Source organism: Streptomyces sp. NPDC001135, from assembly GCF_053598395.1.
The window spans coordinates 56376-111417 of sequence record NZ_JBSFKD010000029.1; the positions used below are offsets into that span (position 1 = coordinate 56376).

A 55042-nucleotide genomic window follows, 5' to 3' on the forward strand; every position below is an offset into this window, starting at 1 on the left:
AAGGCGCCTACTCCCTGTGCCGGACTGGTGCCACGTCGCGGGCGGGGCGCCTCAGACGTCGCGGCGGCGACTCGGGATGATGGCCAGGGGGTGGCCGATCCGGTCGTGGTAGTCGATCAGGGTGCGGGGGAGTCCGGGGCGACCGCACCGACCAGGATGGGGCGCCGTCGGGGTCGGGGCAGGTGTACCCCGCCACCATGCGCCGCTTCACCAGGTCGCCGGCCCGAACGAGCTGTCGGCCGTACGGTGCTCGGAGAGCCGGATGGTACGGCGCTCGCTGAAGAAGGACATGGTCGTATCGGCTTCGGAAACGGGGAGTTGGGGACGGGACAGTCACGCGCGGCGACGCCGATCGTCGTCAGCTGCGGGGCGGCCCCGGACGCCAGGACTGGTACGGCACGGCTCCTGGCGCAGGCTGCTGATGCGGCATCGCCATGGGTGCTGGGCGGTGGGTGCGCAGCAGCGCGTCGAACCCGCCATGCAGTTCCCGGGACTTGTCGGGCGGGGCGGTGTAGGTGACGACGGATCCGTCGACGAGTTGGAGCGTCACCACGGCGCCGGTGCTCGGATCCTCCTGGCCCAGCCACACTCCGCCGAGGGCAGTGGCAGGCACCCACCCCGCCTCGGACTCCGGGCCGCCACCACGCCATCGGCGCAGCACCTTCCGCCGATAACCCGGAAACAACAGACCCGGGAGGGTCACCACGACGACGAAGAAGACCACGATGCTCGCCACCACCTCAGCCGCCCACCGCAGCAGCGCGAGGAGCGTCGCGTAGCAGGCCGAGACGATGAACACCCAGAGGCAACTCACGGCGACGACATGCGGCGCACCGACCTTGTTCAGCAGGCTGTAGAGGCCCACTGAAGCGAGCAGTACCAAGAGCGTGACACACCCGGCCGTATCGCCGAAGAACGCTTCAGCGATGCGGCCGGCGAGCCGGTCGCGTCTGACGACGAAACCGTGGTCATGGAACTGGACACGTACACGTCCCCCGGGTGTGGCTCTGACGCCTTCGACCTCACGCATGCCGATCACTCTAGCCGGACGTCCACCGCTCAACTGTCCTGCATGAACGCCACCACCGCCGTCCCGCTCGGTAGTGGTTCGATGCCTGGGAGTCGGCATCATGTCCGGTGACCGCCTCGGACGGGTGAAGCCCCGGCGGCGAGATTTACCGCGAGGCATCAGGACACACCAGCGGTTGGGTGACGTCGTTGCGGTTGCCGCCGGTCAGTGACCCTGCGAGCGGGATGCCCTGGCCGTCAGTGAGGGGACTCCTCGAACATGACCGTACGTCAGCAAGTGAGTGTCGAGATCGAGCGTTGGGTCCGCCGGCAGATCAGTCGTGCGGGGATTCGCCGGCAGCCGAGCGACACCCCCCGATGGAGGCGACCAATGCGTCTGCCACGATCGCCGCGTCTGCCTCTGCAACATCTGCCGGGTATTCCGGCAGCAGATCGTCCCAGACGGGCATCCATGATCCGTACAGCTGGGTCTGGCCCTCGGGCCGGGCGAAGAACCAGATGTGCAGGTGTGCACCTCCATCTCCGATGCGGTAGACGTGGGCACGCGAAATGTGGGGCAGGGCCTGCACGTGGCGGACGATGTGAGTGGACAGGATCCCCAGCTCGGCTGCCAGCTCATCGGGCAGGTCAGCCATGTCATAGTGCTCAAGCGGATGCAGCATGAGCACCAGCGGCACGCCAACTCCCGTGATCCGGGTGAGCCGCCAAGTGTCGTTGAACCAGATCCCGTCGCCTCGGTCACGGCACGCCTCGCAGTTCGACGGGTCCTCGCCGTGTCGCGGAGGCTCGGGCAGAACCGGAGGGCGCAGCGGCGCGACGCGCAATCCTTCCGGTTCGAACGGGCTGATTTCCCACCCTGTCATGCGCGCGAGCGGGAGCCGACGCTCACCATCCGCAGCGGCAAGCGCGTGGTCGTAGAACTCGTCAGGTCGCAAGGCCATGGACCGAAGATTAGTTCCATTTTCGGTGATCCCCGTCAACGGCCCTCAGACGACGTCGAATTCGTTGCCCTCGGGGTCCTGCATGGCGGCGGCGTAGAGCCCCAAGTCCGGCTCATCCTTGATCCGCAGCACGGTGGCACCAGCTTTGACCAGCCGTTCCACCGTAGCCCTGACCCGCTGTGTGCGGACGTCCAGCGGGACGTCACGGCCCCCACCGACCTTCAGGTCGAAGTGCCACCGGTTCTTGGCGACCTTCGGCTCCGGAACCTGCTGGAACCACACCCTCGGTCCACGTCCCGCAGGATCGATGATCGACTCCGGAACATCCCCGGCACCGGCCGGCAACTCTGCCTCGGGCACCCCCACCGCCGCCCAGTAAGCACGCCACGTGGCGTGGCCGCCCGGCGGAGGCTCAGGCACGTAGCCCAGGGCCTCGGCCCAGAAAGTCACCATTCTCTGCGGATCGGAACAGTCGATCGTCAGCTGCACTGTCATCTCCATACTCAGAGCATCCCAGGCAGGTCTGACAGACGATCCACTTTCGCAACAGGCCCAGTGGAACTCACGCGCTAATTCAGGCACGACGGTAGGGGACCTCCGTGAAGATCGAGCCTGGCGAAGCTCCCAGATACTCACGCTGCCTCCCAGACCCAGGTGTCGAAGGAGACGGCGTCGCCGCCCCGGCGCGCAGCCAATCGGCGCGATCAGACGCGCGAGGTCCCTGGGTGGTGTCAGCAGCTGCCACAACTCAGGCAGGACACGGACCTCGTCGTGGCAGGTCTCAGGGGCACGGGTCATGATGAGGCTCTCCGGTGGGAAGCAGGGCCTGAGCACGCACGCGTGCCAGGTTTCGCCGGCCGCTTTCGACCACTTCCAGATCGCCGTGGGCGATGCCGAACTGGATTCCCGACACGGCACCCAGGGCAGCCTCGATGACCGGGCGTTCCTCCGCGGGGCTGGCCAGCGTCCGCCCGTAGCCGGTCACGAACGCCTCGTACAGCTCTGGACGGCCAGCCCATGCGTCGGACAAGCGGACCAGGTCACGGATCGCGGGGCCGGATGACCTCGATCTCGCGCATGCCGGCCTCCTGCCGCAGGCGGTGCACGCTGCGTGTCGTCGCGTGATCAGGTGGGCGGGCAGGCAGGCTGGGGCGGACTCCGTTCGCGACCAGCCGGGCGACCACCTCGGCGGCTTGGAAGGCGGGACTCGTCCAGCCGAGCGCGGGAAGGACGGCACGCATCAGTGGCCGCGGAGAAGCTGCTCCAGTTCTTCGACCTTGTGCTCGGGCGGCGGGACGGAGTCGAGGGCATCCGCCACGTCGTCCAACATGGCGTACCCGTCTTCCCCTCGTGAGGAGGCGGCACCAGACAGTTGCGCCGTCGTCGCTCACGCCCCAGGTTCCGCCAAAGCCCTGCCGCTCTCGGCTGTGTTGACGGGGCGTACTGCCAGGGCCGCCGTGCGACCGCACCAAGCCGCCCGCCTTCCCCATGGCCGAACCGGGCTTGATCAGTACGGTCGGGTCGTTTGCTCCAGGCGGACGACGACGATGGCGATGTCGTCGTTGGCGCCGCTGGCGAGGCCCAGGCGGGCGAGGAGGGCGTCCGCGAGGTGTTCCGCGCCGAAGCCGGTGCAGGTGGCGAGCGTGGAGGTCAGGCGGGTCAGGCCGGTGTCGATGTCCTCGTCGCGGCGTTCGATCAGGCCGTCGGTGTAGAGGACGAGGGTGTCGCCCGGGTGGTAGCTGGCGTTGGCCTGGGGGCGGGGGACGTGTTCGGGGCGGGCGCCCAGTGGTGGGTCGGTGGCCTGGTCGAGCAGCTCGCAGGTGCCGTCCGGGTGCATCAGGACGGGTGGGGGATGGCCGGCGCTGCTGTAGATGAGCAGGTGGCTGTGGCAGTCGACGAGGACCTGGACGGCGGTGGCGGCCAGTGCTCCCTCGACCGAGCGGGCGTAGAGCCCCAGGACTTCCAGTGCCTGGGCGGGGCCGTGGACGGTGCGGGTGGCGGCGCTCAGTGCGCTGCGGAGCCGACCCATGATGGTGGCGGCCATCAGGCCGTGGCCGACCACGTCGCCGACCGTGACGGTGAAGCGGTCGGCGGGCAGGTCGACCGCGTCGTACCAGTCGCCGCACACGTTCAGTGATCCGGTGGCGGGCCGGTAGCGGACGGCGATGTTCGGGTGCCGGTCCAGGTCGGGGGAGTGGAGCATGGCTTCTTGGAGGGCGACGGCGATGCGCCGTTCACGGGCGTGGGCTTGTCGCAGTTCCTCGTTCAGCTGCTGCAGTTGCCGCGCCCGGGCGTACAGCTCGGCTTCCATGGCCGCTTCCCGGCCGGGGCTGACCGACGGCTGGTGCGTCGTGCGGTAGGCGCGGACGACGTCGGTCATGTCCTCGGACCGGTGGATGATCCAGGCGACTTTGCCGTCCGCGCCGAGGACGGGCACGTTGATCGCGGTCCACCACCGCTCCTTGAACACCTCGGGATTGCCGGGGACCGGGATGTCGTACTTCTGCAACGCCATGTGATCGGTCTGGCCGGAGGACAGGACACGGTGCAGTGAGGTTTTCAGTGTGTCCACCCCGTCAGCCTCCGGGTCTGCGGGGTTGTCCGGGAAGACATCGAAAAGGTACTGCCCGAGCAGCTCGGCCCGGCTCCGTCCGGTCACCTCGCAGAAGGCCCGGTTGGCAGCACTGACCACCAGGTCCGTGCCGAGCACCAGGCACGGGCTCGGAAGGGCGGCGAACACCCCCGGGTAGTCGATCTCCGGTGTCACACGCATTTCCTGCCAGCGGCTCTCTCTTCAATTTACGAAAGGTCCGGCTCCCGCGCCTGCCGGGCTCGCTCGTGGGCAGTGGGTCGTACCGCTGGCTCGCGGCCGGTGTCGTGGGATGGTGTGTGACGGCGTCGCGGAAAGAGGCTTACACATGGCCAGGCGATGTGACGTCGGGCGCCGGTCCTGGACTGCGGCCACGACCGAGATTCAGAGCCCGACGCCCCGCGACGCCTTCGCGCTGCTGTGGCCGGTAACCAGCGGTTCGTCGCGGGCACCCCGAGTACCCGAACCAGGACGCCACCCGCCGCGCCGCGATCGCACCACCCCGGCAGCCCTTCGCCGTACTGTTCGGCTGTTCCGACTCCCGGCTGGCCGCCGAGATCGTCTTCGACCGCGGCCTGGGCGACCTGTTCGTGGTGCGTACCGCAGGCCACGTCATGGGCCCGGAGGTGCTGGGCAGCATCGAATACGGCGTGGACGTGCTGGGCTGCCCGGTGGTCGTGGTCCTCGGCCACGACTCGTGCGGCGCGGTCGGCGCGGCGTGCGCCGCGCTGGAGGACGGCATGACACCGGCCGGGTACGTCCGGGACGTCGTGGAACGGGTGACGTCCAGAGTGCTGGCGGCGCGGGTCGCCGGACGAGTGAGTGCCGCAGAGATCCTCGCCGAACCCAGCGCTCGTGTCAGTGCCCCGACTCGCTCGCCGGGATGGACCTCCCTTCGAGCTGCCGCAACGGGACGACAGGAGGCCGGCGCGCACAGTCTCACCCGGGCGGTCCCGACTCGAAAGGGTCCGCGGCGGGGAGGCACTCCGCATGCCTGTGATTTTCTTCGACATCGGGGCGACTCTGGCGGATGCCCGTGTGGAACCCGACGGCTCCCTGATCCTCCAGCCGCGACCGCGTGTCATGGCCGTGCTCGAGGCCCTCCGCGACGTACGTACGGGCATCATCTCCAACCCCGGGCCGGGCGACGATGCCGCGTCACGGGCGGCGGCCGCGTTGCATGTGGCGTTCCCCGGCCGGTTCACGGACGAGGCGCTCGTGCACTGGGGGGCGAAGGACGGTCGCGGGATCTTCGACCAAGCGGTCGCGGACAGCGGGGGAGCGGCGGACGACTGTGTCTTCGTGGGCGAGAACGCCCAGGAGCGCGCGTTCGCACGGGAGGCGGGGATGCGTACGGCGGCCGACCCGGTGCTCGCGCGCGCCGCCACGGAGAACCGTCCCGTGCTGCGGGCGCGGATCGAGCTGCCGGACGGCCGGGGCCTGCCCGAGCTGTCCACGGCGGTGGACGGCACCGAGGCCGTTGTCGTGGAGACGGTCTCTGACCGCCTCGTGCTCGCGATGGTGACCGTGCAGGGAGCCGAAGCGCTCGAGCGCGCCGGATTCCGGGTGGAGCTGCGAGGGCCGGTGGACGGCACGGCGGCCTTTCCGGTTCGGGGCCATGAACCTTCGCAGACCACCGGGGAAGGCGGACAGACGGGCGACACCGAGCGCCGGGCGACCGAGAAGTTCGTCAGTGACCTGCTGGCCCGAGGCGAGGCGGTGTACGAGGGTGAGGAGCCGACGCCGAGGACGACGCACATCATCAAGCGCGAGGACGACGGACGGCTCACCGTCCGCCGTCTGCGCTTCTTCGGCTGATCCGGCCGACTGCTCAGTCGAAGCAACGCCGGATCAGGGCGAGACCCTCACCGGTCGTGCTCCGGGTGATCTCGTGGGTTCTCAACCGGGAGGGGCTGTCGTCGACGAACGCCGCCTCGGTCCGGTGCTCCTCGGGTACGTGGACGCGGCCACGCCGGAAGAGGTCTTCGAGGTACGACGTGGCGACCTGCTCGGGGTCGGCGGGCCGCACCGAGCCGCCCGCGGGGTCGGAGCCCGCGATGCCGAACCGGCGTTCCTGGGCGGGCGCGGAAAGGGTGAGGGGCTGGGTGATGCCGTACGTCGCCCCGTGGATCGTGACGGCCGTCAGCCCCTCCTCCTCACTGCCGCCCGGCGTCGCCTCGGCCATTCCGGCGCTTCGGCGAGCCACCTCAGGCTCGGTGATGGCCACGGCGGACTCCAGGGAGAGGATGCCGTGACGGATGAAGGCCGAGCGCAGGGACTGACCGTACGCGCCGCCGTTGCGGCGCTGGTCCGCGGCGATCATGTGGCCCGCGACCTGCGCGTAGTAGGCGGACACCACGGGTGCGGCCACGACCGCGTCCACCAGCAGCTGGCCCGCGATCTCGGCCGCCCTGGCCAGGCCGGCCTGGTCCTGCAGGTCCTGCTGGCGGAAGATGCCAGCGACGATCTTCAGGAACGCGCCGCTGAACACCCGGGAGAACGAGTGCGGCTCGCTGGTCAGCGTGTTCGCGGGCCCGTTCGGTGGCAGATGAACCGGGTCACGGTAGAAGAAGCTGTTCGACATGTTGCGCAGGCAGTCCGGGTCGACTGCGTTCGGGTGGCCCTGCCGGATCGCCGCGCCCAGTTGCTCGGCCATCCTCGACACCCGCGAGGACAGCTCGAGGTCGCTCTGTGTCTCGGCCAGTACCGCGATCCGCAGCGGTTCCAACCGGAGCGACGTCAGCAGTGCGCTCATGTCGCCGAAGGCCTCGTGCAGGGCGGCGGCCTCCGCACTCGCGGCGTTGAACAACTGGGGGCGCAGGGCGTCGAGGATCGCGTGACCCGTCTCGTGCGCGACGACCTCGGGGCTCTCGCAGGCGGCCACGGTGACCCCTGCCACCGTGCTGCGGAAGAACCACAGGCCTTTGCGGTTGTAGAAGGCGTTGAGGTCGGTTCCCGCGTTGAGGTGCGCGGTCAGGGCGCGGCCGACCGCCGGATACCACTGGGTGCCGGTGGGAACCAGGGGACCCCAGGTCTGGCTGGCCCTGCTGAGGGCATCGGCCGCCACCCAGTAGCGGAATGCCTCGGTGCCCGGTCCGGCTCCGTCCGGCTGCGGCGCGGGGTCCGCGATGGCCGTCGGGAAGGGCTGTGTGTCGAGCTGGGGAACGGGATGCGGTACGGGCATGTTCACCCGGGGAGGGAATCCCGGGTCGTCCTCGTACACCAAAACCGTCGAGGTCGTAGCTGTCTGTTGCTGCACTGTCATGGCGGCTCCCTGAGAGGGGAGGTTACGGATGGTGGAGGTTGGCGGGGAAACTCTTGGCCAAGAGCCCGTCGTGTTCAGTACGAGGCCCCGGTGGCCCGGCGTCAATTCGTGTGACCCTCCGACTGGCGGCCGTCGTAGCCGAACAAGCGGCCCTCCCCGGACCGTGACCGGTGTGCGCTGCCACAGGATGGGGCGAACGGGATGACGGCCGGACGGGTGACAGTGACGGTGAGCCGAGTACCGCTGGGCCCTGTCCGGCGGATCATGTGGCTGCCTGGGTGGGGGTTGACCTCAAGTCCGGTTGAGCTTCTAGGTTCGGGGGCGCCGATGTCGATTCACCGGAGAGGAACGGCCATGAGGACGCTGGTGCTGGGAAGAACGCCCGCCAGGGTGACGGAGGTGCTGGCCACGCTGCGCGCGGACGGCTTTGACGCGGAGGGAGTGAGCACCGACGAGGAGGCCCGAAAGCTGTTGGGGACCGAGGAGTTCGGGGTGCTGATCGTCGGCGGAGGTGTGGAGCCGGATTCCCGCGCTGCGATCAAGGAGTTCGCGGCAAAGCACCGGGTACGGCGGGTGATCGACGGCGCACTGACGGAGCCGTTCGACGCCTACGTACGGCGGGAGTTCGAGCCGCTGATCCGGGAGGCCGCCTCCAAGGGGTGACGGCCATGGAGCACCAGTGCAGCCCTGACCTGACGAAGCACAACTAGGGCCTGTCCGGTGGGTCAAGTGGTGGGCCACAAGCCGCAGAGCTCCCGCGGCGTGCTCGTGAGCACGGCATGCTGACTGCCAGCCGCTCCTCCGCCAGCAGACGCTTCCCCGTTCGAACGGCAAGTGGGGCCGCGCCATCAAGGGTGAAAGCACTGCTCAGCCGGTGGCCCACCGGCGCGCGAAAAGTAGAGCTGATCGACGGGGTGCTCGTCTTCGCCGGTGACTTCGCCCAACGGGACCTGGACGGCACGACGCACCTACCTGGACCGTCGCCCCGTGCTCAATGCCGATGGCGGCCTGGAGGTTCATCCTGCGGGACCGGGTGATCCGGCGCTCCTGGTCGCCGTGGATCGCACGAGACAGGCACGCTGTGGACCGCAGCGTCGCCGACTCCTTCACCGCGGTCGCCGTCTCGGGCTGTCGTCCTGCTCGTTCCGCGCGGGCCCGGCGCAGTGCCGCCGCGTGGGAGGCGTCGGCTTCACGACGACGCCGGACGCGTGCCGCGTCGATCGGAGCCGGGGCGTCGGCGGCGAGGCCCTCCGATTCAGGGAACGCCCAGAGGCCGAGCGCACGCATCGCCTTCGTCTGTCGCTCCACCGCCTCCGCGATCGACGGGTCGATACGGCTCGGGAGCGCGACCGCCTGGTGCGCGGCGAGGGCCTCCTCCCTGTAGCCGGCGGACGCCGTCTCCCGCGTCTTCATCGGTTCCTCAGGCTCCGCCGCGATCGACAGGGCAGGCTGCGCAGGGCGGGGCGCGGGCGTCGCGCCGACGGGCAGGGCCCGGATGGTGCGCACCGCGTCCGTGGCGACCGCGTGGTTGGCTGGGAGGCGTAGGCGGCCGAGTCCGGACGCAGGCCAGGCTGACCGCTCTCCGGGTGGAACGCGACGGTCACGACGTGGCTCGGCAGCTGCAGGGCGACGGCAGCCGCGGTCTCGGGCCAGCGGTCCAGGACGCTGGCGCCGGCAGCCGGCAGTTCCCAGGCCCTGTCGGCCGTCAGGCGCGCCAGCACGGCGGCGAAGCCGGCCGGCTCCCGTCCGTCCCGCTTCACGGCGCCCACGTAACGGTGGCACGGCACGCGGGCCTCGCCACCGTTCTTCCCCGCGGCCTCGCGGGCCTGGCGCAGGGCGACTCGGGCGAGGCGGCCACCGGACAACCCGGCGGTGACGCCGGTGGCGCCCTGATCAGGGGTGTTGGTCCTCTCGGTCACGTCGGCCTCCTACCGCTGTCCGTAGGTCATCAGCGAGCTGCGCGAGCCGCTCTCGAGCTGGAAATGCGCGGCGCACAGGCGCTCGCCGTAGATGCCCCCAGCAGCAGTGCGGCCAATGACGTCGACCGCCGAGAGAATCAGCGCCGTCTCACCGTGCATCAGTTCGCCTGTAGCGGCGGCGCGCAGGTCCGCGAGGTCCCGCTCGCTCGGCTCCAGCTCAACGGCCTAGTCGTCGGCGACGTGGTCCTGTCCCTGGGGGCGGCCGCCGTTCGCTTGCAGGGGCGTCCGCCCCCCAAGTTGACGGTGCCCGGAACAGGGTGTTTCACCCCGACGACAGAGCGGGCAGGATGAGGCGGCCATGACATACCCATACGGTACTGACCCGAAGGGAACCGTCTCGTGCTCCGTAAGCCAAGCGCGCTGCTCGCCGCCTCCGCCCTGCTCCTCCTCGGCACCGCGACGCAGGCCGCGGCCGACACCCCGCCCCCTGCCGCACCGTCGGCCGCCTGCACCTACACGCCGGCCGTTCCCGCAGACAACTTCAAGGGGATACCGGTCTTCGACCCGGTGAAGGCCGCCAAGCCGTACAGCGCAACGCTGCGCACCGGCCAGGGCGCGATCACCTTCCGGGCACTGACCGACAAGGCTCCCTGCACCACGTACTCCTTCAAGTTCCTCGCCCAGCGCGACTACTTCGACCGCTCACACTGCCACCGGCTCACCACCGCGCGCATCTACGTGCTCCAGTGCGGCGACCCGACCGGCACCGGGAGCGGCGGACCCGGTTACTCCTTCCCCGACGAGAACTTGACCGGGGCGACCTATCCTGCCGGTACGGTGGCTATGGCCAACGCTGGGCCCAACACCAACGGAAGCCAGTTCTTCTTCGTCTGGAAGGACACCAAACTCTCGCCCGCCTACACGCCGTTCGGCAAAGTCACGGCGGGCCTCGACGTGCTCCAGAAGATCGCGGTGGGCGGCGAGGACGATCAGAACGGGCCGGGAGACGGCTTTCCGACGCTGCCGGTGAACATCAAGCGCGTACAGATCAAGAGCAAGTAGTACGGTCCTGCCAACGGCTCTGTCCTTGCCGGAAGCTTCGTCCGTCCCGGTCATGGTCGGCGTCGAGGACGTGTGTCCCGAGGATGGGTGGTCCAGGCGCGGCAGACGGAATCCAGCGGCGGCCCATGGGGGGCATGGACGCCCTGCCTACGGATTAGGTGGTCAGCGGAACTCACCCGTTCAGGTGGCACCGATCATGCAGGCGTGACGTTCTCCGCCCGGGGGCCCTTGGGCCCCCGGGTGACGTCGAAATTGACCACCTGGTTCTCTTCCAGAGCGCGGAATCCTGCGGCATTGACCGAGGAGTAGTGGACGAAGACGTCCGGGCCGTGCTCCGCGCGGAGCTGTTCGGTGGCCAGGCTGGCGTCATCGAAACTGCTGCCGCGCCCAGGTCGTCACGGACGAAGCCCTGGCGGAGGTCTGTGACCTTGATGCCGGTGTTATAGGCACCCATGTCGAGTTCGGCGTGGACCATGTCGACGGCGTCCTCATGGACCTGGTCATGCCCGTCCTGGACGGCGTGGCCGCCACCCGCCGGATCACCGGCGAACTACCCGGCGTGGCCGTGGTGGTGCTGACCACCCTGGCCGACGAAGAGATGATCATCCACGCCCTGCAGGCCGGCGCCGTCGGCTACCTCACCAAGGACGCAGGCAAGGACCAGATCGCCCGCGCCATCCAGGCGGCGGTCTCCCGGCAGGTCACCCTCGCCCCCGAAGTCCAGCAGCGGCTGCTGGCCGCAGCCGTGCGCGGCCACCGGCCACCAGACCGCCACGACCAGGACCACGAACCGCAGGCACCGCCCTCGGCCCTCCAGCTCACACCCCGCGAGGAGGACGTGCTGCGGCTGCTCGCCACCGGACTGCCGAACGCCCCCATCGCCCGCCGACTGCTCATCGGCCCGGCCACGGTCAAAACCCACGTCAACCACCTGTTCGCCAAACTCGGCGTCAGCACCCGCGCTGAGGCGATCGTCTGGGCCCACAGTCACGGCTACACCACCGGCAGCACCGACTGATCACGGGAGATCACAACGGGCCTCGACCGCGCACGGGTGGGGAGCATCCGCGCCGGCAGAGCAGCAGCGACGAGGACGCATGGCTTCCTCGGATTCTGTCCCGGCGTTACCAGCGGGCCGGAGCAGCGCCTCCGCCTTGCCGTGCGGGCCGTAGGAGGCTCACGGTCACTCAGCCCACCGGCCGCTGACCCGACCCCGAGGGGTCGGCCGTATCCAGCTGGTGATCCCGGCGGAGCCGGTCTCTCCTACTGGGGGTGTCCCCATCCGGCCACTTCGACTACCGGGTGACACGGCCGCAGGACACCGACGAAGAACACGTCAGCGCCGAGCTCGCCGACGGCGTGCTCACCGTCAAGGTCCTCAAGGCGGAGAAGGCCAAGCCCCGACGCATCGAGATCGCCGGCTGACAGCCGTACGGAGCGCCCCCACCGGGGCGGGCCCGCCCGCTTGGCAAGTGCGGCTCGGCCCTCCGAGCGCAGGCTGGCCACCAGGTCCGGCACGGCCCGCGCGCGGGGCACGCCGGGTGCGGACTCGGCGAACCCCGACATCGGAGTTGCCGGGACGGCGGTGGACGTCACAGCCCCAGCCCCTCGTCACGCCGTGCTGCCGGACGGATGTGGCGGAGCCAGGGCCGCGGGCTACGCCTCGCCGAAGGACGTCCGACGACACCCCGTTCATGGCCTACGTCACGAGCGAGCCGGGCGGAGAGCCTGTGAACCAGAGCGTGGTCGCCGGGCGCGCACGGTCCTGGGTGTGTGCAGGCCCAGAAGAGGCCGCAGCCACGGAGTCCGGGCTTCTGATCGGCTACCCGCCGGGTATGGCGCCGCTGAAGCACGGCACGGTTCCGGCGGCCGCCAATCGCCCACGATGGCACGCCGGTTGGGCGACCCTGGCGTCGTGTATCGACGCCGGCGACCTCGCGCGCAGTGAGGAGCCCCGCAGTGTGCGTGCGGCTCGCTTGGTCCCGCGATCATCTGGCTCACGCCGCCTTGCAGTGCTCATTGGCGCTCAGGACGGTCCGCAGTCGCTGGTAGCGGTCGAGATCTTCCCAGGTGTCGTGGTCGGGCGGGCTGGGGTTGCGGTGTCCGGCGCTCCAGGCCCAGACGCTGGCGGCGATGCCGGCGACGAGCGGGATGAGCAGCCACAGCAGGGCGCCCACGGCTTCAGCCTCCTTCCGATGCGATGGGCGGGTCAGGCAGCTTTCAGGCGGTCAGCTGCTTGGATGTGCCGCCGGAGATGGCGATCTTGCGGGGCTTTGCGTGTGCGGCCAGGGGGATGCGCAGGGTGAGGACGCCGTTGTCGTACGCGGCCTCGGCGGCAGCCGTGTCCAGGGCGTCGGACAGGGCCAGTCGGCGGGTGAACCGGCCGGTGGGCCGCTCGATCAGTACGGCTCGGGCGTCGGCCGGGACCGGGGAAGGCCGCTCGGCGGTCAGGGTCAGCGCGTGCTGTTCCGTGGTCAGCTCGATGGTGGAGCGGTCCATGCCGGGCAGGTCGAATTGCAGGTAGAGCGCTTCGTCGTCGCGCCAGGCATCCGCCGGGATGACGGTGCCGGCTGGGGCGGCGGCATGCGCGAGCTGATGGGTGAGCCGTTCGAGATCCCCCAGACCGCCCGTACGCGCAAGCATGTCCAACTTCTCCCTCCCTGAAGGCAGGCCGCAGGGGCTGCGGCCCGACGATCGAGTACCGGCTATCCGTATAACCGACGAGAGATTCACTGACAAGTGCCGACTGCATGAAGTTGACACGGAGAGACTCAATTCACTATCACATGCAGTGACTGTTCGGCTGCACCGATGGCCTTGGCTGCCGGGGGCGGTCTGGGCGGTCGGCGCACGGGAAGGCCGGAAGGGAGGAGCTGGTGACGGAAGAGATGAGGAGTGTCTGGCTGCTGGGGGCCCGCGGCGTTTCGGCGGTCGTTTTCGGCGTGCTGACGCTGCTCTGGCCGCAGTTGACGGTGCTGGCCCTGGCCTGGGTATTCGGCGCGTACGCCCTGGTGGACGGCGCGATGCTCATCGCTACGGCGTGGCGGCACCGGCATGAACACCGACCCACCGCGGCCTGTGCGGCGGCCGGCGCCCTGGGGGTGGTGGCCGGACTGGTCACGGCCCTGTGGCCGGGCCTGACGGCCTTGGCGCTGGTGGTCACAGCGGGTGCCTGGGCCATCGTGACGGGATGCCTGGAGTTGTGGGCCGCCACGCGGATGCGGCACGAGCTGCGGCATGCGTGGTGGTGGCGGGCCTCCGCCGTCGTGTCAGTGGCGGCGGGTGTGCTGCTCTGGCTGCGCCCGGATGCCGGCGCCGTTGCCATCGCCCTGGTCCTCGGCGTGTACGCGCTGATCGCGGGCGGCCTGTGGCTGATCGCGGGCTGGCGGGAGTACCGCACCCGTGCCGAGCACGGTTCGCGGTCGTGGACCAGCCCGGCGTCCGGTGCCCGCGTGGCCCACTGACCACCGTGCTCCCTGCACCCCCAGGGCGCCGCGCCGCGGGCCCGCAGCGGCCTGCGGTGCGGCACGTTTACCGAAAGGCAGGTGAGCATCGTGACGCGGCTGCACACCAACGGCGGCGATCTGGTGGTGCGTCTGCCGTGGCGGTGGGCGCTGGCGGCGCGGCGCCGCAGCGTGCGCCTGCCGCTTGAGTTCGTGGACGAGGTCCGCGTGGAGCCGCACTGGTGGCGCGCGGTCCGCCCGCATCCCGGGCCCCGCTACCGCTTCTGCCCGGGGCGCTGGTGCGTGGGCGAGCTGGAGCACAGTCGGGGCCGGGACTTCGCCGCCCTGAGCGCCCGGGGCCCAGTGCTCGTCGTGACGACCTTCGGTCACGACGCCCCCTACGCCCGTCTGGCTGTGTCCACCCCCGATCCGGAGGCCGACGCAGGCTGGCTGCGGCAGACCACCGCCAACAAGTGCCGAAAAAAGTTGAGCCCACACTTGTCAACTTTCCGGCGCAGTGGTACATCAGAAGAGAGTGAAGGGCGCGAGATAGACGACAAGGAGGGATGAAGATGCTGATGCGTACAGATCCCTTCCGCGAGCTTGACCGGCTCGTCGAGCGGGTCTGGGGCACGGCCGCGCACCCGGCGGGCATGCCGTTGGACGCCTGGCGTGAGGGCGAGACCTTCTTCGTGGAGCTGGACCTGCCGGGCGTGGACCCGGAGTCGATCGACCTCGATGTCGAGCGCAACGTCCTGACCGTGAAGGCCGAACGCAAGCCGGCGTACGGCGAGAACAGCGACACAGTGATCACCGAGCGGCCCGCGGGGACGTTCAGCCGGCAGCTGTTCCTCGGCGAGACCCTCGACACCGACAAGATCGAAGCCTCCTACGAGGCCGGTGTGCTGAGGCTGCAGATCCCGGTCGCCGAGCAGGCCAAGTCCCGCAAGATCGCCATCAGCGGCGGCAGCGAGCGCAAGGAACTGGGCGGCTGACGCCACAGCAACACCACTCCTTCAGGGCTCCGGGCATCAGTCCGGGGCCCTGACGCCGTCCCTGGCCTCTCGGGGCATACCGGACGTCAGAGATCGGGGGGCCTGCGGGTGACGGTCCCTCTGGCCATGGCGTTGCCCCGCCATGCAGGGCAGAGCCCGACGCCGAGCCACTACCGCTGCCCAGTCTGATGCATCCGAGCACACCGGCCGCACGGCGGCGGGGCCGGCATCAGGAGCCGGGTGGGCGTTCCGGTTCCCCTCCGTCGGCGTCGAACACCTTGGTGAAGGTGGCCCCGCATCGGCAGCGGGAGTGCTCAATCAGCTCGCCGTCGGCCGACACGCTCAGCCCCTGGCTGAGCCGCACGTGTACATGATCACCCATGAGGAGCTGCCTTCCTTGACGTCTCTGATCCGGTCATCGTGGAGGCCGTTCGCGCGGATCGGCAATGCTGCAGCTCACACCTGACGGGCAACCGGACGTCCATCCTCCATCCGCAGGCTTCCGCCGCAGCGCCCTGGAAGTCGGCGCGCCAGAGTGCCTGGCATACAGTGCGCGCCCGCCTTCAAGGGGCAGGCGCGCGCTGTCGGGGTCACCCGCGGAGGGCTTCGTGGACGCGGGGCTGCTCGTGCGCCGGGTTGCGGCTGTGGGTGACCGGCGGCGTGGAGATCGGCGTGGTGTGCCGCTCGGGGCGATCGGCGCCCTGGGCCGGGACATGGCCGCGCGGCGCCTCGGCGTCACCGGGCAGCGGCACGGGCCGGCGCGCCACCAGGCGTCCGACCCAGCGGCGGCCGCAGTGGTCGCAGGGCGGGGCGCCCTGCGGCGTATACGGCAGGGAAACTCGGTGTTGTCGCGGTAGCAGCCTCCTACTCGGCGTCGAGAGCGTCTCGGTGGCGCTGGACGTCGGAGCCGACGCTCCAGCGGTGCCAGCACGAGCCGCAGGTGCACTCCACATGTGCGACGGCGAGTTCGGTGATCACTGCACCTCACCTCCCATCCGGTGTACGGGCACGGTTCGGGCTGACAGGGCCGCGTCGAGGGAGGGATACACGGGCAGGTCTGAAGCGGCGCCGCTGCTGTGCAGCAGCCGCTCCGTCCGCCCCTGCGGGCATACCAGGCGCAGCTCCCCCTGGTCCTGGTCCAGCAGCGTCCGCACGGACGTCAGAGCGCCGAGGCCGTCGGCGTCGGCATGGGTCAGTTCGGACAGGTCCAGGATCAGATGCTCGTGCTGGTGCTGCGCGTGGACGGACGCCGCGAAGTCACGCAGTTCCCGGGCCGTGGCCGTGTCCAGGACGCCTTTGATCTCTATCACGGCCCAGCCGTTCTGCCAGTGCGCCGCGAGGAACAGTGCCATGATCCGCACCCTGCTCTCTGGGTCTCGGTGTCTGCGCGGGCGCCCACGGCCGGCGTCCTTGGGATCTCTGCTGCCACTCCTTCGCCGACTGCGCCACTCTGCGTTCCGCGCAGTAGTCACGGGAGTACCGCGGACACCTCCCCTATACCTCGCCCGGACTTGACAAGGCAAGACTCAAGTTTTATTTCAGAAAGGTAGGCAAGCGGATATGAAACCGCAGCTCAGGATGGGCGAGGAGGTGGCCGGACGTGCGGATGCGGGAGCAGGAACCGGACCTGTACGCGGTGCTGGGGGTGCAGCCCTCGGCGACGGCCGAGGCGATCACCTCGGCCTTCCGCGCCCGGGTGCGGGAACTGCGCCCCGACACCCGAGTGGACACGGACACCGCCGCACGGTTCGGTGAAGTGCGGTCGGCGTACGAGACGCTGCGCGATCCCATCCTGCGGGCGGCCTACGACCAGCGCCTCGAGCCCACGCTGCCGGCGCCTGATCGAGGAGCTGTCCCTACCGTGCCGGCGCGGTCCGCGTGGCGGTACGCGGTGGTGCTAGGGGACCTGCGTCCTGAGCCGCCGCTGCGTGCGGGTCCGGTCCGGTGGATTCCCGGCCGGTGAGCCGAAGAACGAGGTGAGGACGAGGAGGAGAGCACAGATGGCACGTGCGGTTGGTATCGACCTGGGAACGACGAACTCGGTGGTCTCGGTCCTGGAGGGCGGCGAGCCCACCGTCATCACCAACACCGAAGGCGCACGGACGACCCCGTCGGTGGTGGCGTTCTCCAAGAACGGCGAGGTGCTGGTCGGCGAGGTGGCCAAGCGGCAGGCCGTGACGAACGTGGACCGTACTGCGCGTTCGGTCAAGCGGCACATGGGCGACCACGCCTGGCGCTTTCCCGAGCACGGGGACATCGACGGCAAGCGTTACACCGCGCAGGAGATCTCCGCGCGCGTGCTGCAGAAGCTGAAGCGGGACGCGGGGTCCTACCTGGGCGAGGACGTCACCGACGCGGTGATCACCGTACCCGCGTACTTCGACGACGCCCAGCGGCAGGCGACCAAGGAGGCCGGAGAGATCGCAGGCCTGAACGTGCTGCGGATCATCAACGAGCCGACGGCCGCGGCACTGGCGTACGGGCTGGACAAGGAGAACGACCAGACGGTCCTCGTCTTCGACCTGGGCGGCGGCACCTTCGACGTGTCGCTGCTGGAGATGGGTGAGGGCGTCATCGAGGTCAAGGCCACCAACGGCGACACGCACCTGGGCGGCGACGACTGGGACCAGCGGATCGTCGACCACCTGGTGAAGCAGTTCAAGAACCACTACGGCGTCGACCTGTCCAAGGACAAGATGGCCGTGCAGCGCCTCAGGGAGGCGGCGGAGAAGGCGAAGGTCGAGCTGTCGTCGTCCACCGAGACGACCATCAACCTGCCCTACATCACCGCCTCGGCCGAGGGCCCGCTGCACCTGGACGAGAAGCTCACCCGGGCCCAGTTCGAGCAGCTCACTGCCGACCTGCTGGAGCGGTGCAAGGCGCCGTTCCACAACGCGATCAAGGATGCCGGGATCAAGGTCTCCGACATCGACCACGTCGTCCTGGTGGGCGGCTCGACCCGTATGCCGGCGGTGACCGAGCTGGTGAAGGAGCTGACCGGCAAGGAGCCGCACAAGGGTGTGAACCCCGACGAGGTCGTCGCCGTCGGCGCGAGCCTGCAGGCGGGTGTCCTCAAGGGCGAGGTCAAGGACGTCCTGCTGCTCGACGTCACCCCGCTGTCCCTCGGTATCGAGACCAAGGGCGGCATCATGACCAAGCTCATCGAGCGCAACACCACCATCCCGACCCGCCGTTCGGAGATCTTCACCACCGCCGAGGACAACCAGCCCTCCGTGACGATCCAGGTCTTCCAGGGCGAGCGGGAGATCGCGGCGTACAACAAGAAGCTCGGCATGTTCGAGCTGACCGGCATCGCCCCGGCGCCGCGCGGGGTGCCGCAGATCGAGGTCGCCTTCGACATCGACGCCAACGGCATCATGCACGTCTCCGCCAAGGACCTGGGCACCGGCAAGGAACAGAAGATGACGGTGACGGGCGGCTCCGCGCTGCCCAAGGACGACATCGACCGCATGGTCCGCGAGGCCGAGCAGCACGCCGAGGAGGACCGTCGGCGCCGGGAGGCGGCCGAGACCCGCAACCAGGGCGAGCAACTCGTCTACTCGACCGAGAAGCTCCTGAAGGACAACGCCGAGCAGATCCCGGCGGACGCCAAGTCCGAGACGGAGGCGGCGCTGGCCGACCTGAAGGAGAAGCTGAAGGACGAGAACGCGGACACGGCCGCGATCCGGCAGGCCGTCGACCGTACCGCGCAGGCCGCACAGAAGATCGGAACGGCCCTGTACGAGAAGTCTCGCGCCGAGCAATCGGCGGGTACGGCCGGCGCGTCCGCGGGCGGTGGTACGAGCGGTGGTTCGTCCGATGATGACGTGGTGGACGCAGAGATCGTCGACGACGACAAGCCGGAGGCTGGTTGACGATGACCAGGAGCGGTCCGCAGAGCACCGAGCTGGACAGGCTGCGGCGCCTGGTGGAGGAGCGGACCGCCGACCTGCAGCGGGTCAAGGCGGAGTACGACAACTACCGCAAGCGGGTGCGGCGGGACCGCCTGGCCGTGCGCGAGATCGCGGTGGCCAACGTGGTGCGGGCGCTGCTGCCCGTGCTGGACGCCGTCGACCGGGCGTTGGCGCACGAGCCGCTGACGCCCGGTCTGAGGGACATCGACGACAGCCTGCAGGAGCAGCTCGGCTCGCTGGGCGTCACGTCGTTCGGTGAGGTGGGCGATCTGTTCGACCCCGCGTGCCACGACGCACTCACCCACCATGTCCGCGCCGCTGCGGACCGCCTGGTGTGCTCGGCGGTCCTGCGTCCCGGCTACCGTCTGGGCGAGAACCTGCTGCGCCCGGCCACCGTGGAGGTCACCGGACCGGCCCCGCCGGCGAGGACTGCGCCGCGGCGGGAGTGTGGCGTACGGGATGCATCCGCCCCGGCAGACAAGCCGCCCTGGCCTGTCGCGCGGAGCTGACAGGCTTGCCCCTGCTTGGGTACCGAGGGAAGGGGGCATCGCCTTCGATGCCCTGAGATCGCTGGTAAGCGGAGGTGACGAAACGATGCAGCACCATGAGTTCCTCGCGCGCGTGCGTGAGCTCGGCGAATACGACAGCCAGGACGAAGCCGCGAAGGTCACCGACGCGGTGCTGAGCGTGCTGGCCCAGCGCATCAACCCCGGCGAGGTCGATGACCTCGCGTCCCAGCTGCCCGGACCGCTCGGACAGGAGCTGGCGGCGGCCAAGCCGGCGCAGGCAGAGAGCTTCGGGATCGAGGAGTTCTACCGGAGGGTCGCCGAGCGCACCGGCGCCCGGCCGCGCACCGCGGAGTGGGACGCCAGCGCGGTCCTGACCACCCTGGCCGGCGCCGTCTCCGGCGGTGAGCTGAATCAGATCATCAGCCAGCTCCCTTCCGGCTACGCCGTCCTGTTCGGCAAAGCCGACCTGGCCAGCTGAAACCAGGCCCCGGCGCACCCCGAGTACGGTCACACCGCTGGCGTGCCGACCACCACCGGTCCGCTCGGCCAGAGCATGACCAACACCGCCTGTGCTCCGAGCGCCAAACCCCGCAAGATCCCCACAAGCGGGTCCCGCGAGGAGATCTCCGGCTGGTCGATGGCGGCCGGGGCCGACAAACCGGCGGAGGACGGGCATCTGATCTCCCCCTCACCCGCCCTCCGCCCCCACTGGAGCAAAGACGCCGAAGAAGGGTGGCGGCCGAGATGACCCTGCGACGCGAAGCCTTCCTCGACCAGGTGAAGGAACGCGGCGAGTACGAAACAGATCACGAAGCAGAACGCGCGGCGCGCGTGGTACTCGCCCTGCTGGGTGCGCACCTGGTCGGCGAGGTGCGCGCCCAGCTGGCGGCGCGCCTGCCGGAGGAGTTCGCCCTGATCCTGCTCAACCCCCTGCAGAGCGCCGAGCCGCTGCCGCCGGAGCGGTTCGTGCGGGCGACGGCAGCCTGGATCGAGGGGGCCACCGAGCAGACCGCGGCCTGGGACGTCAGCGCCGTCCTCAGCACCGTCGCCGACGCTGCGGGCCACGACCTCCTGGGCGAGGTCCTGCTCCAGCTCCCCGCAGGCTACGACCTGCTCTTCGGCCGCCCCCAGCCCACCTGACCAAGCCCCGGACCGGTCTGGCCACCTCCTGGTCACAGCCGCTCTCCTGCTCGCCTGCTTCCCGAACGACTCCTCCGGCTCGCGCCGCCGCGGGATCGCCATCCACCTACGGCGACCGGGTACGCACCGGTGAAAGGCGTGACGACGCGACTGTCCACAGCGCACGACCGCGCGACACCGACGATCTGCGCCCGAGAGCTGTCCGGTCAATGGCCGGCCCTGTGCTGGGAGGTGGCGTTGTGCAACGTCTGTTGGGCGTGCCGGTCGCGCCCGTCAGCCGCGCCGCGAACGGCTTGTCGCCCAGATCGGGCTCGGCGGCAGCGCTGAGCCGGTCATCGTGATCACCCAGGCGGACGAGGACTGATCAGGCCGGACGCGGCCAGATGTTGTCGACAGGGTCGAGAGCCACTCGGGCAACGTGAGTGAGAGTCACGTTGCTCCGTATGGGGACGCGATGGAAACTGGTGCAGATCCGTGATCGACAATGAGACGAGAGCCAGCCCTTGCGAGTGACTTCACCGAACATGACCGGCAGTGGGGATCCGCTTTTCGACTCGGCTGCAGCATCGGTCGCGGTCTACAGCGATCACGCTGACGACTACGCGCTCACGCACGCCCCCAAGATGGCCGACCAGGTCGAGCGGTTCGCGAACTCGCTGCCGGTTCCTTCGCTGATCCTCGACGCCGGTTGCGGCCCCGGCCGCGACCTCGCGCGATTCGCCGCCCACGGTCACAGCGCCCGAGGCGTCGACCTCAACCCGGTGTTCGTTGCCATGGCCAACGCCCACGCACCCACCTCGCAGTGCGACCTGCGCGACATCGGATCTCAATTTCCATCTGGGACGTTCGATGGGATCTGGGCCTGCGCATCGCTGGTCCACCTCCGCGAGTCGGAGACCGTGGACGTACTCAGCCAGTTCGCCGGGCTGCTACGCCCCGGTGGCAAGCTGTACGCGTGCCTCAGGTCCGTCGGCCGCACCGGCTGGCTCGACGAGCCCGACGGAAGCCGCTGGTACACGGTGTGGGACGCCGAGGCGTTCACTGGCGCTGTCGCCGCCGCCGGGTTCGAAGTCGATCACACCGACCAGGGCACATTTGTGGAGGTCTGGGCCACTCGCTGCCACATCGGCAGCCCGTAGCCGAGTGCTTTGCGGGAACACTCGGGGACGGAGCAGAACGGGCGGACAGCCTCAAACGCTGCCCGGAGCACAGGGTACGGAAGATCCCGGAAGGTGATCTCCGTCGGTGCGACCTACGGCGATGTCGGCTGTTGCCGATCGGCGCCGAGCGGCCGTTTCGGCGTCTGACCCCCGGCGGCTTCGGGTTCTGGCTGCAGTAGCCGGGAGGGGGAGCCCCTCAGTCGCCGTCTTCGGTCGCATTGCCCAGAGGATCGCGACCGGCGCCACGCTGAACCGACCGGCCGGAGGGGCGGAAAAGCCATGGAAGTAGCACCGGTCGTCCGCAAGGCTGCCGCCATGGGTTCCCCGAGCTTCACCGCGCCGCCCCCCGATCCTGAACCTCCCGCCGTCGACGCCTTCCTCTCCGCCGTCGACCACGCGATGAACAGCAATACCTTGCTGCTCACGGCGGAATGCGACGTGCCTCTCGAGGCCGGAAACCGCCAGGATGTCCTGCACGCTTTCCTGCGCAGTGCCCTCTTCCCGCAGCTGATGCGTGCCGCAGACGTGCGCCGCAACTGGTACAACCTGTCGGACGAGTACGACAGTGAGCCCTTCGCGCGCCCGCTCCTGCGCGAGGGCTTCCGCGCCATGGTCAGCCCACTCGACCCTGCAGGCTTCCTGGCACGGCTGCGCTGGATGCTCTGCGAGGCGTTCAGCCCCTACGGCCACCACTACCCGGCAGCGGACGCCGAGCGGCTGGTGCGCGGCTTCGCTCGGGAACTGCTCGGCGCAGACGGCCCGGCATGGTCCTTCGCCGCTGTCAGCCCCGATTTCCTGCGCTCCACCGGCTACTACAGCGGCGAGGAGCCGCAGCCGCCGGTGTACTTCGATGGCAGCGGTTCTGACACCGCCACGTTCGTCCACCGGGATCGCAGCTTCTACCTGCTGCTGACGAACGGCTCGCCTTGAGGGCCCCATGTGCGTCTTAGCCTCGCCGTTTCGGTGGGGTACGGCGACTGTTGAGGCGGAAACGCGAAAGTGCCTTCCTGGCCTGGGACGATGAGCCTTGCTGAGGGGTTCTGTCGGTCCAGGCGGAGGGCACTTTCTCCGTGCGGGGTATCGGGTTGCGTCCCAAGATCCAGGTCAGTGCCGATGGTTCGGGGGTGGTCGGTCATGCCGGGGGACGGCTGCTGGCGGATCTCGCCGATGCCACCGGGTCTGACCGCCGTGTGCTCCCGCCGCGCTCAGACCCCTTCGGCCGCGCGGGACCGGTCACGATCCGGGCCGGATCGCCACCGACCTGGCGGTGATGCTCGCCGACGGCGGTGAGGCCAGGTACGGTCGGTTACCCCGGGAGGGGTATAGCTTTCTGCATCAGGGGGTTGGGCGACCCGGCGTACTGCGCCACCTCGACCGACTGGTGAGCGAATTCCCCGCCCGGCAGGACCTGCGCGCCGCGGCGGCCGACGACCTGGCCCAGCTCCTGTTCCGGCCGCTCCGCGCGCGGACATGCCGTTCTGGCAGGCGCACCGCGAACTGCCGTCGTCCGTCGCCCTGTCGGCCTGCCTGGAGGGGCATCGCGCCGGGCTGTCCCCCGAACGGGCGAACTGCCGCTGCGCACCCTGCTGGCCGCCCTCGACCCGCAGGGAGGCCCGCCGCCGACGGCCCTGTGGCACCGTACGGCCGCCCGTCGGGCCGCCGACGCCCACTTCATCAGAATCCGGCGCCAGCAGCGGATCCTGCTGGAGACCCTGCCCAGCGCCCACACCTACCTGCACCGCCTCCCCACCCGCCCGCCGCTCACCCCGCCGGCCGTCCTCACCAGCGCCTGATCACAGCCCGACAAGACGGGCCGACGAGACGGACCGACACCCGAGGCGCATACGGCCCGTTCGACCTGGACAGTCCCCTGAAAGGGCCCCGGACGCCCCGTCCGGACGGGGGACGTGTGCGTGTGTCGCTCCCCGTGCCGCGGCGCGCCACCCTGATGATCCGCTCGTGTACTCGCTACAGACCCTGCGTACCCGCGGCTTCCTCAGCCTCGCCGCCACGGCCGCCCTCGCCGTCCCGTCCGTCCTCTTGGCTCCCCCGGCCTCCGCCGCCGTGTCCAACGGCGGCTTCGAGACCGGCACCCTGACCGGTTGGACCTCGGCCGGCGCCACCGCCGTGGTCGGCTCCGGCGCGCACAGCAGCAGGTACGCCGCACGCGTCGGAGGAACCAGCCACGCCAAGGGCGACTCCACCCTCCGCCTGGTCAGCCACGACGACCACCGGGGCGCCCCCACCTTCGCTCGCTTCGACGACGTCCAGCTCACCGCCGCGCCCGCCCTGACACAGATCGACACGGACCCCTTCACCAACAGCACCAGCCAGCATGCCACCGTGGTGGAGCCCGACACCTTCGCCTCCGGCAACACCGTCATCGCGGTCGCCCAGAACGGCCGTTTCTTCAACGGCGGCGCCTCCGGCCTCGGCTGGGCCCGGTCGGCCGACGGCGGAGTCACCTGGACCCACGGCACCATCCCCGGCATCACCGTCTACCAGGGCGGCGCCTTCTCCCGGGTCTCCGACCCGTCGGTCGTCTACGACGCCCGGCACGCCACCTGGCTCGTCGCCGGACTGCCCCTCAACTCGACCTCCAGCGGCGTCACCGGCGCCGGAGTCACCGTCAGCCGCTCCACCACGGGCGGCGTGAGCTGGCAGAGCCCCGTCAGAGCGGTCGGGTTCAACGGGCCGAACTACGACAAGCCGTGGATCACCTGCGACAACACCCCCACCAGCCCGTTCTATGGGCGCTGCTACATCGAGGTCGACAACGCCTCCTCCGGCAACCGCATCCTGATGAGCACCTCCACCGACGGCGGACTGACCTGGTCGGCGCCGGTCGCTCCGTCCGGCTCACCCAGCGGCCTCGCCGGACAGCCGCTCGTCCAGTCCAACGGCAAGGTCGTCGTTCCCTACTCGGCCAACGGAAGCGCCATCCGCGCCTTCAACTCCACCAACGGAGGGGCCTCCTGGAGCAGCACCTCGTTCGTCCACTCCGTCCAGGCCCACACCGTCGCCGGCGGCCTGCGGGCGCCCAGGGGAATCGCCTCAGCGGAGGTCAGCGGCGGTAACCAGATCTTCGTCGCGTGGCACGACTGCCGCTTCCGCGTGAACTGCACGGCCAACGACATCGTCTACTCCACCTCGACCGACGGCGTCACCTGGTCCGGAGTGACCCGGGTCCCGATCGACTCCACCACCAGCGGCGTCGACCACTTCCTCCCCGGCCTCGGCGTCGACCGCACCACATCCGGAACAACCACCCGGATCGGCCTGCACTACTACTTCTACCCTTCCGCCAACTGCACCTCGACCACCTGCCGGCTCCAGGTCGGCTACATCTCCTCCGCCAACCGCGGCGCCACCTGGACCACCGCCACCGCGCTGACCGGGCCGTTCCCGCTCTCACAGATCGCGAACACCAACCAGGGCCGCATGGTCGGCGACTACATCTCCACCTCGATCGTCGGTGGCCGGGCCGTCTCCGCGTTCCCGGTCGGCAGGGCCCCCACCACCGGCCAGGCCTTCGACGAGGCCCTGTACACGGCCGGCCCGCTCACCGTGGGCTGAACCGGCCCGGACGCCCCTGACCGGGCCGATACCGAAGGCGCCGCTAGTCGGTGCCTTCGGACGCCCGCAGGATCTGTTCCGCCGCCAGTGTCGCCGTCAACGTGCCGTCCCTGACGTGCTGTTCGAGGCCGCGGGGCGGCTTCGCGTACCGCGGTGTTCGCGTGCAGGCGGCCCAGGAGTTCGTCGCGGACCATACCAGGTCCAGTCGACCTGCTAGCCTCGCCGATTCGGTGGGGTACGGCGACTGTTGAGGCGGAAACGCGCACCCGGCGCATCGCCCGTGACAACGTCCGCGCCCACATCCCCGACGCCCTCGCCCTCGCCGCCTCCGGCACCGTCGACCCCGCCCGGGTCGTCTCGCACCTCCTCGACTGGGAGGACCTGCCGGCCGCACTGCCCGAGAAGCACCTCAAACCCGTTTTCGTCCGCGACCTCACCACCCGCTGATCTCGCACGCCGCCGTGCTGCCGCGCTGCGGCACCGGACCCGAACACCGAGAAACCCGATGACCTCACCCCTGACCCACCACACCACGACCCACACCACCCCCGACCACCAGGGACCGGAGCACCTGGACCGGCAACGGGCAGCCATCGCCGCGCTCGGCCACGAACTGCGCGCCCTGGTCGAGACCGCCGTCCGCACCACCGCCGAACCGGCAACCCTGCACCAGATGGCGGACGGCGACCGCAGCCTGGCCCGGCAGCTGACCGGCCAGCGTCGTGCACGTGCAGAGATCCCGGCGGTGGACGAGTTCCCGGGCGGGGTGCGGATGGTACAGCCCCCGTCACCGGCCCCGGCAGCCGCTCGCACCCCCCTGCACGTCACGCCCGCCGACGACGGCGTAGGCCGGACCTGCACCCTCGGCATCGCCCACGAAGGGCCACCGGGCTACGGCCACGGCGGCATCAGCGACATGCTCCTCGACGAACTCATGGGGCGGGCCTGCACCGCCGCCGGAATGCCGGGGATGACCATCGGCCTTCAGCTGCACTACCACCGCCCCGTACCCTCGCAGACACCCCTGCACCTCTCGGCGGGCGTCACCGGAACCGAGGCGCCCTGGTCGGTCGAGCCCAGCACGACGTGCCCCAGGCGCCGCGGCCGGACCGGGCCTTCGCGCAGCAGGCCCGCCGCTCGCCGGTCGGTGCGCTCCATCCGGCCGGGCTGGTTGAACCCACCTGGTCGGAGAGTTGCAGCCAGGACCCCGCTCATAGGGGCTGTGATACGGCGAGGCTCGCCAGAAGCCGTTCCGGTGGGGACCTCCGCGCGGAGCCGTGAGACGCCGAAGCCGCGCCGGAGCGCTCCGGCGCGGCTTCGGCGTGAGATCGGTCACGCTCGCACGAGTGGTTCCCGGGAGCGGTGCAGGGTCGCCTGCCCGAGCAGCCGACCCGCCGCAGGAAGGCACTCCCCGGTGCGAAATACTCTCCCGATGAGTTCACGCACTTCTCCGATCAGCCAGCCGATCACGATACGGAGGGCAGTCGCGCGGGATGCCAAACGGCTCACGCGGCTCGTGCGTGGCTCAGGCGCCTACGAGGGCAAGTACGCATCCGCAGTGGCGGGCTACCGGGTCGGTCCGGATTACATCGAAGCCCATCGCGCCTTCGTAGCCATCGGCGCCGACGAGCATGGAGGCCGGGTCGTCGGGTTCTACTCGCTCGTCCTCGCTCCACCGGAGCTCGACCTGCTGTTCGTCGCCGACGAAGCGCAGGGACGTGGTATTGGACGGCTGCTCGTCGCGCACATGCAGTCTGAGGCCCGTGCCGCCGGGCTCGACCGTGTCAAGGTCGTGTCACATCGTCCTGCCGAGGACTTCTACCACCGCGTCGGTGCAGTGCGGACCGGGACCGCGTTCGCGAACCCGCCCGCCGTGCCGTGGGACCGTCCCGAATTCGAGTTTCGCATTCCTTCGGAATGACGCGGTGCCGGTTCGCGGGGCACCGGCTTCGCCTGCATGGTGGCTGGCATGCAGGAGCCGCTGGACGCCACGCGCTCCGTGTGTGCCGTCGTCTCTGCCCTGGCGGGGGATCGCCTGCGCCAGCGGCCTCTCCCAGCGACTCCCTCGCCTACGGCACTCCCAGGGCCATCGAAATCGCGTACACCTCGGCTCGTTCCACGCACGATCGAGGTCGGCCGCGTAAATACGTAGTTCACACAACCCTGATCTGCGAGCACATGGAAGTAGTCACAGCCCTTGCCCCGTGGAGTTTGGCCGACCGGCTTCGGTGGGGCTCGCCGGTGGAGCGGATCGGCGGGAGGCTCCGGACAGGGGCATCAGAGCCTGACTGTCGTGGGTGTTGGTCAGGTCCGACTCGGCGGTCGGGTCGTCGTAGGCGATGGTGATGGTCCTGCCGGAGCCGCTGGCGGAGGCGGCGGAGGTCAGGCAGTAGGCCGACTGCAGATCGCTGGGGCCATAGCCGGTGGGGGAGTCGCGGCGGCGTGCGGCCGGACGGTCTGGGGGGCGATGCCCTTCTTCGCCGCCTGCTCTTCCTGGAAGGCGGTGGCGCCGCTGGTGCCGCGCAGGGCGTTGCAGGAAGCGTAGCCCTTCTTCGGGGTGCCGGCGCATTGCAGCATCTCCAGGCGGAACCGCCGGCCCGCCCAGCGCTACGGCGTGGGGGGCCGCCGCGGGGAGCGGAGCACGAGCAGGGTGATCTCGCTCGGGGCGAAGACGCGGAAGGGCGGGCCCCAGAAGCCGGTGCCACGGCTGGTGTAGAGGAGAGTGCGGGTGCCGTGGTGGCTGAGGCCGGCGAGGGCGGGCTGGTCGATGCGGACCAGGTGGTGGAAGGGCCAGATCTGGCCGCCGTGGGTGTGGCCGGAGAGTTGGAGGTCGACGCCGCCGGCTGCTGCCCGGTCGACGAACTTGGGCTGGTGGGCCAGGAGCAGGACGGGGTGGTCGGGGTCTGCGCCGTGCAGGGCTCCGGCGAGGTTGGCGCTGTGGCCGGCGAGGCCGGAGGACTCGGCCGTGACGTCATCAACGCCGGCGACCACGAGGGTGTCGCCACCGCGTTCGAGCAGTAGATGGCGGTTGCGCAGCGGCTCCCAGCCCAGCTCGTCCATCAGGTCGACCCAGCCCTGGGCCTCGCTGTAGTACTCGTGGTTGCCGGTGACGTAGACCCGGGCCCGGGTGGCCTGCACGGTGCCGAGTGGGGCGGCCTGGGCGCGGCGGCGTTCGGCCGTGCCGTCCGCGATGTCTCCGGTGTGGCAGACCAGGTCGGCCTTCAGCGTGTTGACCGTCTCGCAGACCCGCGCCGACCAGCGGGCGCGGTCGAGCGGGCCGTAGTGGGTGTCGGTGATGAGGACGACGCGCGTGCCGTCCAACCCGGCCCCCAGACGCGGAAGTTGTACGTCCAGGCGGCGTACCCGTGGTACCCGGCGGGCCTCGGTGTACCCCCAGGTGAGCAGCACGGTGGCTACGCCGAGGACCGCCCAGGTGACGATCCGGGCCCGGTCCTGGCCGACGCCGGTCACGGTCAGGGCGAGCCGCAGCGGGACGCCGAGCACGACGGACCAGGTGAACAGGGTCCAGATGATGCCCAGGAGGGTGTCTCCGACGATCGCCGCCCAGTCCTGCTGGCGTCGGCCGTGGCCGCGCACCATCGCGAGCGGCATACCGATCAGGCCCAGGGCGAACAGGGCGGTGCCGGCGAGCGTGACAGGGAGCGGCCAGTGCTGGCCGGTGTACAGCAGCAGCCAGCAGGGAACCGTCCACAGCAGGACGGGGGCGATCAGGGGGAGGTAGCGCATCAGGCGGTGCAGTCGGCTCTGCTGAGTCGCGTGCGCTTCACTGTCGGCGGATCGGGTTTCGCTGATGTCGGTCACGCTTCCCCTCCTTGAGCAACCAGGCTGCCGTCGCGCGCACTGTATCCGGCCGTCCCGGGCCGGTCGGAGGGACGGGGTGCTCATGGTGGGCAGCCTCATGTAACGAGGTGGTCTCCGCGTTCGCCCCCGGCTCACGCGGTTGGTGACTCTGCTCCTGACCAGGGCCGCGGCGGCTTCGAACGGTGAGGCGTAGAAGCTCCGGAAGCAGTGGAGAGTACGGCCCATCGTCGTGGGCCGGGTGAGATCCACATGCCGGTGCCTGTAATCCTCAGCATTTCTGGGTGGGATGCTGTGACGGGCGGGAGGATGGGTGGGTGCTGTCCCGGGTCCGGGGCCTGACTCAGACACGCCTGACCGTACCGGCAGCGCGACGCGCCATCGGACCGGAAGGGGGATGGCCATGTCCAGTACACCGCCTGCCCGGCAGACTTGTCGTCGGGCCCTGGTCGCGGGGTCAAGGCGCCGCAGAGCGAGCCGTCGCCGGCTACCTCGACCACCTCGCACCCCGACGCCCCGGCCAGACGATGACATGGAGGCCAAGGCCCACTGGTGGCTCCTCCAGCTCACGGGTCGGACGCGGCCGGGTGCCACCGTGGCCAACAGCCACTGCCCCGGCTGTGTCCTGCACTGCTGCGATTGGGTGTTCACAGTCGTCATGCTCAGGACGACGCAGATCGCTTACTGCCGGGCCGCAGCCTGTTCGTCAGGGGCGGTCGCGGTGGCGGCTTTGCCGTCCTGCAGTTGCTGAAGGCGCTTGAGCGTCGCGGCGAGCATCGCCTGTGCGCCCGAGGGGTCGCCTGCGGTGCCGCCTTCGATCCGAACCCGGATGTCGACCTTGCCCGAGCGGACGTACCCGTAGACGGAGTCATCGCTGAGACCGGGATTGATGACCAGCGTGTTTTCGTTGCCCACGGGCTTCTTAGGGTTCTGCTGCTTGCTTGTCTCGGTGCCCTTCCACGTCGTGTACTGGCGGCGGGCGTCGTCGGCCGATTTGAAGAGGCAGATCTCTATGTACGCCATGTTGTCCGTGGAGCCGTTGTACTCGTACGAGGAATCGCCGCCGCGGACCCAGCCCGCCGGCGCGGAGTCGGCTTCCTTCGTGCCATTGCAGTACTGCCCTTCCGTCACCGACTTGTCGCCGTGAAGGGACCAGCCGGGAAGGTTCTCGCCGTCACCGAGCAGGGCCTGCGTGATCTGGCCCTGGGGGAGTTCCTTCGTGATCGGCTTGGGGGCAGGAGCGGAGACCGGCTCGTCGCCATTCTGCGTGGTGCCGGAGCGGGCAGCCGGCTTGTCGCTGCTGGAGGAGCAGGCGGTGAGCGCGGCAATCCCGAAAAGGGCAGTTACGAGGGTGACCCGTGCACGTGGCATGCACACAGCCTATCCACTGTTGATCATCAAGCTGTCGGGCTTTCTGCCGTCCGGTCCGGGCGAAGGCGGACGACGGTGGGCCCTGCGACGGTGGCTGAAGCGCGTAGGTCGGCCGTAGACCCCGGGCCGCCGGGAGTCTCTGCAGCGGGAACCCGAACTGGAGAGCAAGTCCAGACTGGGGCCGGGAGAATAGGGCCCTGCCTGCGCACGCAGTCCCCGTCCCGGGACCTGCACTTGTTCCTTGGCTCAGACAGCCAACCAAGCGGCCAGATCACCGACTCGACAGGTCCTGTACGAGGTCTCGCAGTTTGGGAGTGAGATCAGGATGGTCGCCGCGAGAGGCGGACTGGAGCAGTTCGGCACACACCACCAGAAGGGCAGCCCGGCCGGAGGTGCTCTCCAGGACGGGAGCGAACTCGCGACCGATGCGGCGGCGGTCTGCGGCGCGAGCTGGCTGTAGGCGGGTTACGCCTCCGGCCTTGCCGGACTGGCAAGCGACTACGACGTCGATGCCGATCCCGAGCTCTCTGCCGCGCCGCTTCCGATCCAGACACGCACCACTATGGTCGCTGCGGTGGACCTGACGAAGGCGGAGCGCCAAGCTCCGCGCACGTTAAGTCGGTCTGGAAGCTGACCACCACGGATGACGAGAAGTCGGCCCTGTCCTCGATGCTCGACACTTGCACCGTCTGACTCGCGCCTGAGGGCTCCGCCCCAGCCCCGGGCGCTGCCGGGGCGGGGGCAGGGGTGGGTTCACGGGTGGTCAGGGCACGGAACGCCTGTAGTCGTAGGCCAGCCCTGCCCGGCTCTCTACTCTCGTCTCCGGGCCCGCCCTACTGCTCTGCAGCGGACGTTCCGAATGCGGTCATGCCGGTCAGATGGCGTGCGTGCTTGGTCACTGGATTTGTTCGCCACTGCGGACGGTCGCCTGGAACTGCTTCCAGCTCTGCGCGGATATGCGGAGAGGGGACTTCGTCACGTCCTTGCTGTCGCGGATCCATACGACGGCTGACGTCTGGGCGATCTCCACGCAGGTCTGCGCCGTAGTCGAGTATGAGCTCTTCCGCCATTGCAAGCCCTGGTTCACGTTTGCTCCTTAGCCTGTGGGCCGACGAAGCCGCCGCCGGCCCGTGCGCGACTGTCTACTACGGTTCGTGCAGGCGATTTGCCAGTTGCCTCACCTCGTCGACGATGGGGTGTGTGCCTGGTAGGTGGGTGCAGTCTGCGTCGAGGGTGGTGACTTGGTCTCGTGCGTCGCTGATGCGGCCTGCCTCTGCCAACGCTTCAACCAAACGTTTGCGTCGGTAGAGCACTGCCAAGTCCGCTGGGCCCAGTTTTTGGGCGCTCTGTCGGAGTGCAGCGTCAAGTAGGGCCAGGCCTTCATCATGGGCTCCTGAGGCGAATGTGCTGTTGGCGAGGCCGAATCTCACGCCCAGGACGAGACGGTCATCGTCTCCCAGTCTGGAGGCTGCTCTGTCCGCGAGTGACTCGTAGAGCCGGAGGGCTTCGGCATGTCTTCCGCAGTGCATCGTGAACGACGCGACCATGCTTTCCGCCAGCAGTGATTCTTCATGGTCGGCGCCAAGCTGGTCTTGCAGGGCTTGCATCCTGAGTTGAGCGTCCGCCAGGGCTTCCTCTGCCGGACGCATCGGTAGGTCTGATTCCCACAGGATCCTCTCTGCTTCTCCGATGCCGGCCTGCGCTGCACGCCGCAGTGTGGGAAGGACGAGTGTGAAGTGGCCTGCCAGCCACGCGCTGCATGCGATCGTGTAGGCCTCGTGGAGCGGAGCGAGCTCCGTGACTGCCGCCCAGACCGATTCTGGTATGGCCTCTCGCGTAGGGAGGTCGATCAAGTAGTCGAAAGCCAGGCATCCGTGTTCGGTGTCCCCGAGCAGCAGGCTGTTCGCGCCTGCGGGGACGGTGGGGGTCACAGCCCACCTCAGTGCCTCTGCGAATGGCTCGGGACGCAGTTCGACACCGCCGCGGCGAGAAAGGTAGTCCTCGTGCAGGTGCCGTAGCACGTCCACGGGCAAAGGGCGGTGATAGCCGGCGCGTCGTGCGTCGACGCCCGCTGCTACGAGGGCTGCTCCTCGTGGGTGGTGCCCGGGGGTCCAGGCGTGCTGCCAGACTTCGACCAGTTCCGGGCCGGCCGCAAGAAGTTCGGCCACCCCGAAGCGCTCATCACCGGCCAATGCGCGGACCAGCCGGGGGTCGCCTGCCACACGGGCCCGTTCCCGCTCGGTATGCGTCCAACGTCTTTCGACGTGGACCACCTGGGCTTGTCTCAGTACGGCCCGTCCCTGCCGCCAGGCTTCCTGCGCGGCCCCTGATGCCTCATTTTCCGCCCGGTCCCGGAAACGGTCGTATTCGTGGCTGCGCATAGTGGCCAAGACCAGCACGTGCCGGTCGGCAAGAAGCAGACGCTGCAAGGTGGAGATGGTCAGTCCTCCCAGCCCCAGAAAGCGCTCTAGGTCATCAAGCCACACCACGCAACGGTCGACCGCTTCCCAGCCATCGAGCAGCACTTCAACGGCCTCCCGGGCAGCGGGAGCCACGAAGTAGTGATCAGGGCGCAGGAGCCGGATGGCCTCGAAGGCGGCGCGCGTCTTACCCGCAGTCGACTCGCCCACCAGCAGGACGAAGCCACCGCGCCGCAGGGCAGCGTGCAGGTGAGGCTCCATGTCGCGGGTGACGTAAGTCGGAACCCGGTCGATCGCGCCATCCTGTTCGACTGTCTCGGCCGGGTGCACTCCCACCGTGACGGGATCAGAGACATCCCGCACCAGGGGAAAGCGACCTCCTGGCGCGGCGATCGCTAAAGCACGTGGCCGACGGCGAGCCGCCTCGGCCTGCCGCTGCCACTCCGTCTGCACACCGACCGCAACGACGCTGACCACGGCCGCGACCGCAGCCCCGAGCACTCCCGCCCACGCCTCTGTCCCCCACAGCGCAGCGAGCAGTCCGATCAATGCGCTGACAACCGCCACGGCCACCAAACGCAACCACAGCTTGTACGGCCTTCCAGTAGCCCCCACCGTTCCCCCTACCTTCGCTGGCAAGGGACTTCGCGGATAGGTTTCCCCCAACCACCTACGTCGAAGCAGCCGCAGGCGGTCTTTGCAGAAGCCACCCGCTCCGACGCGTTCTCCGCCAAGTTCCAGCGAATCCTGGAGCACCACCACCCGCTGCGCCCGAGCCTGACGAGACCGTCGGGGCGCTCCAGGAAGATCTCGAAGAAAGGCATCCGCTGGGGCGGACGCCCCCTCGCCGCTGCGGCGTGAGCCTTCGGCTCCTGGCCGGTACGGATTACTAAACGCTGTTCGGCGTCCAGCGAAGCGTCATGTCGGGCAGGTTCTCCATGTTGCGCTCACCATTGTTGGTGTCGAGGACGGTGAAATCGTGGCGCTCATAGAACGCGCGGGCATCGGTGTTCTGCTGAAAGACGTGCAGGGACACCCCGTCAGGGCTGTGTCGCCTGACCTCATCGAGCAGTAGCGTGCCGACTCCCTGCCGGCGGACGTCCGGGCGCAGATAGAGGTGTTCGAGCATGTCGCCGTCGAGGGCGGCATAGCCGATGATCTCCGCATCACGCACTGCGACCCAAGTCCGACATAGCTTGAGCAGGACGTCCTGGACCCATCTGGTCACCTGCTCGTGGCTGCGCTTCTGCGGGGGCAGGTAGGGCATGGTCGCCGACCGAGAGGTCATGTGGATGCACGCGATCACGGCTGCATCTGCTTCCTCCGCGAATCGGATCCGAGTCTTGCCGTCATCACTCACGTCGGGAACCTACAAGCCCAGCAAAGACTCGATCCAGCGGTTAACCCGGTGAACGTTGCCGGTCACAGCACTACTAGTACTGCAACGGTGTTTGCCGTGCCTGATGGCCAGGTCAGGGGCTGTGTCCGGGTCGTTTGTAGTGGCTGGTGCGGGCCTGGTGCTGTCGTCGTCGGCGCCAGGTCGACCAGTGCAGGGTGTGCTCGACGGGTGCGGGCCGGCGGTCGGTGAGGCGGGTGATCAGCCGTCGTATCTCGGCGAGGCTGAGGTGGATGAGCTGGGAGGATCCGTTTCTGCTTTCCCGGCATCCAGCTCGCGGGCTCGCAGGACGGTCAGGCAGGCGTGGGCGGCCATGGCGAGGGTCATGTGGCGGTGCCATCGGGGGTAGCGGCGGACCTGGTAGTCGTCCAGTCCGCATTCCTGTTTCGCGCTTTGGAAGCATTCCTCGATGGCCCATCGACTGCCCGCAATGCGGATCAGGTCGTCAAGCGTGGTCTCGGCGGGGCAGTAGGCGATGTAGTAGGAGATCTCCTGCGGGCGGGCGACGCTGCGGCGGGCGATGACCCAGTGGCGGCGGTCGGGCCGGTGCCAGGGCCGCACTTCCACACGTGCCCAGTCGTAGATCCGCAGGCCGTGAGCCCCTGTGCCGCAGGAACGGCGCTTCCATTTCTGCCGGGCAAGGCCGTTGAACAGGTTGTGGACGGGATGGTCGATCGCCCAGCGGGTGACCACGGTGTCGTGCCGGGTGGTGGCCATGACGTGGAAGACATCCGCCCGCTCCAGTTCCGACCGCCAGCCTTTGCTGAACCCGTAGGCGGCATCCGCGGTCACCCACCGAAACGGGATCTTGTCCGTGATGGCACGGCGGACCATCGCCCTGGCCATGGCCACCTTCGTCTCGAAGGTGACCTCGTCGTCGATACCGGCCCGGCGGCACCTTTCACGGTCATCGGTCCAGGAAGTGGGCAGATACAGGCTCCGGTCAATCAGTGTCCGCCCACGGCCGGTTGCATAGGCGAGGAAGACCCCGACCTGGCAGTTCTCCGTCCGCCCGGCGGTGCCGGAGTACTGCCTCTGCACCCCGGCCGACCGCGTCCCCTTCTTCAAGAAGCCAGTGTCGTCCACGACCAGGACGGCGTCCGGGTCGCCGAGGTTGTCGACCGCGTACCGCCGCACGTCGTCGAGCACCTCATCGGCGTCCCACTCGATCCGGTTCAGCATCCGATGGAGGCGGTCCGGGCCCGCGTGACCGGCTTCCTCCGCCAGCGTCCAGCCGTTCTTCCGCTGCAGCGGAGCGATCAAGCCCCGCATATAAGCAAGTGCCGACTCCCGGGGCTCCGATCTGCTGAAACGGTGCACGAACCCCTCATGCACAGCTTCCAGTTCACCTGCCCACAGCCTGACATCAGCAAGGTCCCCACCCATAACCACACCAACGACCGGCCTGGCCATCAGTCACGGCAAACACCGTTGCGGTACTAGCAGCAGCACGTCGCGGTCGAGCAAGTGCAGCAGCTGCGCGGCGTAGGCGGTCTCGCTGGTCTGGGCCGGACCGAAGACCGCGCCCAGCACGGCTCGTGTGCTGGGCTCCACGAGCGCCATCAGCATCATCGTGAGGTAGCCCGCCGGGCCCAGCCGGGACCGCAGCTTGCCGAGCCAGTTGCGGCTGCGTTCGTGGTCGGGGACCTTCAACGAGCCGCAGCCGTCGAAGGCGACAGTCCGCCACCGGTGGTACCGGGCGCCGGGTGTCGACGGCTGCGCCAGCGGGACCGCCAACGTCTCGAACAGTGCCTTCAACGGGGCCGCGCCCATGCGCCGCCTCAGATCCCGCAGCGCCTTCTCTGACGGGGCGGGACCACCAGCCCGCTCAGACCATGGATCAGCTTCTGCCGGACCAGGCCGGCGCCGACATGCCCGAACAAGCCCAGCGCCATGACGAAGTACACCCCCACTCGCGACGGCAGTCTCCGCAGGCGGCACTCGGTCCGGCCCGCCTCGTCGAGCACGGCGTCCACGAGCTCGAACGGAACCACCTGGGTCAGCTCACCCAGATGCCCAGGGGCAAAAACATCCCCCTCGACCGGCAGAGCAGGGTGGTGGGGGACAGCAGACCGATCATCCAACGAGGACCCGCCTTTTTGATCCGGATAGAACACCCAGACCTAGCCTCAGCAGGCCGAACCCACGTAGCGGCGCATGAACTCCGTGTGTACGCCCCCTTCTTGACAACTGCCCGCCACCTTTAACTTCGCGGCATTGGGCGACCACCTATGAAACACCGGAGGAAGTCTCGGCAGTGCCCGCCGAGCCGTAGCGTTCGTCCCCGCCGTTCGGGGCCGGTTGTTCCGGGACAGCTGGGGGCTCCCCGCGCAGTCCGGGAACGAGTAGGAGGGTGACCGCGACCGACGCTGCGGCCATGACGGCCATCGCGATGTCCGGCGCGTCGTACTGGGCGACCGCCCCGGCGAGGGTGGCACCGACTCCCTGCATGGTGAGCATGCCGGCGGAGTGCAGGCCCAGCGCCTGCCCGTGGATGCCCTTGGGGGTGAGGGCCATGAGATGCTCCTGCAGGAGCAATGTGGCGGAGTAGCCGATCGACGCCAAGGTGACGGCAACCACGGCCAGGCCGAGTGCCGGGTGGGCCACGAAGACCATGTACGGCGCGGCGAGCAGGAGACGCAGCGGAGCGTCCAACCGCCGTCTCCAGACCAGCGGGACGAACCGGCCGGTCACCGTGTCCCCGATGAGCATCCCCCCGGCGGCGAACGCGAAGAGCAGACCTGCGTGCCGCGGCGCGTACGGGACGAAAAGCGACTCGCAGCCGACGATCAGGCCGTTGGGGACCCAAAGGGCGAGGTAGACATACCGCCGAGGCCGTGACGACCAGAGCAGCGCGTTGGTGCGCCAGGTGGCGGCGATGGACGGCCGTCCGGCCGTGCGCGCCGGGCGGCAGCTGAGGCCGAACCTGGCGACGGCGGCCGTCACGAGGTAGAGGGCGGCGCCGGTCAGCATTGTTCCGCGTGGGGACAGTGCCGTCACCAGGCCGCCGCCCCCGGCGAACCCGCAGATCTGCATCGTGCCGACGGACATGTTCAACACCGACCGGCCCAGCAGATAGCCCTCTGCGGGGAGTATCTCGCTGAGCAGCCCGTACCGGACGCCACCGCCCACCGAACCGATCAGCCCCAGGAGCGTGATCACCACGAAGACGGCCCACAGGGGCAGACCGGGGACGGTCAGTACGGCGGTGCCCGACCCGAAGGCGACCGCCAGAGTCGTCATCGCCGCACGCGGCGGCAGCCGATCGGCTGCCGACAGGAGCGCCGTCGCCCCGACCACCTGGGCCAGGGACGGGCCGAACATGCTCAGTGCGGACAACAACGGCGAGTGAGTGGCCTCGTAGACAGACGTGCCCAGCGCCAGGCCACTGACCGTCATCGCGGCGACCTGCGTCGAGGCGGTCACGAACAGCGGCGTGAACTCGGGCGTGCGAAACAGCCCTCGATAGGTGGTGAGCATGACTCGAAGCCTCACGGTCAGAACGGCAAGCCTGTTAATGTTTCGCGAGGAGGCGAAACATGGGCTGGTGGCAGATCAGCACGGACACCCTGGCGGAGAGCCGCTTCCTCGTCTCGGCACTCGCCGAGACCACCGCGTGCCTGATCGCCCTGTCGAACGGGACAGCTGCCCACCCCGGCGAGCGCCGATGGCTCGACACCCGCCTGCCCGCTTACCGGGCACGGCTGGCCGATGACCCGATCACCGCGCTGCTGCTCCGTTCGGCACTGCGGCCCCGCTATCTCGCCGATTTCGTGACACCGACGCCTACTGGCGAGACGAACCTCTCCTTCCACGAGGAGCTGGCACAGATCCGTGCCTGGCCGACCGATCGGGTGCACACAGACCTCAAGGTCGCTCTGGGCGGCCCGGTCCCGGAACGGCTGCACCGGCTGGACCTGGCCGGGCGCCTCGCCGACCTGTTGGAGTGGATCTGGACGACGGCGGTCCAACCGGACTGGGACCGCCGCCGCCGGATCGTCGAGGCCGACGTCGTCGCGAGGACCGGGCAGCTCGGCCGTGACGGATGGGCCACCACGCTGGACGCGATGCGGCCGGGAATGCGCTGGCTGGGGGAGGGCCGGCTGCAGATCAACCCCTACGACTACCCGCCGCGGGATCTCTCGGGCAAGCGGCTGCTGTTCATCCCGGTCACCCCAGGCGTGGGCTGGGTCTGCTGGGCGGCCGACCGGAATGCCGTGATCTACCCCTGCTCGGGCGTGCTGGCGGAGCCGGATCCGATCCCGGTGCCCGATGCCCTCGGCACGCTGCTTGGACCCGCACGGGCGCGCGTCCTCGTCCTCTTGGACACACCCAAGAGCACCACCCAGTTGGCCGCCTTGACCGGTCAGGGCCTGGGTTCGGTGGGCCGCCACCTCAAGGTCCTGCTCGACGCCCAGCTCATCCGGCGACGGCGCGATGGACGGTCCGTGCTGTACGACCGCACCCCAGTCGGTGAAATCGTCATAGGGGCACAAGCCCGCTGATACAACGCCCCGGCCTCCTCCCGACCCTGAAGGGTGGTGCGGAGATGCCCCTCAGTGAAACCATCCGGGAGCCAGTCACGCTCAACTACATGTTGGTTCGATCGCCATTCGTTAACGGCACCCCCTCCGGGGATAGGTGAGGTCGGCGAAGCCCTTCATCGTGTCTCCGTGCTCGAACGATCGGCAGCGTTCGCCAGGGTGCGGGGGCGGGGCACCGTGAGCCCCAGGTCGAGGCGCTTGTCCATGTCCAGACGGAAGGTGCCGTACGGGTCGACGTTCGACCAGAACAGCGCGGTCTGGCCGCGCCGGTCCTCGTCGGTGAGCTTCTTCGCCCACGCCGGTTCGGCCAGGACCTGCTGCACGAGCAGGGTGTTGACGTGCACGAGCGCGGACTGGAGCAGGTGCAGGGCGAGCATCGAGGTCTCGGCGTGCTCCTTGTCCGGGCCGGTCAGGGCGCCGTCCGTGCCGTAGTGCAGCACGGTGTTCGCGCTGTTCCAGTTCTCCACGACCTGAAGCCCGCCGTGGATCTCCCGGCGCAGGCCGGGACTGGCCAAGTAGTCGCAGGCGAAGACCGTACGCACTGCGCGGCCGAGTTCTTCGAGGGCCTGGTAGGTCGGGTGCTTGGGGCCGCCAGGATGAAGCGCCGCAGAACCTGCTCCGCCTCCGCTGTCCCGAGCCGGAGCGCGGTGGCGTACTTGACCATCTGGTCGTACTGCTGCTCGATCAGCTCCCAGCGGATCGGCCTCGTCAGCGAGGCGCCGAGCGCCAGCCAGTCGGGCGGGGCGTCGTCCGGGCGGTACAGGCGGATACTGCCGACGTTCTTCAGCCGAGGCAGCAGGCGGAAGTTCAGCAGCTCGGTGAAGGCGAACCCGACCACGCTGGCGCCGTGCGTGTCGACGTAGTTCGACTCGATCTCGACGTCCGTGCAGTGCCGCAGCAGGCCGTCGATCATCGCAGCGACCTCGGACGACGAACGGCTCTTGAGCTGGGAGTAGATGCACACGTTCTTCCGCTCGACGTGCCAGTAGATCATCACGCCGTTGCCGCTGTAGCGGGCGTGGTACTCGGTCATGAAGTTCGAGGACCAGGACCCGAACTTCTTCGAGTCCGACGCGCAGGCTGTGCCTTGGTCCCACCATGCGGTGTCGCGGGGCGGCGAAGGTGGAGTTCACCAGCCTGGTGACGGCGGCCCGGAGGTTGTCGACGGTGTTGAAGTGCCGGCGCACGTGCCGCAGCGCAGCTTCGCTCTCGCCGTGCTCGCCGGTCGCGCGGATGCCCATGTTCGTGCCCAGCGCGAAGAGGGCCAGCAGCAGGCGGCGCCGGATGACGTCGCGCTCGATGCGCTCGTGGGTGGCCACCGAGGGGAACTCCTCGGTGAAGCCGGTGAGGAAGTCGGCGTTCTTCAGCACGTCCAGGAGGTCCAGGACGCCCCAGCGGCGTGCGACCTCGTCCTTGAGGGCCGCCAGGCCGGTGGGCTCGGCCAGCGGCTCCAGCTTCGGAACAGTGGTCCACGGTTCGCCCTTGCGGGTGGTGACCTTGACCCCGCCCGGGCTGCCGGCTGCGAGCGAGGCGGAGAGCCGGTCCAGGCCCGCGGTCATGCGCTTCTTCAGGTCCGCGATGAACGCCCTCGGGTCAGCGGCTGGCGGGTCGCGGCGTAGTGCACGGTGCGGGTGGCCTCGAAGTCGCCGGGCAGGTCGTCCTCCGGGTTACGCCAGCGGGCGGCGCCCTCGACGTAGATCTCGCGGCGGCGGACCGCGTCTCGCAGGGCGACCAGGACGCACAGCTCGTACGGGATGCGCTCGACCTTGCCCTTGTCGTCGACGATCGCCTCGCGCCAGTCCTTGCGCACCACGCCGTCCATGGGCACTTCGTCGTCGGCGTCGTAGAAACGAGTCTTGCCGTCGACGTCGGCGTACTTCTTCAGCAGCTTCATCGCGTCCATCACCGGCCATAGGCGGTGCTGTTGCACTTAGAGATCGTCTCAACTGGCTTGATCACTAGGCTGGTAGGCGTGACGGCGATGGTGGAGCGTCTGGTGCCGGACGGGTTGTGGGCGTTGTTTCAGCGGGTGGTGCCGACCGCTCCGGTGCGGCCCCAGGGCGGGGGCCGACGCAGGTATGGAGACCGGCAGGTGCTGGCAGCCATTGTGTTCGTGGCCACGACGGCGTGTACCTGGCGCCAGCTGCCGTCCGACTTCGGCCCGTCTGGGCCGACCGCGCACCGGCGGTTCACGGAGTGGAGCCGGGCCCGGGTGTGGGCCAAGCTTCACCGCCTGGTGCTGGATGAGCTCGGCGCCCGCGGCGAGTTGGACTGGTCGCGGTGTGCCCTCGACTCGGTGAACATGCGGGCGGCGAAAGGGGGGATCTGACGGGGCCGAATCCCGTAGATCGCGGCAAGAAGGGCTCGAAGATCCACTTGATCACTGAGCGGTCCGGTCTGCCCCTCTCGATCGGTATCTCCGCCGCGAACACCCATGACAGTCAGGGACTGGACCCCCTGGTACGGGGTATCCCGCCGATCCGCTCTCGCCGTGGACCGCGCCGGCGGCGGCCTGCCAAGCTCCAGGCAGACAAGGGGTACTACTACGACTACCTGCGACGGTGGCTCCGCGGCCGGAACATCGTCCCGCGCATCGCGCGCAAGGGGATTGAACCCTCGCAGCGGCTGGGCCACCACCGTTGGACCGTGGAGCGGACGGTGGCCTGGCTGGCCGGGTGCCGCCGCCTGCACCGTCGCTACGAGCGCAAGGCCGGACACTTCCCAGCCTTCGCCGGGATAGCCGCAACTTTGATCTGCTACCGCCGTCTCTCCCGGCTGAAGTGATGCTCAGATATTGGCCCCTCGTGCCGTGACCTGCCAGCGGTCGATCACCTTGCGGTCTTTGACGACCAGCAGCTCATCGGCGAGATTCACCGGCGTGCAGATGTGGTTGGGCACGACAGCGACGACCGACCCAAGGCGTGGCCCCCTCACGCCTTCCGGAAGGCGGACCACGGCGTGGTGCTCCCACAACCCCGTGATGGATCCCTGCGGGAACTGAGGCAGGTAGCCGTGGCCCGTCACCCAAGGCGACCGGTCGGAGCCGAGGACCTTGCTGCCGACGTCCAGCACGAAGCGGTCCGGGGCGGGAACGCTGATCACCGTCGCCGCAGCGACCAGCGCCAGGTCCTCCACCCCACAGGTGCCGATGGCCAGTTGGGTGGCGTCGTTGAAGACGTAGACACCCGGCCGCAACTCGTTCACCGCGCCCGGCTGCCACTGCCCCGCCGTCGGAGTCGACCCGCCGCTGACCACACGGACGTCGAGCCCGAGATCCCGCAGGACCTGTGCGGCGTGGCCCAGAGTGCGCTCTTCGTCTCGTGCGGCGCGCTCACGTGCCCGCGCGTCGTGACCGTAGCCGTGTCCCGGGAACGTGAACACGCCGGCCACCATGAGTCCCGCGTCGGCCGCCGCCTTCCCCACCTCACCAGCCACTTGGGGCTGCACTCCCGTGCGACGGCTCCCGCTGTCGACCTCGACAAGAACCTCGACCGGCCGATCGCTGCCACGCACGGCGTCCCCCAGCCGCTGCGCGCCTTCGACCGACTCCACGCCGACTCTCAGGGCAACGCGGTCCGCCAGTCGGCGCAGCCGCTGCGCCTTGTCGGCACCGAGCCACACGGGGTAGGCGATGAACAGGTCGTCCACGCCGACCCGGGCAAATGCCTCGGCTTCGCCGATCGTGGCCACCGACAGCCCGCGCGCGCCAGCCTGAAGCTGAAGGTCCCCGATCTGCGCGCACTTGTGGGCCTTGGCATGCGGGCGCAGGGCAAACCCTTGAGCCCGCGAAGCCTCGGCCATCCGCGAGATGTTGCCTTCCAGCACATCCGAATCGACCACGAGCGCCGGCGTAGCCAGCCCATCGGGCAGCAGTATCGCCATCTCTTGCCTCCCACCATGGAACACGTCGAGATGATCATGGCAGGTCGGCAGACGAGGGCCACAGAGCCATCGCCCCAGGTCATACGCACCAATCGAGACGACCTCTAAAGCAGACCTGACCGACTGACGACGTCGGCTCCGGCCCACGTCGAATAACGCGAGCCGGAGCCAAACGGGACACGGGAAGGTGGTGGTGGTCAGTCCACGGACCGCACGGTGGGCATGGCGAGGGCGACCGGTCCCGTGCCGGAGCCGCTCTTGCAGGAGTCGTGGCAGTCCTTCTCCAGGCTGCAGCACAGTGAGCAGATCGCCCCGGCGTGGAAGGGGCAGTTCGCCACGTCCGGCCGCTCGAAGTCGGTCGTGCACACGGTGCAGGTCAGCATGGCCGCGGAGGGCAGGCCGTCCGCCCCGAGCAGCGGCTCCTCCAGGTCGTCGACGCGGGCGATGTAGTACTTGCCCTTCGTGAGCACCGCGAACAGCGGTGAGAGGACCATCGCGAGGAACAGGGCGACGAAGGGGGAGTATGCCTTGCCGTAGTCTCCGAACGCCTCGAAGTAGGCCGCGATGGAGACGGCCGAGGCAATGAGCATCGATCCGAAGCCGACCGGGTTGAAGTTGTACAGGTGCGCGCGCTTGAACTCGATGTACGAGGGACTGAGCTTCAGCGGTTTGTTGATGACGAGGTCGGCGACGACCGCGCCGATCCAGGCGATGGCGACGTTGGAGTAGAAGCCGAGGACGGTGTTGAGGAAGCCGAAGACGCCGCCCTCCATCAGGGCCAGCGCGACGCCGACGTTGAGGAAGATGTAGACGACCCGGCCGGGGTGGCGGTGGGTGAGGCGGGAGAAGAAGTTCGACCAGGACAGCGAACCGGAGTACGCGTTCGTCGAGTTGATCTTTATCTGGGACAGGATCACGAAGAACGTGGCCAGGCCCAGGGCGACGGGTGCGGCGAAGGTCTTGAAACCGTGGACGTACTGCTGGATGGGCTCGTTGGCCTTGGACAGGCCCACGCTGCCGGCGATGTAGAAGGCGAGGAAGGCCCCGCCGATCTGCTTGGCCGCGCCGAGCACCACCCAGCCCGGGCCGGCGGAGAGGACGGCCCCCCACCACTTCCTGGTGTTCTCGGGCGTCTTGTCGGGCATGAAGCGCAGGTAGTCGACCTGCTCGCCGATCTGCGCGATCAGCGACAGGGCCACGCCCGCGCCCGCGCCGACGCCGAGCATGCTGATGCTCGAGCCGGTGGGGGAGTTGCCGGCGAAATGCGTGAACTGCGAGAACTCGTCCGGCTCCTGGATGGCGATGGACACGAACGGCGCGACCATCAGCACCAGCCACACCGGCTGCGTCCACACCTGCATCTTCGACAGCGCCGTCATGCCGTAGATGACCAGCGGCAGGATGATCAGCGAGCAGATCAGATAGCCGACGGCGAGCGGGATGTGCAGCCCCAGTTCCAGGGCCTGGGCCATGATCGAGCCTTCGAGGGCGAAGAAGATGAAGGTGAAGCTGGCGTAGATGACCGAGGTGAGCGTGGATCCGAGGTAGCCGAAGCCGGCGCCCCGGGTCAGCAGGTCCATGTCGATGGAGTACTTCGCCGAGTAGTACGAGATCGGGATGCCGGTCAGGAAGATGACGACCGCGGCGGCGAGGATCGCGATCATCGCGGAGGAGAAGCCGTTGGAGATGGCGATCGAGCCGCCGATGGCGAAGTCGGCGAGGTAGGCGATGCCACCGAGTGCCGTGGTGGCCACCACGTAGGGGGTCCAGCGGCGGAAGGACTTCGGCGCGTAGCGCAGGGAGTAGTCCTCCAACGTGTCGTTCTGCGCCCAGTTGTTGTACGTCCGTCCGCCCGTACTCGCCGGCGGTGCTTCCTTGTCGACGATCTCCGTCACGACATTCCCTCTTCCCAGCACTGGGGACGACCCGGGCGACCCCGGGTGATTGCACGGAAGAGTCACGCCGCACTGTTTCTTGAACGTTTCGCTTCCTTTAAGGGAAAGGTCTTTAACTGACCTTTATTCGATGCGCGTAGATAGCACGCCAACAGGAGCGAAACCGCGTGGGTCAGGGTGCCCGTCCATGGGCGACTGCGGCGAGCGAAGGGTCCGATTGAATACGGATGCCTCGCCTCCGCCAGATGCTTCCCGTAGAAAGTATTTCTGTGGCAGGGTAATGTCAACGGCAGGGAGCGGGGTCAGAGTTGGGTGAGGATGTGGAAGTCGAAGGCATCCGCCCGTGCCAGGTACAGCCGTTGGGTGAGATGGTTGCCGCGCAGGCGCAGTGCGCCGCGCGGGCCCTCGTAGGAGACCGTTTCGCCCACCGTGCACATCGCCCGCACGTCCAGCGACCGCGCCCGCTCGGCCAACGCCGCCAGCAGGCGCACCCCTTCGAAACACGACTCGCCCAGACTGCCCACGACAGGTGCATCCACACCGAACCGCGCCGCGTAACGGGCGCTGAAGTCCAGGCTCTCGGCGGTCGCGAGCGTCTCGAAGAAGCCGGCCGTCGCCCACAGCCCGTCGGTGGCCTCGGCACCGGTGGCCAGCAGGATGTTCTCGTCCATATGGGTGCTCAGCCGCAGACACCGCTGGTGAAGGCCGTAAGCGGCGAACGCCCGGTTGAAGCGTGCCGCGTCGTCGCCGACCAGCAGCATCAGCACCGCGTCCGCCTCGCACCGCTCGATCCGGCGCAGTACCGGCCCGAACTCATGCGTCCCCAGCGGCACGAAGACCTCGTCGCGCACCAGACTGCCGCACGCCCGGACGTATCGCCGTGCGGCGCGGGCGGTCACGCGCGGCCACACATAGTCGTTGCCCACCGTGCACCAGCGTCGCGCGCCGGTCGCCTCGGCCAGCAGCCGCATCGCCGGCAGCAGTTGCGCTGCATCGGTCTCGCCCGTCAGGAAGACCCCGGGTGTGCGCTCGCCGCCCTCGTACTGGGCTGTGTAGACGTATGGAACGCGGCCCGCGATCCGCGGGAGCAGTGCCTGGCGCACGGCCGAGGTGTGCCAGCCCACCACCCCGTCGACGGCGCGCAGCGACACCAGGGCCTCGACCTCGGCCGCCACCCGCTCCGGCGATGCCCCGCCGTCCACCGTGACCAGGCGGACCTCCCGGTCCAGCACGCCGCCCACGGCGTTCAGTTCCTCCGCGGCCAGTTGTGCGGCCAGCTCGCACGACGGGCCGAAGACCCCCGCGGGTCCCTGCAGCGGCACGACCAGGGCCACGACCAGCGTCGTGCTCGAATCGCCGTTCCCTCTGGGCGGTACCGGATGCACAGACCACCTCCGTGAGGGCACTGGGCGCGCGGATCCCGGTCCGGGCCCCGGCACCCTCGCGGAGGCTCGTAATCTGCCCGAACACTAGACCTATCGGAAGGACACCGGCAATGCCCTCCGAACCCTCCTCCCCGGACCTTGCCCACCTCCTCAGTCACGCCGAGCGACGCCTCGGCCGGCGCTTGGCCGCGGTGCTGGCCGAGGAGGGCTGCTCGGTGGAGGAGTGGCGCGTCCTGTCGGCCGTTGCTGACGGGCAGGGCCACCCGATGTCCGAAATCGCCGACCACGCCCTCATGCCGGCGCCCACTCTGACCAAGCTCGTCGACCGCATGGTCGCCGGCAACCTGGTCTACCGTCGGCCCGACCCCGACGACCGCCGCCGCGTCCTGCTGCACCTCACCGCCCGCGGCCGCATCCTCCACCAGCGCGCCGCCCACCGCGTCCACTCCGACCAAACCCGGCTTCTCGACGCCATCGGTGACCAGGGAGAACTCGCCCAGCTCCTGCCTCTGCTCGCGGCAACGGCCGACGGGTTGCCTGCGGTGGCGCCCAGCAGGCCGCACAGTTGAACTTTTCGATCAATGGCCGCGGCCTTGTCCCTGTGTGGCGAGGTTGGGCCTGCGCTTCAGCGTCTTGGCGGTCGCGCGAGCGAGTTGGACGACTGGGGTGGCGTGACAGTCGGCGGGAGGGGTGAAGCCCTGCGCGCGCTCAGAGGGGGAGCGCGGCCAGGGTGCGGGCGGGATGACAGGGGCCGAGGAAGACGACGATGCCCCTGCCCTCAGGAGAGGGTGCGTGGCCTGGGTCAGCCCTGCTGGCGGTAGAGGGCAACGGCGCGCGGCGGGCGGAGGCGGCGCTGGTGATTCGAGCGATGCTCGGTCAATGAGCTGCGGGGGCGTGTCAGTCGGGGGCCGTTGCTGGGCCACCTCGTGGTGGCACACCCGAAATAGGAGGATCTGTTGGAGGTCGTCGGGGAGATGCGCCGGGCACCTATCGCACGCCTGGGGACCTCTCGGACTGCTGCTGGGAACGAAGGGCCGGGGGCACCATCGACAACCAGTTTGCAACGTCCGCGCAGACGATCACGGTGACGATCGCACCAACCGACGGTCGGTTCACCACGCAAGGGTGCGGGACCTGGAAGCTGGTGAAGTAAGGAATGCAACACAGCTGGAGTTGACACAGAACCCAGCTGGAAGAGGCCGACGGTGTCGGAGGCCTGGATCATTTCGAAGGCGAGCCGGTCGTTGAGGTCGACGTGGTCGGGGTTGTCAAGATGTAGTCACTCACCACGACATTCAACTGTCCCCACAGCACGCCTGCCAGCGACTATCTACGTCGTCAGCCACCAATTGAGATGACGTCTTAGGCACGTTCATGTCCCGTCCGGGCCACCCCCTGGCCGGCCAGCCCAGCTGCGTTAGGACCCGCGCAGCCGACGGTGGGCCGTACCCTGTGTGCCCCACATGGGCTGGTGATCTTCTGGCGTTCGGCCACTGCACCTCGCGGGCTGGCCGTTACCGTCGTGGCACCAGCGTGCAGCAACGCAAGAGCGGGGGGCGTATGCGCAACAGGAAGACCTTGCTCGAGGCGCTGAGGGCCGTACGAGACCATGAGGAGGCAGCTGAGCGCGGCTGGGCAGTGCCTGGTCGAGCTGGCCGACCGTGAGACGCGCGCAGAGCTGCCGGTCATGCCCGGCCGAGCGTAACTCCAGGCATCGGCGTGATCTGCCGAACCTGCACCGACGCGTGCTGGACGGAACCACTGGCCATCTGGCCGACTGCGCAAAGAGCCCGCCTGGTGGTGAGACCGAGAACTTGGCTACCTGGCGTCCATGGCGACCGAGATCACTCCGCGTCGTTGGCCTCGATCCAGGCGTCGATGACCGCTGCGGGGACGCGTCCGCGGGGAGGTAGGTCGTAGCCGTTGGCTCGGGCCCACTCGCGGATGACGTTGGTGTCAGTGGGGAGCGGGGTGGCGATGGGGGCGGGGGCTGATACCTGAGGGGTGGATGGGATGAAGCTGGTGGCCGCCTGTCGGAGGCTGTTGGGGAACTGTGGTAGGTCCGTCTCTCCGTTCAGGACGGAGAGGAGGAGTTCGGTCAGGGTTCCGTCGAAGGTGGACCACTGCGGACCGCGGGCTTCGTTGACGGCGATGTGCCAGGCGTCTGGATCGTCCCCAGGCTCCATGATCCAGAAGAGGTGGTCCCCGTTGTCGGTCACGCCCATGACGAACAGGCTTCGGGGATCATGAGGGACGGGTCGGCCAGCGACCTGGTCGCTCTGCAGTTGCTCGCGCATGGCCGTGGGCACCGGTCCGGTGAGGTTGACCCATTCAGCGACGCCGCGTGGGTGAAAGACGCGGATGAATCCGGCGAAGGCGCAGGGGCCGTAGAGGGCGGCGAGCTGTTTGTAGTCCTCGGGCAGGCGGAATCCGAGTGTGGCCTCGACGGCGTTCCAGTCGACCGGGGGCGGGTCGGCGGGGGGTGGGCACAGGTGAGTGAGCTGGTCGATGCTGGTCACAGGAGTCCTTGACGGTGTAGCTGTTGTTGGGCGTGAGCTGGATTTTTCAGCGGGACGTCCAGGTGGAAGCCCCGGTGGCCATGGGCTTCGAGCTGAATGTACTTCGGTACCGAGTCCTCCAGGTCGTCGGTGTACTCAAGGTAGACGTCGTAACGGACGATCTCCCCGTCACGGACGGCGTGGTAGATGGCCTGTTCCCAGTCGTGCATCTCCGGGCTGTTCGTCGCGTTCTGGGTGATAGGGAACAGGTTGTCCGGGTGGTCGCCTGATCCGCCCAGCATCCTGGCCAGCATGTGACCGCGCGCCTGTTTGTAGTCCCCGCCCAGGAAGCCGGGCGGATGTATGGAGGGGTTGGCGTGCGTGCCTTCGTCCAGCATGTCCCGAGTGAGGACGGAGTTCATCTCGTAGGGACGTCCGTGCTCGTCGAGGGTCCACTTGACCCGCCCTCCCCACGTGGGATCGGCGTCGCAGCCCGCCAGCCCGAGGGGGTCGGCCAGGGTGAGCGGGTTGGGTACGTAGGCGTAGTGGTTGATGGCCGGGGCCAGGCCGAGTGGGTCGGGTGTGGCGTAGCGGCCCAGGTCGGGGTCGTAGTAGCGGTTGACGTTGTAGTGGAGTCCGCTCTCGGGGTCGAAGTACTGGCCGGGGTAGCGAAGCGGGGTGTACGCCGTGGCCGAGCGATGGGACTGGGTGGCGCCCCAGGCCGCGCTCCGGCCACGCCAGGCGAGGGAGCCGTCGGGGGCGACGAGTTCTCCGGGGGCTCCGGAGAGTTCCGTGACGATCGCGAAGAACCGGCGGTCGGTCTCTTCCTGCGCGAGGCCCGCCTTGGACTCGCGCTGGGCCAGCGGACGCAAGCCCGCGTAGTCCCACACCAGCGTGATGCCGTTGCTCTGCTGTTCTGCCAGCTGGGCCCCGTCCCAGCAGAAGGCGGTGGCGTCCGTGATCCGGCCGTGGACGTCCAGGCGCTGCTTGGCGATACGGCGGCCCAGGGCGTCGTACAGGTAGCCCCAGTGGGAGTCGCCGGGGGCTTCGAGATGGGTGAGGCGGTCCTCAGCGTCCCACGTGAAAGTCCAGGTGAGGGTCTTTCCACTCAGGGTGGTGGTACGGCGCCGGATGAGGCGGCCCTGGACGTCGTACTCGTAGCGGGTACGGCCGGCCCGGGTGACGCGGCTGCCGGCGTAGTCACGGTCCCCGGTGCTGTCCTGGCCCGGCGCGCCGGCAGGCAGGGCGCTGCGGGTCTGGTCACCGGCTGCGTTGTACGCGTAGCGCTCACTCCAGCCCCGGGCGCTGACGGCCGTGATCCGGCCGGCGTCGTCGAGGCTGTAGGTGCGGCGTCCGGTGAGATTGTCTCAACGGCGGCCGGGGTGCCGTCGGCGCGGTAGGTGAAGGACCGCTCCAGGAATGTGTCGTGCGCACCGGCGAGGGACTGGCGGACCAGCCGGCCCACCGGATCCCAGTCCTGCTGCAAGGTGAGTGCGTCACCGAGCGTTCGAGCAATCTCACGGCCCAGCGCATCGCGTTCGAAGCGGAAGGTGTGCTCGCCCGCCGTGTAGGCGGCCAGACCTCGCTCGTCGTAGGTGAGGGCGCTGATGGCACCGGACGGGGTGCGGCGGTGGGTGGGCCGCCCGAGGGCGTCGTAGGCACGAGTGAGGGTGTTGCCGTTGACGCTCTCGGCCACGATGCGGCCCCGCAGATCACGCTCGAGGTCGATGCGGGCATGAGGGTTGGTGATCTGGACGACCTGGCCGGTGACGTTGCGGGTGAACGTGGAAGTGGTGCCATCGTCGTGGCGCAGGCGGACGACACGACCCATGGGGTCGCGCTCGTAGGTGAGTGATTGCCCCACTGCGTTGGTGCGGCGTATCAGACGGCCGAGCGGATCGTGTTCGTAGCTGACGGTGCGCCCGTCGAAGTCCGTCTCCGATATGAGGCGGCCTGCAGCGTCGTAGTTGTACCGCCACACCAGGCCCTGGGCGTTGGTGACGGCCGTCAGGCGCAGTTCGGTGTCGTGGGTGAGGCGGTAGCGGCCCCCGTCGGAGCTGTGGGTGGCAGCAGGGCGGTCGAAGTGAGTGACGGCGTGTGTGCTGGTACGGCCCAAGCGGTCGGTGTGGCTGACCAAATTGCCCTCACCGTCCCAGGACCACTCCTCCCGGGTGCCGTCGGGTAGTTCCCGCCAGGCGGGCTTGCCCTCGACCGTCCAGCCCTGCCGAAGTGTTGCGCCCAGGGCGTCGGTGGCCTCGGTGACACGGCCGAAGGCGTCCCGTACGAAGGTCGCGCGGGCGCCGTCCGGCGCCGTGATGGAAACAGGCAGACCGGCGGAATCGGTGCGGATCCCATTGATGATCCAGGACAAGCCGTGCTCACAGCTCTTTTCGCGGAGTGCGTCCTGGCAGGCCGCCGGGAGTATCGGCACTCTCGGTCATTCCCGTGCATGCCCTTGGGGATCGGCAAACCTGTTCGGTCGACTATTCGGTCGGTCGACGCACATCGGTGGGAACGGGATCGCCTCTGACTTCGGCTTTGGCGGCCCGGTCGGCCGCCCGCAGTGGACATCCAGTGCCGACGCGCGCGGCCAGGTCGGCCCGCAGAGTGGTCAGTTCGGCGATACGGGTGTCGATGACCTGAATCTTCTCCTCGAAGAGCGTGGACAGCGCTTCCGCGGTGTCCGGCGCTTCGCGCAGTTTCTCGCCGGTCCGTGCGATCTCCGCCAGGGAGAATCCGAGTGCCTGCGCAGTGCGGATGTATTGCAGCCAGGCCACCGTCTCGGGCGGGAAGTCGCGATACCCGTTGGGTAGACGCCGACCTGCGACAAGCCCGATCTTCTCGTAGAAGCGGATCGTGTCTCTGGTCATGCCTGCCTGCGCGGCAAGCTCACCGATGCGCATGCCCCTCCGTCGGATGTAGGGCTTGACCTTGGAGCGTACTCCACTGTTTAGCGTGAGGCGTCGCTGCCACGAGACCAGCAGGAGCCTCACCGTGAGCCGTCTTCGCACCCCCGCGCATCCCGCCTACCTTCGCGTCGTACGCGCGAGCGCTTGGTACGACCTGGCCGTCACAGCCGGATTCGCAACTCCGTGGACCTACGCCCTGGTACACGACGCTCTGTCGTCGTGCGGCAACGCACTCGGGCTCGGCGCTCTGCCCGAACTCGACCTGTGGCAGACCCTGTTCGCCAATCTGATGGGCTCTGTGGTGGTCGTCTGGGCCGTTCTGCGCATCGTCAGGCCGCTGCCGGAGCACGGGCTGTTCGACGGCATCGCGCGTGCCCTGTTCGCGACATGGCAGGCGTACGCACTGGCCCACGGTGTGTCGCGGCTCCTGTGGGCGTTCTTTGGCGTCGAGGTGGCGTTCGGAGTCCTTCAGCTTGTGCCGTGGAGATGGGGCCGAAACGCAGACCCCGTAGGCAACGATGCAGGCCCGACCGATGGACGCCTGCTCGGCACAGCAACCCGGTGACGTGCGAGCACGCCCACCCGTGCCACTCACCGGTGGGCGTGTCCGCCTTCCCGTTCCCGTCGGCGTGCAGCCGCGGAAAGAGGGTGCCGACGCGGCTTGATGACCCATGTCATACGGTCCCGCTTCCACACCGCCGGGAAACGGCCCTCCCGGGCCGGCAGGTCTATTTCCGGGGTGTACGCCTGGTAGATCCGTCGCCCTTGAGGCGGCAGTCGCGCAGGATCTCCAGGTCCTCATCCGGGCGAAGACGTGCTCTACACGGGCTCGGACTTGTTCGTGCTCGCGGTTGTGCTCGGCTTGCCACTCGGCGAGTTCGCCGCCCTTGGGGCGTCGGTGCGGGATGACTAGGCCGGTCCCCGGGTAGCCGCCGTCGGCGAGCGTGGTGGTCAGGCCGACAGCTTCTTTGGCGCCGGACTCCTCCCATGCCTTGTAGTCGTTCCGGTTGCCCGGCAGAGGTCTGCCGACCGCCACGACCAGGCGGGAGTGGGCGTCGATGACCACTTGGTGGTTGGTGGAGTACCTATAGTTCTTGGACTGCTCGGCGATGGTGTGGTCTCGGGTGGGAACCAGGGTGCCGTCCACGATCAGCACGGTGTCCTTGCGGAACCGCTGGCGGGGCTTGAGCGCCAGGAGCGGGCCGATGTGGTCGATGATCCGGATGGCCGCCGACTTGGACACTCCGAACAGCGGCGCGAGCTGCCGCAGTGTCAGGTTGGTTCGCCAGTAGGTCGCGACCAGCAAGACCCGGTCCTCCAGCGAGACGGTCCAAGGCCGGCCCGGTCGTACGGTGTCGGCGGCCCTCGCACCTCAGCGCCGTCATCAGCTTGCGGAAGTCCCGCGGGCTCAGCCCGGTGAAGGGGGCTATCCAGGACAGTTCCGACGCCGTGATCGCACCACTCACGCCAAGATCATCTCATTGATGACCGGGTGGTCATGAGGGTGGCGCTATAGCTTGATCTTCCCCATCAGCCACCATTCGAGGTACTTGGCCAGGCTGGGCGCCACCCAGGTACGGCTATCGTTTTCGTGGTTCCAGACGAAGACGTCGGGCCGGTTGATCCTGGGGAGGAGTGCGAACAAGTCCCCGTTTCCCGCGTCCGCGAAGAAGAGCAGCGGATCGAACGGCATGTACAAGGTGGCGAGCTCGGCATCCGCGCGAAGGGTCTGGCTCTCGGAGGCGATGCGCGCAGCAGACCAGATGAGCCCGTCGCCGTACTCGCCCTCGATGCCGTTGCTCTCCCGGAGGAGGGCTGCGAGGTCCGCAGGCAATGAATGGCCGAGGACCGTAGCGCAGCGGGCCAGCGACTGCTCCGATGCAGGAGGCTGAAAGAGTGCCGTCCCGGGCAGGGCCACCACAACTTCGGTCCACGCGATGGAATCGACCTCCATGAGCCTGGCCACTGATCGAGCCGGACTTCGGCCCCGTCGGCATCGACAGGGGCCCGCGACTCGACCAAGGGCGCAACTGGTCGTCAGGTGAACAGTACGGCCTTGGCCGGGTCAGCCGCTCACTCCAGGGCAATGCGGGACAACCCTTCACGAAGGACAGGAGCCCTTCTTTCCCAATGCAGTTATCGACCGACGGATGCACCGCCGGCTCTCATCACGACGCGTGGCGCTGGGAGCGGATCTGCACCGACACCAAAGGCTCCGCACTGGAGGAACCATCCTCGCGAGCGCGGGGAGCACACTCCCTGACCTGCACTTCTACCGCGCCACCGATCCCTTTCTCACGACTTACATGACACAGGCCGCTGTGGGACCATCCCCGCGCCTGCGGGGAGCACAGACCACCCCACCATTCCCCCTGTACAGCGGCACGCCCCGCGCGCCCGACACCGCGTCCAGGTCGTGGCCGGCGTCGTACCCGAACGAGGCGACACGGACCGGGCCCAGAACTCTAGTGGCTGGCAGTGACACCGGTACAAGCGAGAAGGAGCCAAGCACAGCGCGCCTGCCAGGGCAATTGAGCCCTAGAGGCCAAGACACGCTCGGCACAGGGCCCTGCGTAACGGTTCGCAGAGGACTACAGAGGCTGCCGAGCCCTGCGGCGCAAGGCAGTGTCGGAGCCGGACAGGACAGAGGCTGGCCGCAGGGCAGCGGACAGTCGACTGGCCAGTGAGGCACGTAACCGCAGTCGCCTGACAGGTGGTGAAGGCCGGGGAACCATTCACTGCCGGGTGAGCTGTACGCGATGGCCATGCGGAAGGCCGGACTGGCGGGTCGCTCTTCGGGGCGACCGAGGATCGCAACACCGTCAGCCGTGCTCGGACAGCCGGTGCGATGACGGGATCCGGCTGGACACGGCGGCGAGTGCGAGAACTGCGGCAACGTGGTGCACATCCGGCGAGCCCGGCAGGCGAAGATCGCGGCGGAGGTCGACCGGGAGCTGCCCGGCCTGAGCGCGGGCGAGCGGCGCCAGGTCCTTGAGGACCGGCTGCGGGAGCAGGCGGCCATCGAGGCGGAGGACTACATCCGGCGGCGCGAACCTGCCGCAGCCGAGCATGCCCGCCGCGATGCCGCCCGCGCGGCTGCCCAGGGGCAGGCCGAGCGCGAGCGCCAGGCCGCGGCCGCCGCCGACGCGGTCCGTCAGGCCTTGCCGTGCGAGGACTGCGGGCTTCAGCGGTCGGCCGGGTTGTGCGAGGCGTGTGGCTACCGGCGCCGGACCGAGGCGGCGATCGTAGAGGCTGGGCTGGTCGCGGCTACCGGGTCGGCCGACCTGACCGACCCGGGCGACGTCGCCGCCGTCACCGCCGAGGTGCGGGCGAGGCTGGAGCGCGACATCGCGGCCGTCCGCGCTGAATACCTGCGCGCC

Annotated in this window: 57 protein-coding genes and 10 pseudogenes (1 of these 67 running past the window's edge); 27 read left to right on the top strand and 40 right to left on the bottom strand. The window is 69.0% G+C overall.

The genetic code is table 11. The annotated features are described in order from the left end of the window. Positions 1 to 358: 358 nt before the first annotated feature. The 7 genes and pseudogenes from ACWC94_RS29970 to ACWC94_RS30000 all read right to left on the bottom strand — a co-directional run bounded on the left by ACWC94_RS29970 (position 359) and on the right by ACWC94_RS30000 (position 4737). Positions 359 to 1030, bottom strand: coding sequence for a hypothetical protein (locus tag ACWC94_RS29970; protein WP_450800339.1), 672 nt, complete (start codon positions 1028 to 1030; stop codon positions 359 to 361). 154 nt (positions 1031 to 1184) lie between these two features. Continuing rightward, positions 1185 to 1274, bottom strand: a pseudogene (locus ACWC94_RS29975) (IS5/IS1182 family transposase); the annotation flags it as partial. A 69-nt stretch (positions 1275 to 1343) separates the two neighbouring features. Next, positions 1344 to 1970 (bottom strand): hypothetical protein, encoded by a 627-nt coding sequence (locus tag ACWC94_RS29980; RefSeq protein WP_450800340.1) that lies wholly within the window; start codon positions 1968 to 1970, stop codon positions 1344 to 1346. Positions 1971 to 2015: 45 nt separating this feature from the next. Beyond that, positions 2016 to 2471 carry a VOC family protein gene (locus tag ACWC94_RS29985; RefSeq protein ID WP_450800341.1) on the bottom strand — a complete coding sequence of 152 codons (456 nt, stop codon included), beginning with the start codon at positions 2469 to 2471 and terminating at the stop codon, positions 2016 to 2018. 280 nt (positions 2472 to 2751) lie between these two features. Then, positions 2752 to 3000, bottom strand: a complete 249-nt coding sequence (locus tag ACWC94_RS29990) for a hypothetical protein (protein WP_450800342.1) — start codon at positions 2998 to 3000, stop codon at positions 2752 to 2754. A gap of 10 nt (positions 3001 to 3010) precedes the next feature. After that, positions 3011 to 3211 (bottom strand): hypothetical protein, encoded by a 201-nt coding sequence (locus tag ACWC94_RS29995; protein ID WP_450800343.1) that lies wholly within the window; start codon positions 3209 to 3211, stop codon positions 3011 to 3013. 266 nt (positions 3212 to 3477) lie between these two features. Further along, positions 3478 to 4737, bottom strand: coding sequence for a SpoIIE family protein phosphatase (locus tag ACWC94_RS30000; protein WP_450800344.1), 1260 nt, complete (start codon positions 4735 to 4737; stop codon positions 3478 to 3480). 151 nt (positions 4738 to 4888) lie between these two features. On the opposite strand from ACWC94_RS30000, the pseudogene ACWC94_RS30005 reads away from it, so the two are divergent. Both ACWC94_RS30005 and ACWC94_RS30010 read left to right on the top strand, forming a co-directional pair. Next, positions 4889 to 5405, top strand: a pseudogene (locus ACWC94_RS30005) (carbonic anhydrase); the annotation flags it as partial. 145 nt (positions 5406 to 5550) lie between these two features. Then, positions 5551 to 6378, top strand: coding sequence for an HAD family hydrolase (locus ACWC94_RS30010; RefSeq protein WP_450800345.1), 828 nt, complete (start codon positions 5551 to 5553; stop codon positions 6376 to 6378). Between the two features lie 13 nt (positions 6379 to 6391). Here ACWC94_RS30010 and ACWC94_RS30015 read toward each other — a convergent pair whose 3' ends face one another. After that, the gene (locus ACWC94_RS30015) at positions 6392 to 7825 is read right to left on the bottom strand and encodes a hypothetical protein (protein WP_450800346.1); all 1434 of its coding nucleotides are present in this window, start codon (positions 7823 to 7825) and stop codon (positions 6392 to 6394) included. A 354-nt stretch (positions 7826 to 8179) separates the two neighbouring features. On the opposite strand from ACWC94_RS30015, the gene ACWC94_RS30020 reads away from it, so the two are divergent. After that, positions 8180 to 8488: a hypothetical protein gene (locus ACWC94_RS30020; RefSeq protein WP_450800347.1), complete on the top strand. Its 309-nt coding sequence runs from the start codon at positions 8180 to 8182 to the stop codon at positions 8486 to 8488. 746 nt (positions 8489 to 9234) lie between these two features. Here the strand turns inward: ACWC94_RS30020 and ACWC94_RS30025 are convergent. Both ACWC94_RS30025 and ACWC94_RS30030 read right to left on the bottom strand, forming a co-directional pair. After that, entirely contained in the window at positions 9235 to 9744 is a 510-nt protein-coding gene (locus ACWC94_RS30025) for a hypothetical protein (RefSeq protein ID WP_450800348.1), read from the bottom strand. A gap of 9 nt (positions 9745 to 9753) precedes the next feature. Continuing rightward, positions 9754 to 9903 carry a hypothetical protein gene (locus ACWC94_RS30030; protein ID WP_450800349.1) on the bottom strand — a complete coding sequence of 50 codons (150 nt, stop codon included), beginning with the start codon at positions 9901 to 9903 and terminating at the stop codon, positions 9754 to 9756. Positions 9904 to 10143: 240 nt separating this feature from the next. Here ACWC94_RS30030 and ACWC94_RS30035 point away from each other — a divergent pair, with 240 nt between their 5' ends. Next, positions 10144 to 10806, top strand: coding sequence for a peptidylprolyl isomerase (locus ACWC94_RS30035; protein WP_450800350.1), 663 nt, complete (start codon positions 10144 to 10146; stop codon positions 10804 to 10806). A 194-nt stretch (positions 10807 to 11000) separates the two neighbouring features. Here the strand turns inward: ACWC94_RS30035 and ACWC94_RS30040 are convergent. Further along, positions 11001 to 11135: pseudogene (locus ACWC94_RS30040) on the bottom strand (cold-shock protein); the annotation flags it as partial. Between the two features lie 137 nt (positions 11136 to 11272). Here ACWC94_RS30040 and ACWC94_RS30045 point away from each other — a divergent pair. Both ACWC94_RS30045 and ACWC94_RS30050 read left to right on the top strand, forming a co-directional pair. Then, complete coding sequence (locus ACWC94_RS30045; RefSeq protein WP_450800351.1) at positions 11273 to 11824, top strand: LuxR C-terminal-related transcriptional regulator; 552 nt, start codon at positions 11273 to 11275, stop codon at positions 11822 to 11824. 254 nt (positions 11825 to 12078) lie between these two features. Then, positions 12079 to 12231: an Hsp20/alpha crystallin family protein gene (locus ACWC94_RS30050; RefSeq protein ID WP_450800352.1), complete on the top strand. Its 153-nt coding sequence runs from the start codon at positions 12079 to 12081 to the stop codon at positions 12229 to 12231. A 572-nt stretch (positions 12232 to 12803) separates the two neighbouring features. On the opposite strand, the gene ACWC94_RS30055 is transcribed toward ACWC94_RS30050, so the two are convergent. Further along, positions 12804 to 12983: a hypothetical protein gene (locus ACWC94_RS30055; protein ID WP_450800353.1), complete on the bottom strand. Its 180-nt coding sequence runs from the start codon at positions 12981 to 12983 to the stop codon at positions 12804 to 12806. 43 nt (positions 12984 to 13026) lie between these two features. Then, a complete protein-coding gene (locus ACWC94_RS30060; protein WP_450800354.1) occupies positions 13027 to 13449 on the bottom strand; it encodes an Hsp20/alpha crystallin family protein in 423 nt (140 codons plus the stop codon). Positions 13450 to 13682: 233 nt separating this feature from the next. On the opposite strand from ACWC94_RS30060, the gene ACWC94_RS30065 reads away from it, so the two are divergent. The 3 genes from ACWC94_RS30065 to ACWC94_RS30075 all read left to right on the top strand — a co-directional run bounded on the left by ACWC94_RS30065 (position 13683) and on the right by ACWC94_RS30075 (position 15244). Then, positions 13683 to 14270 (top strand): HdeD family acid-resistance protein, encoded by a 588-nt coding sequence (locus ACWC94_RS30065; protein ID WP_450800355.1) that lies wholly within the window; start codon positions 13683 to 13685, stop codon positions 14268 to 14270. 81 nt (positions 14271 to 14351) lie between these two features. Continuing rightward, on the top strand, positions 14352 to 14819 hold the full coding sequence (locus tag ACWC94_RS30070; protein ID WP_450800356.1) for a hypothetical protein: 468 nt from the start codon (positions 14352 to 14354) through the stop codon (positions 14817 to 14819). Positions 14820 to 14821: 2 nt separating this feature from the next. Beyond that, positions 14822 to 15244 carry an Hsp20/alpha crystallin family protein gene (locus ACWC94_RS30075; protein ID WP_450800357.1) on the top strand — a complete coding sequence of 141 codons (423 nt, stop codon included), beginning with the start codon at positions 14822 to 14824 and terminating at the stop codon, positions 15242 to 15244. Between the two features lie 229 nt (positions 15245 to 15473). On the opposite strand, the gene ACWC94_RS30080 is transcribed toward ACWC94_RS30075, so the two are convergent. From ACWC94_RS30080 to ACWC94_RS30090, 3 genes are all read right to left on the bottom strand, one after another. Then, the gene (locus tag ACWC94_RS30080) at positions 15474 to 15626 is read right to left on the bottom strand and encodes a hypothetical protein (RefSeq protein ID WP_351561663.1); all 153 of its coding nucleotides are present in this window, start codon (positions 15624 to 15626) and stop codon (positions 15474 to 15476) included. 208 nt (positions 15627 to 15834) lie between these two features. Beyond that, a complete protein-coding gene (locus ACWC94_RS30085) occupies positions 15835 to 16011 on the bottom strand; it encodes a hypothetical protein (RefSeq protein WP_450800358.1) in 177 nt (58 codons plus the stop codon). Between the two features lie 207 nt (positions 16012 to 16218). Then, positions 16219 to 16596: an STAS domain-containing protein gene (locus tag ACWC94_RS30090; RefSeq protein ID WP_450800359.1), complete on the bottom strand. Its 378-nt coding sequence runs from the start codon at positions 16594 to 16596 to the stop codon at positions 16219 to 16221. A gap of 254 nt (positions 16597 to 16850) precedes the next feature. On the opposite strand from ACWC94_RS30090, the gene ACWC94_RS30095 reads away from it, so the two are divergent. The 12 genes and pseudogenes from ACWC94_RS30095 to ACWC94_RS30150 all read left to right on the top strand — a co-directional run bounded on the left by ACWC94_RS30095 (position 16851) and on the right by ACWC94_RS30150 (position 27464). Then, on the top strand, positions 16851 to 17207 hold the full coding sequence (locus tag ACWC94_RS30095) for a J domain-containing protein (RefSeq protein ID WP_450800414.1): 357 nt from the start codon (positions 16851 to 16853) through the stop codon (positions 17205 to 17207). A 37-nt stretch (positions 17208 to 17244) separates the two neighbouring features. After that, positions 17245 to 19119, top strand: a complete 1875-nt coding sequence (gene dnaK, locus ACWC94_RS30100) for a molecular chaperone DnaK (RefSeq protein WP_450800360.1) — start codon at positions 17245 to 17247, stop codon at positions 19117 to 19119. 2 nt (positions 19120 to 19121) lie between these two features. After that, entirely contained in the window at positions 19122 to 19667 is a 546-nt protein-coding gene (gene grpE, locus ACWC94_RS30105) for a nucleotide exchange factor GrpE (RefSeq protein WP_450800361.1), read from the top strand. 85 nt (positions 19668 to 19752) lie between these two features. Beyond that, the gene (locus ACWC94_RS30110) at positions 19753 to 20145 is read left to right on the top strand and encodes a DUF2267 domain-containing protein (protein WP_450800363.1); all 393 of its coding nucleotides are present in this window, start codon (positions 19753 to 19755) and stop codon (positions 20143 to 20145) included. Beyond that, positions 20146 to 20415: pseudogene (locus ACWC94_RS30115) on the top strand (hypothetical protein); the annotation flags it as partial. It lies immediately after the preceding gene. Further along, complete coding sequence (locus ACWC94_RS30120; RefSeq protein ID WP_450800364.1) at positions 20412 to 20807, top strand: DUF2267 domain-containing protein; 396 nt, start codon at positions 20412 to 20414, stop codon at positions 20805 to 20807. The pseudogene ACWC94_RS30115 and the gene ACWC94_RS30120, both read left to right, overlap by 4 nt. Before the next feature lie 509 nt (positions 20808 to 21316). Further along, a complete protein-coding gene (locus tag ACWC94_RS30125) occupies positions 21317 to 21946 on the top strand; it encodes a class I SAM-dependent methyltransferase (protein ID WP_450800365.1) in 630 nt (209 codons plus the stop codon). Between the two features lie 336 nt (positions 21947 to 22282). Further along, the gene (locus tag ACWC94_RS30130) at positions 22283 to 22897 is read left to right on the top strand and encodes a hypothetical protein (protein WP_450800367.1); all 615 of its coding nucleotides are present in this window, start codon (positions 22283 to 22285) and stop codon (positions 22895 to 22897) included. A 110-nt stretch (positions 22898 to 23007) separates the two neighbouring features. Beyond that, a pseudogene (locus tag ACWC94_RS30135) lies at positions 23008 to 23261 on the top strand (IS1380 family transposase); the annotation flags it as partial. 665 nt (positions 23262 to 23926) lie between these two features. Continuing rightward, the gene (locus tag ACWC94_RS30140) at positions 23927 to 25543 is read left to right on the top strand and encodes a sialidase family protein (RefSeq protein WP_450800368.1); all 1617 of its coding nucleotides are present in this window, start codon (positions 23927 to 23929) and stop codon (positions 25541 to 25543) included. A gap of 264 nt (positions 25544 to 25807) precedes the next feature. Continuing rightward, a pseudogene (locus tag ACWC94_RS30145) lies at positions 25808 to 25990 on the top strand (zinc-dependent alcohol dehydrogenase); the annotation flags it as partial. 985 nt (positions 25991 to 26975) lie between these two features. Continuing rightward, positions 26976 to 27464: a GNAT family N-acetyltransferase gene (locus ACWC94_RS30150; RefSeq protein ID WP_450800369.1), complete on the top strand. Its 489-nt coding sequence runs from the start codon at positions 26976 to 26978 to the stop codon at positions 27462 to 27464. Positions 27465 to 27925: 461 nt separating this feature from the next. Here the strand turns inward: ACWC94_RS30150 and ACWC94_RS30155 are convergent, their stop codons facing one another. The 3 genes from ACWC94_RS30155 to ACWC94_RS30165 all read right to left on the bottom strand — a co-directional run bounded on the left by ACWC94_RS30155 (position 27926) and on the right by ACWC94_RS30165 (position 30733). Then, positions 27926 to 28120 carry a hypothetical protein gene (locus ACWC94_RS30155; RefSeq protein ID WP_450800370.1) on the bottom strand — a complete coding sequence of 65 codons (195 nt, stop codon included), beginning with the start codon at positions 28118 to 28120 and terminating at the stop codon, positions 27926 to 27928. Between the two features lie 30 nt (positions 28121 to 28150). After that, positions 28151 to 29365: a metallophosphoesterase gene (locus ACWC94_RS30160; protein ID WP_450800371.1), complete on the bottom strand. Its 1215-nt coding sequence runs from the start codon at positions 29363 to 29365 to the stop codon at positions 28151 to 28153. Positions 29366 to 30043: 678 nt separating this feature from the next. Beyond that, complete coding sequence (locus tag ACWC94_RS30165; protein ID WP_450800372.1) at positions 30044 to 30733, bottom strand: hypothetical protein; 690 nt, start codon at positions 30731 to 30733, stop codon at positions 30044 to 30046. 325 nt (positions 30734 to 31058) lie between these two features. On the opposite strand from ACWC94_RS30165, the gene ACWC94_RS30170 reads away from it, so the two are divergent. Further along, positions 31059 to 31193 carry a hypothetical protein gene (locus ACWC94_RS30170; protein ID WP_450800373.1) on the top strand — a complete coding sequence of 45 codons (135 nt, stop codon included), beginning with the start codon at positions 31059 to 31061 and terminating at the stop codon, positions 31191 to 31193. A 435-nt stretch (positions 31194 to 31628) separates the two neighbouring features. Here ACWC94_RS30170 and ACWC94_RS30175 read toward each other — a convergent pair whose 3' ends face one another. The 7 genes from ACWC94_RS30175 to ACWC94_RS30205 form a co-directional block, all read right to left on the bottom strand. After that, positions 31629 to 31820, bottom strand: a complete 192-nt coding sequence (locus ACWC94_RS30175; RefSeq protein ID WP_450800374.1) for a DUF397 domain-containing protein — start codon at positions 31818 to 31820, stop codon at positions 31629 to 31631. Positions 31821 to 31878: 58 nt separating this feature from the next. Then, entirely contained in the window at positions 31879 to 33735 is a 1857-nt protein-coding gene (locus ACWC94_RS30180; protein WP_450800375.1) for a hypothetical protein, read from the bottom strand. Between the two features lie 307 nt (positions 33736 to 34042). Continuing rightward, a complete protein-coding gene (locus ACWC94_RS30185) occupies positions 34043 to 34513 on the bottom strand; it encodes an N-acetyltransferase family protein (RefSeq protein ID WP_450800376.1) in 471 nt (156 codons plus the stop codon). A gap of 237 nt (positions 34514 to 34750) precedes the next feature. Then, positions 34751 to 35935 (bottom strand): IS701 family transposase, encoded by a 1185-nt coding sequence (locus ACWC94_RS30190; protein ID WP_450800415.1) that lies wholly within the window; start codon positions 35933 to 35935, stop codon positions 34751 to 34753. A 30-nt stretch (positions 35936 to 35965) separates the two neighbouring features. After that, on the bottom strand, positions 35966 to 36322 hold the full coding sequence (locus ACWC94_RS30195) for a hypothetical protein (protein WP_450800377.1): 357 nt from the start codon (positions 36320 to 36322) through the stop codon (positions 35966 to 35968). Between the two features lie 8 nt (positions 36323 to 36330). Next, positions 36331 to 36666, bottom strand: coding sequence for a transposase domain-containing protein (locus tag ACWC94_RS30200; protein WP_450800378.1), 336 nt, complete (start codon positions 36664 to 36666; stop codon positions 36331 to 36333). 112 nt (positions 36667 to 36778) lie between these two features. Then, positions 36779 to 38029: an MFS transporter gene (locus tag ACWC94_RS30205; protein ID WP_450800379.1), complete on the bottom strand. Its 1251-nt coding sequence runs from the start codon at positions 38027 to 38029 to the stop codon at positions 36779 to 36781. A 59-nt stretch (positions 38030 to 38088) separates the two neighbouring features. On the opposite strand from ACWC94_RS30205, the gene ACWC94_RS30210 reads away from it, so the two are divergent. Beyond that, on the top strand, positions 38089 to 39054 hold the full coding sequence (locus ACWC94_RS30210) for an ArsR/SmtB family transcription factor (RefSeq protein ID WP_450800380.1): 966 nt from the start codon (positions 38089 to 38091) through the stop codon (positions 39052 to 39054). Positions 39055 to 39209: 155 nt separating this feature from the next. Here the strand turns inward: ACWC94_RS30210 and ACWC94_RS30215 are convergent, their stop codons facing one another. The 4 genes and pseudogenes from ACWC94_RS30215 to ACWC94_RS30230 all read right to left on the bottom strand — a co-directional run bounded on the left by ACWC94_RS30215 (position 39210) and on the right by ACWC94_RS30230 (position 41023). Then, positions 39210 to 39635: a Tn3 family transposase gene (locus ACWC94_RS30215; protein WP_450800416.1), complete on the bottom strand. Its 426-nt coding sequence runs from the start codon at positions 39633 to 39635 to the stop codon at positions 39210 to 39212. A gap of 113 nt (positions 39636 to 39748) precedes the next feature. Beyond that, positions 39749 to 40135, bottom strand: a pseudogene (locus ACWC94_RS30220) (Tn3 family transposase); the annotation flags it as partial. A gap of 124 nt (positions 40136 to 40259) precedes the next feature. Further along, positions 40260 to 40652 (bottom strand): annotated as a pseudogene (locus ACWC94_RS30225) (Tn3 family transposase); the annotation flags it as partial. 8 nt (positions 40653 to 40660) lie between these two features. Beyond that, entirely contained in the window at positions 40661 to 41023 is a 363-nt protein-coding gene (locus tag ACWC94_RS30230) for a hypothetical protein (protein ID WP_450800382.1), read from the bottom strand. Between the two features lie 51 nt (positions 41024 to 41074). Between ACWC94_RS30230 and ACWC94_RS30235 the strand changes: the two genes are divergently transcribed. Then, positions 41075 to 41877 (top strand): IS5 family transposase gene (locus ACWC94_RS30235; protein WP_450800417.1). Its coding sequence is split into 2 segments (ribosomal slippage): positions 41075 to 41417 and positions 41417 to 41877, totalling 804 coding nucleotides; the frame shifts between segments, so codons are not numbered across the junction. Positions 41878 to 41880: 3 nt separating this feature from the next. Here the strand turns inward: ACWC94_RS30235 and ACWC94_RS30240 are convergent. The 3 genes from ACWC94_RS30240 to ACWC94_RS30250 all read right to left on the bottom strand — a co-directional run bounded on the left by ACWC94_RS30240 (position 41881) and on the right by ACWC94_RS30250 (position 46255). Next, positions 41881 to 42975 carry an alanine racemase gene (locus ACWC94_RS30240; RefSeq protein ID WP_450800383.1) on the bottom strand — a complete coding sequence of 365 codons (1095 nt, stop codon included), beginning with the start codon at positions 42973 to 42975 and terminating at the stop codon, positions 41881 to 41883. A 197-nt stretch (positions 42976 to 43172) separates the two neighbouring features. After that, positions 43173 to 44870 (bottom strand): purine-cytosine permease family protein, encoded by a 1698-nt coding sequence (locus tag ACWC94_RS30245; protein ID WP_450800384.1) that lies wholly within the window; start codon positions 44868 to 44870, stop codon positions 43173 to 43175. Between the two features lie 302 nt (positions 44871 to 45172). Continuing rightward, a complete protein-coding gene (locus tag ACWC94_RS30250) occupies positions 45173 to 46255 on the bottom strand; it encodes a substrate-binding domain-containing protein (protein WP_450800385.1) in 1083 nt (360 codons plus the stop codon). A 110-nt stretch (positions 46256 to 46365) separates the two neighbouring features. On the opposite strand from ACWC94_RS30250, the gene ACWC94_RS30255 reads away from it, so the two are divergent. Further along, complete coding sequence (locus tag ACWC94_RS30255) at positions 46366 to 46824, top strand: MarR family winged helix-turn-helix transcriptional regulator (RefSeq protein ID WP_450800386.1); 459 nt, start codon at positions 46366 to 46368, stop codon at positions 46822 to 46824. A gap of 1275 nt (positions 46825 to 48099) precedes the next feature. On the opposite strand, the gene ACWC94_RS30260 is transcribed toward ACWC94_RS30255, so the two are convergent. The 4 genes from ACWC94_RS30260 to ACWC94_RS30275 form a co-directional block, all read right to left on the bottom strand. Then, entirely contained in the window at positions 48100 to 48774 is a 675-nt protein-coding gene (locus ACWC94_RS30260) for an Lsr2 family DNA-binding protein (RefSeq protein WP_450800387.1), read from the bottom strand. Continuing rightward, positions 48771 to 49643, bottom strand: a complete 873-nt coding sequence (locus ACWC94_RS30265) for an RHS repeat-associated core domain-containing protein (RefSeq protein WP_450800388.1) — start codon at positions 49641 to 49643, stop codon at positions 48771 to 48773. Before ACWC94_RS30265 ends, ACWC94_RS30260 begins: the two co-directional genes overlap by 4 nt. Before the next feature lie 218 nt (positions 49644 to 49861). Continuing rightward, positions 49862 to 51124, bottom strand: a complete 1263-nt coding sequence (locus tag ACWC94_RS30270) for a hypothetical protein (protein WP_450800389.1) — start codon at positions 51122 to 51124, stop codon at positions 49862 to 49864. A 112-nt stretch (positions 51125 to 51236) separates the two neighbouring features. Then, a complete protein-coding gene (locus tag ACWC94_RS30275) occupies positions 51237 to 51656 on the bottom strand; it encodes a MerR family transcriptional regulator (RefSeq protein ID WP_450800390.1) in 420 nt (139 codons plus the stop codon). A 91-nt stretch (positions 51657 to 51747) separates the two neighbouring features. Here ACWC94_RS30275 and ACWC94_RS30280 point away from each other — a divergent pair, with 91 nt between their 5' ends. After that, a complete protein-coding gene (locus ACWC94_RS30280) occupies positions 51748 to 52227 on the top strand; it encodes a hypothetical protein (protein WP_450800391.1) in 480 nt (159 codons plus the stop codon). 92 nt (positions 52228 to 52319) lie between these two features. Here ACWC94_RS30280 and ACWC94_RS30285 read toward each other — a convergent pair. The 3 genes and pseudogenes from ACWC94_RS30285 to ACWC94_RS30295 form a co-directional block, all read right to left on the bottom strand. Further along, positions 52320 to 52439, bottom strand: a pseudogene (locus ACWC94_RS30285) (DUF4291 family protein); the annotation flags it as partial. After that, positions 52391 to 53128: pseudogene (locus ACWC94_RS30290) on the bottom strand (transposase). The pseudogenes ACWC94_RS30290 and ACWC94_RS30285, both read right to left, overlap by 49 nt. A gap of 44 nt (positions 53129 to 53172) precedes the next feature. After that, positions 53173 to 53616: an SMI1/KNR4 family protein gene (locus tag ACWC94_RS30295; protein ID WP_450800392.1), complete on the bottom strand. Its 444-nt coding sequence runs from the start codon at positions 53614 to 53616 to the stop codon at positions 53173 to 53175. A gap of 943 nt (positions 53617 to 54559) precedes the next feature. Between ACWC94_RS30295 and ACWC94_RS30300 the strand changes: the two genes are divergently transcribed. Then, positions 54560 to 55042, top strand: partial view of a hypothetical protein gene (locus ACWC94_RS30300; RefSeq protein ID WP_450800418.1) — the 5' portion only. 222 nt of this gene lie beyond the right edge of the window; the window shows 483 of its 705 coding nt (coding positions 1-483); the start codon lies at positions 54560 to 54562; the stop codon falls past the right edge of the window.

What these genes read in the sequence shown, in the direction of transcription:
- ACWC94_RS29970 (WP_450800339.1), bottom strand. Translation starts at nt 1,030, where the DNA reads ATGCGTGAGGTCGAAGGCGTCAGAGCCACACCCGGGGGACGTGTACGT.
- ACWC94_RS29980 (WP_450800340.1), bottom strand. Translation starts at nt 1,970, where the DNA reads ATGGCCTTGCGACCTGACGAGTTCTACGACCACGCGCTTGCCGCTGCG.
- ACWC94_RS29985 (WP_450800341.1), bottom strand. Translation starts at nt 2,471, where the DNA reads ATGGAGATGACAGTGCAGCTGACGATCGACTGTTCCGATCCGCAGAGA.
- ACWC94_RS29995 (WP_450800343.1), bottom strand. Translation starts at nt 3,211, where the DNA reads ATGCGTGCCGTCCTTCCCGCGCTCGGCTGGACGAGTCCCGCCTTCCAA.
- ACWC94_RS30010 (WP_450800345.1), top strand. Translation starts at nt 5,551, where the DNA reads ATGCCTGTGATTTTCTTCGACATCGGGGCGACTCTGGCGGATGCCCGT.
- ACWC94_RS30015 (WP_450800346.1), bottom strand. Translation starts at nt 7,825, where the DNA reads ATGACAGTGCAGCAACAGACAGCTACGACCTCGACGGTTTTGGTGTAC.
- ACWC94_RS30020 (WP_450800347.1), top strand. Translation starts at nt 8,180, where the DNA reads ATGAGGACGCTGGTGCTGGGAAGAACGCCCGCCAGGGTGACGGAGGTG.
- ACWC94_RS30030 (WP_450800349.1), bottom strand. Translation starts at nt 9,903, where the DNA reads ATGCACGGTGAGACGGCGCTGATTCTCTCGGCGGTCGACGTCATTGGC.
- ACWC94_RS30060 (WP_450800354.1), bottom strand. Translation starts at nt 13,449, where the DNA reads ATGCTTGCGCGTACGGGCGGTCTGGGGGATCTCGAACGGCTCACCCAT.
- ACWC94_RS30075 (WP_450800357.1), top strand. Translation starts at nt 14,822, where the DNA reads ATGCTGATGCGTACAGATCCCTTCCGCGAGCTTGACCGGCTCGTCGAG.
- ACWC94_RS30080 (WP_351561663.1), bottom strand. Translation starts at nt 15,626, where the DNA reads ATGGGTGATCATGTACACGTGCGGCTCAGCCAGGGGCTGAGCGTGTCG.
- ACWC94_RS30090 (WP_450800359.1), bottom strand. Translation starts at nt 16,596, where the DNA reads ATGGCACTGTTCCTCGCGGCGCACTGGCAGAACGGCTGGGCCGTGATA.
- ACWC94_RS30095 (WP_450800414.1), top strand. Translation starts at nt 16,851, where the DNA reads ATGCGGGAGCAGGAACCGGACCTGTACGCGGTGCTGGGGGTGCAGCCC.
- dnaK (WP_450800360.1), top strand. Translation starts at nt 17,245, where the DNA reads ATGGCACGTGCGGTTGGTATCGACCTGGGAACGACGAACTCGGTGGTC.
- grpE (WP_450800361.1), top strand. Translation starts at nt 19,122, where the DNA reads ATGACCAGGAGCGGTCCGCAGAGCACCGAGCTGGACAGGCTGCGGCGC.
- ACWC94_RS30110 (WP_450800363.1), top strand. Translation starts at nt 19,753, where the DNA reads ATGCAGCACCATGAGTTCCTCGCGCGCGTGCGTGAGCTCGGCGAATAC.
- ACWC94_RS30120 (WP_450800364.1), top strand. Translation starts at nt 20,412, where the DNA reads ATGACCCTGCGACGCGAAGCCTTCCTCGACCAGGTGAAGGAACGCGGC.
- ACWC94_RS30130 (WP_450800367.1), top strand. Translation starts at nt 22,283, where the DNA reads ATGGGTTCCCCGAGCTTCACCGCGCCGCCCCCCGATCCTGAACCTCCC.
- ACWC94_RS30150 (WP_450800369.1), top strand. Translation starts at nt 26,976, where the DNA reads ATGAGTTCACGCACTTCTCCGATCAGCCAGCCGATCACGATACGGAGG.
- ACWC94_RS30155 (WP_450800370.1), bottom strand. Translation starts at nt 28,120, where the DNA reads ATGCTGCAATGCGCCGGCACCCCGAAGAAGGGCTACGCTTCCTGCAAC.
- ACWC94_RS30165 (WP_450800372.1), bottom strand. Translation starts at nt 30,733, where the DNA reads ATGCCACGTGCACGGGTCACCCTCGTAACTGCCCTTTTCGGGATTGCC.
- ACWC94_RS30170 (WP_450800373.1), top strand. Translation starts at nt 31,059, where the DNA reads ATGGTCGCCGCGAGAGGCGGACTGGAGCAGTTCGGCACACACCACCAG.
- ACWC94_RS30190 (WP_450800415.1), bottom strand. Translation starts at nt 35,935, where the DNA reads ATGGGTGGGGACCTTGCTGATGTCAGGCTGTGGGCAGGTGAACTGGAA.
- ACWC94_RS30195 (WP_450800377.1), bottom strand. Translation starts at nt 36,322, where the DNA reads ATGGGCGCGGCCCCGTTGAAGGCACTGTTCGAGACGTTGGCGGTCCCG.
- ACWC94_RS30205 (WP_450800379.1), bottom strand. Translation starts at nt 38,029, where the DNA reads ATGCTCACCACCTATCGAGGGCTGTTTCGCACGCCCGAGTTCACGCCG.
- ACWC94_RS30210 (WP_450800380.1), top strand. Translation starts at nt 38,089, where the DNA reads ATGGGCTGGTGGCAGATCAGCACGGACACCCTGGCGGAGAGCCGCTTC.
- ACWC94_RS30240 (WP_450800383.1), bottom strand. Translation starts at nt 42,975, where the DNA reads ATGGCGATACTGCTGCCCGATGGGCTGGCTACGCCGGCGCTCGTGGTC.
- ACWC94_RS30255 (WP_450800386.1), top strand. Translation starts at nt 46,366, where the DNA reads ATGCCCTCCGAACCCTCCTCCCCGGACCTTGCCCACCTCCTCAGTCAC.
- ACWC94_RS30275 (WP_450800390.1), bottom strand. Translation starts at nt 51,656, where the DNA reads ATGCGCATCGGTGAGCTTGCCGCGCAGGCAGGCATGACCAGAGACACG.
- ACWC94_RS30295 (WP_450800392.1), bottom strand. Translation starts at nt 53,616, where the DNA reads ATGGAGGTCGATTCCATCGCGTGGACCGAAGTTGTGGTGGCCCTGCCC.